57 protein-coding genes (1 of these 57 running past the window's edge) are annotated in these 55094 nt (G+C 63.9%); 16 read left to right on the top strand and 41 right to left on the bottom strand.

The genetic code is table 11. From position 1 onward, the window contains the following. Positions 1 to 35, top strand: the end of a protein-coding gene (locus SOX55_RS04340; RefSeq protein ID WP_442873607.1) for an NAD(P)H-dependent oxidoreductase. 1024 nt of this gene lie to the left of the window's left edge; the window shows 35 of its 1059 coding nt (coding positions 1025-1059); the start codon falls outside the window, past its left edge; its stop codon occupies positions 33 to 35. A gap of 62 nt (positions 36 to 97) precedes the next feature. Here SOX55_RS04340 and SOX55_RS04335 read toward each other — a convergent pair whose 3' ends face one another. The 6 genes from SOX55_RS04335 to SOX55_RS04310 form a co-directional block, all read right to left on the bottom strand. Next, entirely contained in the window at positions 98 to 1276 is a 1179-nt protein-coding gene (locus SOX55_RS04335; protein WP_325286210.1) for a Gfo/Idh/MocA family protein, read from the bottom strand. A 147-nt stretch (positions 1277 to 1423) separates the two neighbouring features. Next, positions 1424 to 2515, bottom strand: a complete 1092-nt coding sequence (locus tag SOX55_RS04330) for a Gfo/Idh/MocA family protein (protein WP_325286209.1) — start codon at positions 2513 to 2515, stop codon at positions 1424 to 1426. Positions 2516 to 2549: 34 nt separating this feature from the next. Then, positions 2550 to 3443, bottom strand: a complete 894-nt coding sequence (locus SOX55_RS04325) for a hypothetical protein (RefSeq protein WP_325286208.1) — start codon at positions 3441 to 3443, stop codon at positions 2550 to 2552. An 89-nt stretch (positions 3444 to 3532) separates the two neighbouring features. After that, positions 3533 to 5452, bottom strand: a complete 1920-nt coding sequence (locus SOX55_RS04320; RefSeq protein WP_325286207.1) for an NAD(P)/FAD-dependent oxidoreductase — start codon at positions 5450 to 5452, stop codon at positions 3533 to 3535. Between the two features lie 18 nt (positions 5453 to 5470). Beyond that, on the bottom strand, positions 5471 to 5773 hold the full coding sequence (locus SOX55_RS04315) for a hypothetical protein (RefSeq protein ID WP_325286206.1): 303 nt from the start codon (positions 5771 to 5773) through the stop codon (positions 5471 to 5473). Positions 5774 to 5955: 182 nt separating this feature from the next. Beyond that, positions 5956 to 7299 (bottom strand): GntP family permease, encoded by a 1344-nt coding sequence (locus tag SOX55_RS04310; RefSeq protein ID WP_325286205.1) that lies wholly within the window; start codon positions 7297 to 7299, stop codon positions 5956 to 5958. Between the two features lie 490 nt (positions 7300 to 7789). Between SOX55_RS04310 and SOX55_RS04305 the strand changes: the two genes are divergently transcribed. After that, positions 7790 to 8542 carry a FadR/GntR family transcriptional regulator gene (locus SOX55_RS04305; RefSeq protein ID WP_325286204.1) on the top strand — a complete coding sequence of 251 codons (753 nt, stop codon included), beginning with the start codon at positions 7790 to 7792 and terminating at the stop codon, positions 8540 to 8542. Between the two features lie 116 nt (positions 8543 to 8658). On the opposite strand, the gene SOX55_RS04300 is transcribed toward SOX55_RS04305, so the two are convergent. Next, positions 8659 to 9816 carry a DUF2974 domain-containing protein gene (locus tag SOX55_RS04300; RefSeq protein WP_325286203.1) on the bottom strand — a complete coding sequence of 386 codons (1158 nt, stop codon included), beginning with the start codon at positions 9814 to 9816 and terminating at the stop codon, positions 8659 to 8661. Positions 9817 to 9965: 149 nt separating this feature from the next. On the opposite strand from SOX55_RS04300, the gene SOX55_RS04295 reads away from it, so the two are divergent. After that, positions 9966 to 10571, top strand: a complete 606-nt coding sequence (locus SOX55_RS04295; protein ID WP_325286202.1) for a single-stranded DNA-binding protein — start codon at positions 9966 to 9968, stop codon at positions 10569 to 10571. A 311-nt stretch (positions 10572 to 10882) separates the two neighbouring features. Here the strand turns inward: SOX55_RS04295 and obgE are convergent, their stop codons facing one another. The 7 genes from obgE to SOX55_RS04260 form a co-directional block, all read right to left on the bottom strand. After that, a complete protein-coding gene (obgE, locus tag SOX55_RS04290) occupies positions 10883 to 12169 on the bottom strand; it encodes a GTPase ObgE (protein WP_325286201.1) in 1287 nt (428 codons plus the stop codon). 141 nt (positions 12170 to 12310) lie between these two features. After that, entirely contained in the window at positions 12311 to 12589 is a 279-nt protein-coding gene (gene rpmA / locus SOX55_RS04285) for a 50S ribosomal protein L27 (protein ID WP_325286200.1), read from the bottom strand. Positions 12590 to 12628: 39 nt separating this feature from the next. Then, complete coding sequence (locus SOX55_RS04280) at positions 12629 to 12961, bottom strand: ribosomal-processing cysteine protease Prp (RefSeq protein ID WP_325286199.1); 333 nt, start codon at positions 12959 to 12961, stop codon at positions 12629 to 12631. Position 12962: 1 nt separating this feature from the next. Continuing rightward, positions 12963 to 13274: a 50S ribosomal protein L21 gene (gene rplU / locus SOX55_RS04275; RefSeq protein WP_325286198.1), complete on the bottom strand. Its 312-nt coding sequence runs from the start codon at positions 13272 to 13274 to the stop codon at positions 12963 to 12965. Positions 13275 to 13474: 200 nt separating this feature from the next. Then, entirely contained in the window at positions 13475 to 13693 is a 219-nt protein-coding gene (locus SOX55_RS04270; RefSeq protein ID WP_325286197.1) for a hypothetical protein, read from the bottom strand. A 10-nt stretch (positions 13694 to 13703) separates the two neighbouring features. Next, complete coding sequence (locus SOX55_RS04265; protein WP_325286196.1) at positions 13704 to 14075, bottom strand: YegP family protein; 372 nt, start codon at positions 14073 to 14075, stop codon at positions 13704 to 13706. A gap of 64 nt (positions 14076 to 14139) precedes the next feature. Further along, positions 14140 to 15087, bottom strand: a complete 948-nt coding sequence (locus SOX55_RS04260; RefSeq protein WP_325286195.1) for a LysR family transcriptional regulator — start codon at positions 15085 to 15087, stop codon at positions 14140 to 14142. 113 nt (positions 15088 to 15200) lie between these two features. Here SOX55_RS04260 and SOX55_RS04255 point away from each other — a divergent pair, with 113 nt between their 5' ends. Then, positions 15201 to 15923, top strand: a complete 723-nt coding sequence (locus SOX55_RS04255; RefSeq protein WP_325286194.1) for an AzlC family ABC transporter permease — start codon at positions 15201 to 15203, stop codon at positions 15921 to 15923. After that, positions 15913 to 16221 carry an AzlD domain-containing protein gene (locus tag SOX55_RS04250; protein WP_325286193.1) on the top strand — a complete coding sequence of 103 codons (309 nt, stop codon included), beginning with the start codon at positions 15913 to 15915 and terminating at the stop codon, positions 16219 to 16221. Before SOX55_RS04255 ends, SOX55_RS04250 begins: the two co-directional genes overlap by 11 nt. 146 nt (positions 16222 to 16367) lie before the next feature. Here the strand turns inward: SOX55_RS04250 and SOX55_RS04245 are convergent, their stop codons facing one another. The 3 genes from SOX55_RS04245 to SOX55_RS04235 all read right to left on the bottom strand — a co-directional run bounded on the left by SOX55_RS04245 (position 16368) and on the right by SOX55_RS04235 (position 18840). Further along, positions 16368 to 16841: an S-ribosylhomocysteine lyase gene (locus tag SOX55_RS04245; protein ID WP_325286192.1), complete on the bottom strand. Its 474-nt coding sequence runs from the start codon at positions 16839 to 16841 to the stop codon at positions 16368 to 16370. Beyond that, positions 16838 to 17524 carry a 5'-methylthioadenosine/S-adenosylhomocysteine nucleosidase gene (locus SOX55_RS04240; protein WP_325286191.1) on the bottom strand — a complete coding sequence of 229 codons (687 nt, stop codon included), beginning with the start codon at positions 17522 to 17524 and terminating at the stop codon, positions 16838 to 16840. The genes SOX55_RS04245 and SOX55_RS04240 overlap by 4 nt, the downstream gene beginning before the upstream one ends. A gap of 116 nt (positions 17525 to 17640) precedes the next feature. Then, positions 17641 to 18840 (bottom strand): acetate/propionate family kinase, encoded by a 1200-nt coding sequence (locus tag SOX55_RS04235; protein WP_325286190.1) that lies wholly within the window; start codon positions 18838 to 18840, stop codon positions 17641 to 17643. A gap of 200 nt (positions 18841 to 19040) precedes the next feature. On the opposite strand from SOX55_RS04235, the gene SOX55_RS04230 reads away from it, so the two are divergent. The 4 genes from SOX55_RS04230 to SOX55_RS04215 all read left to right on the top strand — a co-directional run bounded on the left by SOX55_RS04230 (position 19041) and on the right by SOX55_RS04215 (position 23997). Further along, positions 19041 to 20249, top strand: a complete 1209-nt coding sequence (locus tag SOX55_RS04230; protein ID WP_325286189.1) for a tRNA(Met) cytidine acetate ligase — start codon at positions 19041 to 19043, stop codon at positions 20247 to 20249. 30 nt (positions 20250 to 20279) lie between these two features. Next, positions 20280 to 21170 (top strand): DUF3298 and DUF4163 domain-containing protein, encoded by an 891-nt coding sequence (locus SOX55_RS04225; protein ID WP_325286188.1) that lies wholly within the window; start codon positions 20280 to 20282, stop codon positions 21168 to 21170. Positions 21171 to 21304: 134 nt separating this feature from the next. Beyond that, positions 21305 to 23356 (top strand): YgiQ family radical SAM protein, encoded by a 2052-nt coding sequence (locus SOX55_RS04220; RefSeq protein ID WP_325286187.1) that lies wholly within the window; start codon positions 21305 to 21307, stop codon positions 23354 to 23356. Between the two features lie 11 nt (positions 23357 to 23367). Next, positions 23368 to 23997: a class I SAM-dependent methyltransferase gene (locus tag SOX55_RS04215; protein WP_325286186.1), complete on the top strand. Its 630-nt coding sequence runs from the start codon at positions 23368 to 23370 to the stop codon at positions 23995 to 23997. Between the two features lie 277 nt (positions 23998 to 24274). On the opposite strand, the gene SOX55_RS04210 is transcribed toward SOX55_RS04215, so the two are convergent. Next, positions 24275 to 24757, bottom strand: coding sequence for a DUF4330 domain-containing protein (locus SOX55_RS04210; RefSeq protein WP_325286185.1), 483 nt, complete (start codon positions 24755 to 24757; stop codon positions 24275 to 24277). A gap of 118 nt (positions 24758 to 24875) precedes the next feature. Between SOX55_RS04210 and csaB the strand changes: the two genes are divergently transcribed. Continuing rightward, on the top strand, positions 24876 to 27107 hold the full coding sequence (gene csaB / locus SOX55_RS04205) for a polysaccharide pyruvyl transferase CsaB (RefSeq protein ID WP_325286184.1): 2232 nt from the start codon (positions 24876 to 24878) through the stop codon (positions 27105 to 27107). Positions 27108 to 27139: 32 nt separating this feature from the next. On the opposite strand, the gene SOX55_RS04200 is transcribed toward csaB, so the two are convergent. From SOX55_RS04200 to SOX55_RS04190, 3 genes are all read right to left on the bottom strand, one after another. Then, positions 27140 to 27328, bottom strand: a complete 189-nt coding sequence (locus SOX55_RS04200; protein ID WP_325286183.1) for a DUF6774 domain-containing protein — start codon at positions 27326 to 27328, stop codon at positions 27140 to 27142. A gap of 20 nt (positions 27329 to 27348) precedes the next feature. Further along, a complete protein-coding gene (locus SOX55_RS04195; protein ID WP_325286182.1) occupies positions 27349 to 28071 on the bottom strand; it encodes a DUF421 domain-containing protein in 723 nt (240 codons plus the stop codon). 61 nt (positions 28072 to 28132) lie between these two features. Then, the gene (locus SOX55_RS04190) at positions 28133 to 29449 is read right to left on the bottom strand and encodes a chloride channel protein (protein ID WP_325286181.1); all 1317 of its coding nucleotides are present in this window, start codon (positions 29447 to 29449) and stop codon (positions 28133 to 28135) included. Positions 29450 to 29714: 265 nt separating this feature from the next. Between SOX55_RS04190 and serC the strand changes: the two genes are divergently transcribed. After that, complete coding sequence (gene serC, locus SOX55_RS04185) at positions 29715 to 30803, top strand: 3-phosphoserine/phosphohydroxythreonine transaminase (RefSeq protein ID WP_325286180.1); 1089 nt, start codon at positions 29715 to 29717, stop codon at positions 30801 to 30803. Between the two features lie 44 nt (positions 30804 to 30847). On the opposite strand, the gene SOX55_RS04180 is transcribed toward serC, so the two are convergent. Genes SOX55_RS04180 through SOX55_RS04165 form a run of 4 tightly spaced genes read right to left on the bottom strand, consistent with a single transcriptional unit; the run spans position 30848 to position 34717 of the window. Continuing rightward, positions 30848 to 31966 carry a DUF2812 domain-containing protein gene (locus SOX55_RS04180; protein ID WP_325286179.1) on the bottom strand — a complete coding sequence of 373 codons (1119 nt, stop codon included), beginning with the start codon at positions 31964 to 31966 and terminating at the stop codon, positions 30848 to 30850. Positions 31967 to 31979: 13 nt separating this feature from the next. Next, the gene (locus SOX55_RS04175; protein WP_325286178.1) at positions 31980 to 33116 is read right to left on the bottom strand and encodes a DUF2812 domain-containing protein; all 1137 of its coding nucleotides are present in this window, start codon (positions 33114 to 33116) and stop codon (positions 31980 to 31982) included. Between the two features lie 13 nt (positions 33117 to 33129). Next, positions 33130 to 34350 (bottom strand): DUF2812 domain-containing protein, encoded by a 1221-nt coding sequence (locus SOX55_RS04170; RefSeq protein WP_325286177.1) that lies wholly within the window; start codon positions 34348 to 34350, stop codon positions 33130 to 33132. After that, positions 34343 to 34717, bottom strand: a complete 375-nt coding sequence (locus tag SOX55_RS04165; protein WP_325286176.1) for a PadR family transcriptional regulator — start codon at positions 34715 to 34717, stop codon at positions 34343 to 34345. The genes SOX55_RS04170 and SOX55_RS04165 overlap by 8 nt, the downstream gene beginning before the upstream one ends. Positions 34718 to 34993: 276 nt before the next feature. Here SOX55_RS04165 and SOX55_RS04160 point away from each other — a divergent pair, with 276 nt between their 5' ends. Next, positions 34994 to 35806 carry a cell wall hydrolase gene (locus tag SOX55_RS04160; protein WP_325286175.1) on the top strand — a complete coding sequence of 271 codons (813 nt, stop codon included), beginning with the start codon at positions 34994 to 34996 and terminating at the stop codon, positions 35804 to 35806. A 67-nt stretch (positions 35807 to 35873) separates the two neighbouring features. Then, positions 35874 to 36662, top strand: a complete 789-nt coding sequence (locus SOX55_RS04155) for a TIGR04255 family protein (RefSeq protein WP_325286174.1) — start codon at positions 35874 to 35876, stop codon at positions 36660 to 36662. Between the two features lie 48 nt (positions 36663 to 36710). Here the strand turns inward: SOX55_RS04155 and SOX55_RS04150 are convergent, their stop codons facing one another. The 11 genes from SOX55_RS04150 to SOX55_RS04100 all read right to left on the bottom strand — a co-directional run bounded on the left by SOX55_RS04150 (position 36711) and on the right by SOX55_RS04100 (position 48454). Beyond that, complete coding sequence (locus SOX55_RS04150; protein WP_325286173.1) at positions 36711 to 37541, bottom strand: DUF3298 and DUF4163 domain-containing protein; 831 nt, start codon at positions 37539 to 37541, stop codon at positions 36711 to 36713. Further along, positions 37538 to 38011 carry an RNA polymerase sigma factor gene (locus SOX55_RS04145; RefSeq protein WP_325286212.1) on the bottom strand — a complete coding sequence of 158 codons (474 nt, stop codon included), beginning with the start codon at positions 38009 to 38011 and terminating at the stop codon, positions 37538 to 37540. The genes SOX55_RS04150 and SOX55_RS04145 overlap by 4 nt, the downstream gene beginning before the upstream one ends. A 114-nt stretch (positions 38012 to 38125) precedes the next feature. After that, positions 38126 to 39367 carry an ABC transporter permease gene (locus SOX55_RS04140; protein ID WP_325286172.1) on the bottom strand — a complete coding sequence of 414 codons (1242 nt, stop codon included), beginning with the start codon at positions 39365 to 39367 and terminating at the stop codon, positions 38126 to 38128. Then, on the bottom strand, positions 39364 to 40092 hold the full coding sequence (locus SOX55_RS04135; protein ID WP_325286171.1) for an ABC transporter ATP-binding protein: 729 nt from the start codon (positions 40090 to 40092) through the stop codon (positions 39364 to 39366). The genes SOX55_RS04140 and SOX55_RS04135 overlap by 4 nt, the downstream gene beginning before the upstream one ends. Next, positions 40076 to 41707 carry an efflux RND transporter periplasmic adaptor subunit gene (locus tag SOX55_RS04130; RefSeq protein ID WP_325286170.1) on the bottom strand — a complete coding sequence of 544 codons (1632 nt, stop codon included), beginning with the start codon at positions 41705 to 41707 and terminating at the stop codon, positions 40076 to 40078. Before SOX55_RS04130 ends, SOX55_RS04135 begins: the two co-directional genes overlap by 17 nt. A 180-nt stretch (positions 41708 to 41887) precedes the next feature. After that, complete coding sequence (locus SOX55_RS04125; RefSeq protein WP_325286169.1) at positions 41888 to 43084, bottom strand: ABC transporter permease; 1197 nt, start codon at positions 43082 to 43084, stop codon at positions 41888 to 41890. After that, the gene (locus SOX55_RS04120) at positions 43081 to 43818 is read right to left on the bottom strand and encodes an ABC transporter ATP-binding protein (RefSeq protein WP_325286168.1); all 738 of its coding nucleotides are present in this window, start codon (positions 43816 to 43818) and stop codon (positions 43081 to 43083) included. The genes SOX55_RS04125 and SOX55_RS04120 overlap by 4 nt, the downstream gene beginning before the upstream one ends. Then, the gene (locus tag SOX55_RS04115; protein ID WP_325286167.1) at positions 43815 to 45515 is read right to left on the bottom strand and encodes an HlyD family efflux transporter periplasmic adaptor subunit; all 1701 of its coding nucleotides are present in this window, start codon (positions 45513 to 45515) and stop codon (positions 43815 to 43817) included. The genes SOX55_RS04120 and SOX55_RS04115 overlap by 4 nt, the downstream gene beginning before the upstream one ends. A gap of 80 nt (positions 45516 to 45595) precedes the next feature. Beyond that, on the bottom strand, positions 45596 to 46450 hold the full coding sequence (locus SOX55_RS04110) for a DUF6179 domain-containing protein (RefSeq protein WP_325286166.1): 855 nt from the start codon (positions 46448 to 46450) through the stop codon (positions 45596 to 45598). Then, a complete protein-coding gene (locus tag SOX55_RS04105) occupies positions 46441 to 46830 on the bottom strand; it encodes a DUF6323 family protein (RefSeq protein WP_325286165.1) in 390 nt (129 codons plus the stop codon). The genes SOX55_RS04110 and SOX55_RS04105 overlap by 10 nt, the downstream gene beginning before the upstream one ends. Positions 46831 to 47005: 175 nt before the next feature. Further along, a complete protein-coding gene (locus SOX55_RS04100) occupies positions 47006 to 48454 on the bottom strand; it encodes a nicotinate phosphoribosyltransferase (RefSeq protein WP_325286164.1) in 1449 nt (482 codons plus the stop codon). A 193-nt stretch (positions 48455 to 48647) separates the two neighbouring features. Here SOX55_RS04100 and SOX55_RS04095 point away from each other — a divergent pair, with 193 nt between their 5' ends. Both SOX55_RS04095 and SOX55_RS04090 read left to right on the top strand, forming a co-directional pair. Continuing rightward, entirely contained in the window at positions 48648 to 49487 is an 840-nt protein-coding gene (locus SOX55_RS04095; protein WP_325286163.1) for a pantothenate kinase, read from the top strand. Between the two features lie 3 nt (positions 49488 to 49490). Further along, complete coding sequence (locus SOX55_RS04090) at positions 49491 to 50273, top strand: hypothetical protein (protein ID WP_325286162.1); 783 nt, start codon at positions 49491 to 49493, stop codon at positions 50271 to 50273. Positions 50274 to 50612: 339 nt separating this feature from the next. Here the strand turns inward: SOX55_RS04090 and SOX55_RS04085 are convergent, their stop codons facing one another. The 3 genes from SOX55_RS04085 to SOX55_RS04075 form a co-directional block, all read right to left on the bottom strand. Beyond that, the gene (locus SOX55_RS04085) at positions 50613 to 51032 is read right to left on the bottom strand and encodes a CD1247 N-terminal domain-containing protein (RefSeq protein ID WP_325286161.1); all 420 of its coding nucleotides are present in this window, start codon (positions 51030 to 51032) and stop codon (positions 50613 to 50615) included. 172 nt (positions 51033 to 51204) lie between these two features. Beyond that, complete coding sequence (gene efp / locus SOX55_RS04080; protein ID WP_325286160.1) at positions 51205 to 51771, bottom strand: elongation factor P; 567 nt, start codon at positions 51769 to 51771, stop codon at positions 51205 to 51207. Positions 51772 to 51919: 148 nt separating this feature from the next. Then, positions 51920 to 52432, bottom strand: coding sequence for a YqeG family HAD IIIA-type phosphatase (locus SOX55_RS04075; RefSeq protein WP_325286159.1), 513 nt, complete (start codon positions 52430 to 52432; stop codon positions 51920 to 51922). A 76-nt stretch (positions 52433 to 52508) separates the two neighbouring features. On the opposite strand from SOX55_RS04075, the gene SOX55_RS04070 reads away from it, so the two are divergent. After that, on the top strand, positions 52509 to 53273 hold the full coding sequence (locus tag SOX55_RS04070) for a hypothetical protein (RefSeq protein ID WP_325286158.1): 765 nt from the start codon (positions 52509 to 52511) through the stop codon (positions 53271 to 53273). A 100-nt stretch (positions 53274 to 53373) separates the two neighbouring features. On the opposite strand, the gene rpsU is transcribed toward SOX55_RS04070, so the two are convergent. After that, positions 53374 to 53559, bottom strand: a complete 186-nt coding sequence (rpsU, locus tag SOX55_RS04065) for a 30S ribosomal protein S21 (RefSeq protein WP_325286157.1) — start codon at positions 53557 to 53559, stop codon at positions 53374 to 53376. 181 nt (positions 53560 to 53740) lie between these two features. Beyond that, a partial coding sequence (locus SOX55_RS04060) for a class I tRNA ligase family protein (RefSeq protein ID WP_325286156.1) occupies positions 53741 to 55094 on the bottom strand: 1354 nt, incomplete at its 5' end.

The following is a 55094-nucleotide window of genomic DNA, read 5'->3' as shown; positions in this document are numbered from 1 at the left end:
GCCTGCGGATCCGCCGTCAGCTCTGCGAGGAATAAAAAACACCGCCCGTGCACTCCATGCACGGGCGGTGTTTTAATGGTTTTTCCAGTTTTTCCGGTTACTCAAACACGAATCTGCTGTTGGTTTCGGCGGCCACATACGCGCCGTAAACAACCTTCATAATCAGATACGCAAAGTCGAAGTCCAGGTCCGCCTTCCGGTCCTCGGAAATGGCCGTCAGGAACTCCCGCAGTTCGCCGACATAGCCACGGGAAATGGCGTCTGTGGTAAAGGCGTTGTACCAGCCGATTTTGTCCTTGTTCAGCTCGGAAATCAGCACGTCCTCAATGCCCTTGTCATCCATGAAGCAGGTGCGCAGCTCATCGGAAATCAGCAGCTTGCACTCCATCGCCCCATCGTTTGTGAAAATATCGATGGTATTCTGGGAGCCGCCCACCACGGTGTCGGACATGATAATCGTGGCCTTGGTGCCGTCGGAGAAGGTGATGGTCACCGTGCTGTTGTCCTCCACGTCAAAGGGATGGGCATTGATATGCACATGCTCCTCCTCCGTAAGGATGCCGGAGACCCGCCCCATATCGGCCGTTACGCTGACAGGATAAATCTCCTCGCCCCGGGCCTTGCCCTCCTGCTGCTTGAGATAGAGAATCGCGCCCAGGGGGTGAACGCCGTTGCGGTACCAGCAGCCGCCGCCGAATTTCTCCCAGTCGCCTGCCAGCGGTGAGCTGGAACCCTTCATGCCGAAGAAGGCCTTCATCATCAGAATCTTGCTCTTCTTGCGGCAGATGAGGTTGGCGCTTCTCTGCACGGAGGGGGCGTAAACGAAGTTCTCCGCGTAATAGAAGTGCTTTCCGCTCTTCTCCACCACGGAGCGCAGCTCGTCCATCTCTTCCAGAACGGAGCGGTACATGGTCAGTTTGGAGACCTTCTCCCCAACCGGCCGGGGATCGCTTTCCCTGGCAATATAGCCGGTCAGGGGCTTTTCACAGATCACATCCTTGCCTGCCTCCACGGCCTCCCGGATCATCTGCGTGTGGGTCAGGGGGGTTCCCACAATATCCACCACATTGATGTCGGGGTCCGCCAGCATCGTGCGGTAATCGTCCGTGATCGACGCGAAGCCGTACTCTCTGCGCTTTTCCTCTGCCCGCTCCCGGTTTCTGTTGTAGCAGAGGGTTTTCAGCTCCACAGGGATGCCGCCGATATATTTCAGGGCATCCAGATGCAAAAATGCGCCGGTTGCCGCGCCGATCATTCCGATCTGAATTCTTTTCACAGGCGCTCCTCCTTTTTTCAGAATTGATATTGTCTGTCCGCGGCAGGGAATCCATCCCGCAGATGGATTCCCTGCCGCACGCCGGATTGTCTCAAATGCCGCAGATGTCCGACCGGAAGCCGGACATCTGCAGGATGTATGAAGGGATCAATGGATTTCGTCGATTCTGACCGCCCGCTTTTCCTCAACGCTCTTTTCAATGGCCATGGCGATCTTCAGGGCCATCATGCCATCGTGGAAGCCCACAGGAGGCTCCTCGCCCTTGAGGATGGCATCCACAAACGCGCGAATGCACTGGAAGTTGCCGTTGATGAAGTAGGTGCTCTCCGTCAGCTTGCCCGGGTTGCTGTAATTGGGGCGCAGGATTTCCACAGGAACCGCCTGCTCCGCCACCGCCTGGGTGTTCTGGTTGGACGCGCCGTCGGCATAGGAGTTGAGAATCTTCGAGGGCTTCTGCCACATGAAATCACGGCCGTTGTCCGCGCAGACCATATTGCGGTCGCCCCGGACGTCAACAGCCTCCATGCCATAGCCGCAGGCCCAGGAGCCTACAGAGCCCAGGGTGTAAGAACCGACGCAGCCGTTGTCAAACATGGCGGAGACGGCAAACACGTGCTGGCCGGGCGCCTGCTCATACTTGTAGGCAAAGACCTCCTCGATTTCACCGATCATGTAGCGGCCCAGGTCAAAGAAGTGGCAGGAGCCTGTGCGCAGCAGGTCGGTGGGAGAGGAACGATAGCCGCCGATGAAGCGGACATTGAACACCGCCGGGTGGCCGAAGCCCTCCGAGTCGATTGCCCGCTTCATGTCGCTGTAGGCAAGTCCGAAGCGCTTGTTGAAGGAGACACCCAGCTTGCGGCCGGTCTTTTTCAGCGCGGCTTCCAGCTCATAGAGGTCCTGAATGTCCGTTCCGAGGGGCTTCTCGGTATAGACATCCAGCCCCGCTTCCACGCACTTCTTTGCCAGCTTGGGCGCCAGACGGGGAACCATGATGACAAAGGCCACATCAGCCTTCACCGAGGAGAGCATCTCATCCAGATCCTGGTAAGAACGGGAGAGGCCGAAGCGCCTGGCGGCAAAATCCGCCCGCTCCTTGTTCAGGTCGCAGACTCCCACCACGTCCAGCGCGGCGACGTAGGTAATGGCGTCGTGCATCAGACAGGTGGCCTGTTCACCGCAGCCCACCAATACTGCCCGGAGCTTCTTCTCAGGGATTTCGAGTTCAGGGAAAAGATACATTCTTTTATCCTCCGCTTCAAAAACTCTGTCCGATTTACTTCTTCTTTTCCAGCGTCTTGCAGAACGCGCAGACCTGCTGGAGCTCATCGTCCGTCAGGGTGTAGAAATCACCGGCCTGCAGCACATTGTTGTAGTTTTCGGAGCTGAACAGATCGAAGCCGGGCAGATCATAGATCCAGCCCTCCTGGGCGCGGCAGATCACAACATTGGGGTTATACAGCCACGCAATGTCGAACACCTCTTCCGGATTGCCCAGCACGAACACCAGCTTGCCTCTGTACTCGCCGTGGACATCATACACGCAGGGAACGATACGCTCAACAGTCCAGCCCATCTTGGCCAGGGCCTCACGGGCGTAGATCTCCAGGACCTTGGGATCGAAGCTGATCTCCACGTTCATATGGACATGGGGATAAACGGCGCTCTGCTCGTGGACATAGCTGCGCATTTCCTTCCACTGCTTGCCCAGGAAGAACTCCTTGATCTCCGCCTCTTCCCGGGGACCCACCGTCAGGAACTGATAGCCCTTCTGGCCCAGGTACCAGTCCTGATACTTCTTGCCCCAGCTCAGGGCGTTGTGGCCGTGCTCAGCCTCCGGAGCGTCCAGGGGCATCGGCTCAAGCACTGCGTCCGGATTGAAGCGGTTGAACATGTCGAAGTGGGCATAGCCCCGGGGATAGATGGTGTGCAGGCCAACCTGACCGGGATGGGGAGAGACCGGGTCAATGCGGCGGGACAGCGGATGGCCGATGCCCTCAAAATAGGCGAACATCACCTTCTTGAGGGATTCCGGATGGATGCAGGTATCGCCGTAAATATGGGCATGATAGACTTCCTCATCGGGATGCTGGAGATGATTCTCAATAAAATCGTTCCAGAAGTCGCTCTGCAGGAATTTGATAATGCCATCAACATGTTTCTGTGCCATTTGAAAATCCTCCAAATCTTCTAAAATTTATTTAAATGGGTATGGCTGACAAGTTTGACTGCGCGTCCGGCGCCGGCCGGAACACGCCCTTATAGATGAACGGTGGCCTCCACCGCGGAGGTCAGCGCCTCGTGAATCCGGTCCGCGCGGAAGGCGTTTCCGATGACAATCGGCTCAATGCCGACTGCCCGCAGCTGCTCTTCCAGCGTATGGTCCGCCTTCATGCCGGCGGAGAACACAATGGAATCGAAGGGGCCGGCAATCTTTTCCTCATTGTCCTGCAGGTACCTGACGCAGCCGTTTTCAAAAGCGGCCACCCGGCAGCCCGTCATGACACGGACCTTGCTCTGCTCCAGGGAGTGGAGCATTTTTTCCCGCATGGCGGGATACATATCGGAGCCGATTCCGTCCAGCATCTCAAATATCGTGATGTCGCGGTGGTATTTGGCAAGGAATTCCGCCGTCTCGCAGCCGATCCAGCCGCCGCCGATCATCGCAACCTTCTGCCCCACCCAGTTCTCACCGGAGAGGACGGACACCGCGGTAAACGGCGCCAGGCTGCCGTCATTGGGAATCGGCGGAATCACCGGCTTGGCGCCGGTGGCCACAATCACATGGTCAAAGTTCTGCTCCCGCAGCCACTCCGGCGTCGCAGTGGTGTTGTAAAGGAATTCTGCGCCGTATTTTTCAGCGTCATAGGCGATGGCGCTGACAACGTTCAGGATCTCCCACTTCAGCGGAGGAACGCCGGCCTGGGACACCATGCCGCCGGGCATTGCCTCCTTTTCCACAACCGTCACGTGATGCCCGCGCTGGGCGGCCACGGAGGCGGCCTGCAGTCCGGCCACGCCGGCGCCCACCACGCAGATCCGCCTGGGGGAATCCGTGGGATGAATGGCAAGTTCTTCCTCCCGGCGCTCAAAGGGGTTGACGTTGCAGATCAGCCCGCCGTGTTCCCGGTCATTGATGCAGCGTGTGCAGGCAATGCAGCGGCGGATACTCTGCGTTTCTCCCTGCTCCGTCTTTTTCAGCCAGAAGGGGTCCGCAAGCATCGCCCGGGTCACCGAGATGATATCGCACCGGCCGTCTTCCAGGGCCTGTGCCGCCATCAGCGGCTCCGTAATCCGTCCGCCGCTGATAATCGGAATATGAACCGATCTGCGGATCTTCTCCGCGTCCTCCAGCAGGAAGCCCTCCTGCTGGAAATAGGAGGGGAACTCCCAGTCATATTCGCTCCAGGAGCCGGAATTGAGGTCAATGGCGTCGATGCCCGCGTCCTGAAGGGCACGCGCGATGATGCGGGTCTCCTCCAGACTGCGGCCTCCGTTCACCTCCCGGGTGGCCAGACGGGCCATCAGCGGATAGTCCGGGCCGACAGCCTCCCGCACCGCGGCAACCACCTCCAGCGGGAAGCGCATCCGATTTTCCAGATTGCCGCCATAGCGGTCAGTGCGCTTGTTCGTTCTGCCGGAGAGCCACGACGCCAGGAAGTAGCCGTTTGTCATGTGGAACATCACGGTGTCAAAGCCCGCCTCCACTGCCAGCAGAACCGACTTCACGTAGTCGCGCTTGAACTGTTCCATCTCCTCCAGCGTCATCGGCCGGGTCTTTTCCTGAATCTTGTAGCAGCGGATATGGGAGGCTGCCACACACTCGCCGCCCAGAATCCTGCTGTAATCCGTGCAGGAACCCTGGTGGCCCAGCTGAATGCCCGCCCTGGCCCCGTTTTCGTGGATGGCGTCAACCACCCGCTTCCATGCGGGCAGGCCCGCCGGGTCCCACATGCCTGTGGCCGTCGCGCTGCGGACGCCCGTCAGCTGAACGCCGGTGTGCTCCACCATCACCATGGCAACGCCGCCTTTGGCTCGCTCGGCATAGTACCGGGCCTGCACCGGCGTGGGGAAATGGTTCTCATCCGCCATGGCCGAGCCCAGCGGTCCCATGATCACCCGGTTTTTCAACTGCATTTTCCCAATGGAAATGGGTTCAAACAGTTTTGAATAGTCCATACAAATAACCTCTTTTAATTATGTTTCCTCTGTGCGCTCCCGGTTCTTCTCATCCGCTTTCGGGAAGGTCCAGCGGACGAAAGCCGAGGGAAGCGCCACACCCATCAATACCATGCCGGCAATTCCGCCGAGGGCAATGTTCTGCGCGGAAGCGGCCCCCAGTTCCGTCACCGCATATTCCGCATACAGGTACACAAACGCAGAGCCGAACATCAGGAAGATTTTCCTCTTGGGGACAAGCATCCGGAGCAGCACGCCAACGCCCACCGCGGCCAGGCTGAGTACCGCAATCATCAGGGTGTTCTGGCCCGCAAACCACATTCGCACAACCGCCACTGTCAAGTCCCCTTTCCCGGCAGAATTGCCGTATATCTCAAAAACGCCGCGGGCTTTGCCCGGCGTTCAGAATCGTCTGTTTCAATGCTGTGCAGCCGCTCGTCAGGCGGCCCCCCCTTTATGGGGCAGCCAACGCTGCCCCATAAAGGTCTGCCGCGCGGGGGCAATCAGAAAATAAAGGAACCGACCACTGCAAGGGTAAACAAAAGGATGGACATGATGCAAAGTGCCGTGGAATACGTTTTGAGACCGCCCTGGGGAGTAAAGCCGGACATGTTGGTCACAACCCAGAAGCCGGAATCGTTGAAGTGATGCAGGGACATGGTACCGGCAATGCAGGCCAGCACAACGCAATAGGGGTTGATGGTGGCGGAGGTCGCTTCCAGAACGCCGGACATAATCGTCATGGACGTAATGGAGGCAGTCGTGCCGGATCCCAGGGAGACGATGAAGACGAAGCTGATGGCATAGGCGACAGCGAGGATGGCCAGGTTGGAAACGGCGCCGGAAGTGGCCATAGCCTCAGCCAGCATGCCGGACAGGCCGGTGGCGCTGATCACAGCGGCGAAGGAGCCGCCGGCACCGGTCACCAGCAGAACGACGCCGGCATCCGCCATCGCCTTGTTGGCGGCGGCTTCCATCTGGGCGCCGGTCATGTTCTTACGGGCAACCAGATAAGCAGCCAGAGCGCCCAGCATCATGGCAACGTTCTTGTTGGAGAGGAAGCCGATGACTTCGTTATTGACACCCATGGCGGAGGAGACGGTGCTCATCACCAGCAGGACCACCGGCAGCAGGATGGGGAACAGGGAGGCGGCAAAGGAGGGCGCGTTGGCAGGCATTTCGGACTCTTCCGTGCTGACCTTCTCCTCACGGACGCAGGCCGCGGTCCACCAGCCATGCTGAATCAGCAGGTCATAGATCTTCATGACGGCGGCGACAACGGGAACGCCGATCACAATGCCCAGGAGAATGACCTTGCCCATGCTAATGCTGGGGAAGTAGTCAGGGATCAGCAGAGGCACCGGAGTGGGAGGAACCAGGAAATGGGCGGCCATGGTACCGGCCACCGTGGGAACAACCGTGGTGGGCAGCGGCTTCTTCAGCTCCCGGCTGAACTCAATGCACAGCGGGACCAGGATGATGAACGCCACATCAAAGAAAACAGGAACAGAGAGAATGAAGCCGGTCAGCGCCATGGCATAGGGAACAGCCTTGGGGCCCGCGTGACGGATAATCGTGGAGGCAATTACACGGCAGGCGCCGGACTGGCTGAGCAATTCGCCCAGAATGACACCGAAACCAACCGGAAGGCCAAGACTGGTCATCAAATTGCCGAAACCGGTGCCAATCGTGCTTGCAGTTGTTACCAGGCCGAGTCTGCAGGCAACACCAACAACAATCGCACCGATCGCCAGGGCAATGGTCGGGTTGATCTTCAGCTTAACAATCAAGAGAAGAATTATTACAGTCGCAACTGCAATCCAAAGAATAATTGAGCCGATCGTCATAATTGAATTACCTTCCTCCTAATTTTTTTGTGAAGATTTTGCTGTGTACTGCACGCTTGTGATGCTATGTAGTTTTCCCTCGCATCACTTGCTCTCTTTTCCGCGGGTCTGCTAGGCAAATGTTTCTATCGCGCTCCCTCCGTTCATCGTAATATCCTAACATCCTATGTTAGGTTAATTAAACTATACTGCCATTATACACAAAAGTCAACAGCACTTTCCTGTCAAAAATCAGTTTTGGTGAAATTGTACATGATCCCGGTTGACACGATGGTAAAAAGAGCAAATCGGGGCGCCGGTCTGGCCTTGCCTTTCATCGGACTGCCGTCCCCGCTGTCCGGTCCTGTCCGGGAATCCCCCCCTGCTTCCTGCCGCAAAACCGCGATTCCGTTTCAATTTCATATTGCAATCAGCACTTGCCAGTTTTTGTATTCTGCGTTATACTCAAGGGCAGGATATCTTATTTTCAAGTACCACTGTGGAGGCTTTCATGGCTGAGCTTCAGAAGATCGCGGTCAGTTCGACCGTGGACGAAATCGTCAATCAAATCATTCAGTTAATCATAGACGGCACATTTCTTCCCGGGCAGCGCATTCCTACGGAGAGCGAGCTTGCCCGTTCCCTGGGCGTGGGACGCAACTCCGTCCGGGAGGCGGTGAAGGTGCTCTGCGCATACGGAATTCTGGAAATCCGGCGCGCCGACGGCACGTATGTATGCTCCAGCTTTTCTCCCAAGCTGATCAATCCCTTCATCTACGGAATCATTCTGGAGAAGGACCCCTGCTACCTGATCGAGCTGCGGGATGCCATCGAAAACTATGTCTACTACCTGGCGGCAAAAAATGTGACCGACGAGGACCTGATCTCCCTGAAAGCGGTTCTGGACCGGCTGACCGTCGCCCTGGACGTTCCATCCCCCGATGTTGACACCGTTGCGTCCCTGGACAGCGAGTTTCACTCGGAGCTGGCCAAATGCGGTCACAATCCGATTCTGACCCAGATCAACCAGATTGTCTGCCTGCTGCTTCACAAGTCCCGCAGGCAGACCATTGAGAACATGATCAAAAACGGGCAGAAGGACTTCCTGATCAGCATTCACCAGAAGAGCTACCAGGCGATTCTGAACCGCGATCTGGACAACATCGCCGATATTTCCCACGAGAGCATTTTCAACTGGAGCGAGTTTGTCCGCAGCCACTCCGGGTCCGCCGTTCCTGCCGACAGCACCGCCCAACAGGAGTAACCGCCGCTCCCCCGCTGCGGATTCAGCGGAACGCGGCCCCCGCAGATAAAACGCACCCCGCACGTCAGACGGATCTCTGTCCGGCATGCGGGGCGCGTTATATTCGGGCAGGCGGTTTACGGCTTCTCCCGCTTCCGGCTCCACGCCCGGGACTTTTTCTCCCCCTCGGTCTGCAGTTCCTCCAGCAGAACCTCCGCGCCGCTGCGGAACAGCAGCGTCACCAGGTCAAACAGGCCCTCCCGGGTTTCCCTGTCCAGGTCCGCCATGGCCTTCACCATGGCCCCCACCGCCTTCAGCTTATCCTCCTTCAGATCGTTGAGGGTCTCCGCCCCGGAGGCGGTGATGACATCGAACAGGGCGTCCACCAGCCTGCCCCGCTGCTCCACCGGCAGCGCCTGCAGCCAGCGGCGCAGCGCCGCGTCCCCCAGCTGGCTCTGGCGGGTCACCTGACGCAGGTGGACGAACCGGTCCCCCAGCACCTGCCAGGAGAAGCCGTCATGCTGCAAAAGGCCCTTCTGGTCGCTGTCCACCACGTCATAGTCCTCTTCATGCTCCAGCAGCATCCCCACCACGGAGGACTTGGGCACGATGGAGGTAATCCGGTCCGCCACCCGGCGGTGGCCCTCCAGCGTCAGCAGCTCCTCCCGGAAGCCGGGGCCGTCATTGGACCAGATGCGGCTGATGCGCCGCTGCACCGGGGCGGGACAGTGGACCCCGGCGTACACCGCCAGGTTGCCGCCCTTGGAATGGCCTCCCAGCATCAGCTTTTTCCGGGGATACTGCCGGGCCGCCGCCCGGGCGTATTCCAGCGCCCGCTTCTGGGCGGGGATCACCGGCTGACAGGCCAGCAGGAAGTCCTCCTTCCAGCCCGCGATGGTGTCATCGGTGCCCCGGAAGGACAGGTACACCGTCCCCTCCCCCAGCTCCACCGACAGCGCCGCGAACTGCTCCGCCTGCTCTGTGTCCAGATGCTCGGCATAGCAGCCCAGCCGCATCCCACCGAAGCGGCGGGATGCGGCCATTTTCTCCAGCAGCTCCGGAATCCGGTCCGGCACCAGCGCCCCCATCTCCACCCGCTCCGGCTCCTGCCGGGCCCGGCGGAAAAAGTCCTCTGCCGCGTCCTCCAGCGGAATGCTGCCGCCGCTGCCGGGCACCACGTCCCGGAAATCCACAAAGGACAGCTCCGCCAGAATCAGATTGTCCACCTCGTTGAAGGGTGCCTGGGCCAGCGTCAGGTCTCCCCGCCAGTCCAGATAGTCCAGAATATTCGCCATGGGCGTTCCTCCTTTCGGGGCCATCGGTCCCCGTCTCCGCTGTTCAGAATCATTATACTGTACTTTTCTCCCGTTGGGAAGTGGTCTATTCCCAGCGGCAGGTTCATAGGCTGTACCACTCTCAATTTTACTGACCGAGGTGCTGCGTCATGGACAACATCCACTGCAATGAAGCGGAGCTGGAGGGTCTGGTACTGACCGCTCCGGCGTTTTCCCACGAAAATCACGGCACGGTATTTTACCGGTTTGTGCTGGAGGTCCCACGGCTTTCCGGACAAGCGGACCGGCTTCCCGTTCTGGTCACCGCCGCCCAGCTGCCCATGGTGACCGCGGGGCAGCGCCTGCGCATCGCCGGACAGCTGCGCTCCTTCAACAACCGCAGCGGCCAGGGCAGCCGCCTGGTGCTCAGCGTTTACGCCCGGACCGTCCAGCCCCCCGCAGGGGAGGCGGTAAACCGCATCCGGCTGTCCGGCGCGCTGTGCAAGCCCCCCATTCTGCGGCGGACGCCCCTGGGCCGCAGCATCTGCGACCTGATGCTGGCGGTGCCCCGGCGGTACGGCCGGGCGGACTACCTGCCGGTGATCGCCTGGGGACAGCTGGCGGGGGACCTGAGCCGCCGGGCCGTGGGGGAGACGGTGGCGCTGGAGGGCCGCATCCAGAGCCGCCAGTACACCAAGGTCACCGACGGCGGGCCGGAGGAGCGCACCGCCTACGAGGTGTCCATCATGCATCTGGAGGAGCCGGAGAAAGGCTGATTCAGCGGGGTTTTCCGCCAGAAACACAAACCGGGCGGGAGCACATGCTCCCGCCCGGCCGCTTGTCAAAAAGCTACTCTTGGTGAAAAAGGGTTTCATTTCGCAGGGGGAGTATGAGGGGGCGGGAGCCCCCTCGTGTGGAATCGAATGCCTGCAAAGAGCTTGCGCAGCAAGCGTTTGCGCCGCGCAGCGGCAGCTTTTTGGACTGCGCAGCAGGCAAAAAAGCGAGGCATTGTGAAGGCTGTCGAAAAAGCCCAAAGGACTTTTTCGACAGCCTTCCGGGCGGGAGCGTGTGCTCCCGCCCGGCCGCTTTACCGCTGATACTCGAACTCGAAGTCATTGACGCAGACGATGTCGCCGTCCTCCACGCCCATCTCCTCCAGCTTCTGGAACACGCCGGCGTCCCGCAGCGTCTTGTCGAAATACATCCGGCTCTCGTAGTCGCTGAAGTTGGTGTTGGACATGATCCGGTCCAGCCACGCTCCGTCCACCAGCCAGGTATGGCCGTCCTCCACCCGGCGGTAGGACAGGTCCTCCGCGGTGACCTCCCGGCGGGCCTGGGGCACGTACTCCGGCTCATACACCCGCACCGGCGGCAGCACCGACAGCAGCTCGGCGATTTTCTTCACCAGCTCCCGGGTGCCCTGGTGGGCGGCGGCGGACAGGGCAAACAGGGGACAGCCCAGCTCCTCCGCCCGGCGGCGCAGCCGCTCCAGGTTTTCCCCGTCGGTCATGATGTCCGTCTTGTTGGCCACCACAATCTGGGGCCGCTTCGCCAGCTCCCCGCTGTACTGCTCCAGCTCGGCGTTGATGGTGTCCAGATCCGCCACCGGGTCCCGGCCCTCGCTGCCGGACACATCCACCACGTGGACCAGCAGGCGGCAGCGGTCAATGTGCCGCAGGAAGTCATGGCCCAGGCCGGCGCCCTCGCTGGCGCCCTCGATGATGCCGGGGATGTCCGCCATGACAAAGCTGACGCCCTCATCCACATACACCACGCCCAGGTTGGGGAACAGGGTGGTGAAATGATAGTTGGCGATTTTGGGCTGGGCCTTGGAAACCACACTCAGCAGCGTGGACTTGCCCACGTTGGGGAAGCCGATGAGGCCCACGTCCGCCAGCAGCTTCAGCTCCAGCACCACGTCGTGCTCCTCGCCGGGCAGGCCGCCCTTGGCGAAGCGGGGCACCTGGCGGGTGGGGGTGGCGAAGTGCATATTGCCCCAGCCGCCCCGGCCGCCCCGGCACAGGACATAGGGCTCGTGGTCGGACATGTCCTTGATGATCTCGCCGGTCTCCGCGTCCCGCACCACGGTGCCCAGAGGCACCTTGATCACCAGGTCCTGTCCGTCCTTGCCGGACTTGCGGGCGCCCTGGCCGTCGGCGCCGTTGGGCGCCACGTACTTGCGCTTATAGCGGAAGTCCATCAGCGTAGACATGTGATCGTCCACCACCAGCACCACGGAGCCGCCCCGGCCGCCGTCGCCGCCGTCAGGGCCGCCGGCCGCCACATATTTTTCCCGGTGGAAGGCCACCACACCGTTGCCGCCGTTGCCGGCGCGGACGGTGATGCGGGCCTTGTCGATAAAAGAAGTCGCCATGAAAGAACACCTCCGAATTGTAGTGTGTCTGTTTGCGGCGGATACATACCAGCCCGCCGGCGCAGGTGGGTTCGGATCTGTCCGCCGCGGAAAAAAAGAGGCCCGAACGGCGTGGTTCGGGCCTCTTTTGTGCCAAATCGTTTACTGAGCCTCGACAGAGACCTGCTTGCGATCCTTGCCCAGGTGGCCGAAACGGACAACGCCGTCCACCTTGGCAAACAGAGTGTTGTCAGTACCCATGCCGACATTCACACCCGGATGGATGTGGGTGCCGCGCTGGCGGACCAGAATGTTGCCGGCCTTGACGAACTGACCGTCGGCACGCTTGGGACCCAGGCGCTTGGCCTCGGAGTCACGGCCGTTCTTGGTGGAGCCGCCGCCCTTCTTGTGGGCGAAAAACTGCAGACCAATACGAATCATGATACAGGACCATCCTTTCTTCAGAATGATGGAGAGGAATTACTCTTCCTCCAGGACTTCGATGTTTTCGGGATACTCGTCATGGAGTTCCGCAAGGTACACCATCAGCCCCGTCAGCAGAGACTGACAGGCGTATTCCGCCTCCGGCGACAATCCGCCGGGCAGCCGGAACTCGATGCGGGCATCCTCCTCACGGACCTTCACGGACGCGGACAGGCCCAGCACGTCGTTGACGGTGGCATCCACCAGGCGGATGGCGCTGGTGATAGCCGCGCAGACAATGTCCTCGCCCGCCTCGGCGTAGCCGCTGTGGCCCTCGGAGTCAAAACCGGTGATCCGGTCCTCCTCCATGCGGAAGGTGACGGTAGTCATCTCAGACAGAGATCTTGCCGATGGTCACCTTGGTATAGGGCTGACGATGGCCCTGACGCTTCCGGTAACCCTTCTTGGGGTTGTACTTGAAGATGCGGATCTTCTTGCCCTTGCCGTTCTTCTCGACGGTAGCCTCCACGCAGGCGCCCTCCACCACGGGGGTGCCGAAGGTGGCCTTGTCGCCGTCCAGAATGGCCAGCACCTGGTCAAACTTCACGGTCTCGCCGGCTTCCACGTCCAGCTTCTCGATGAACAGGACGTCGCCCTCCGCGACCTTGTACTGCTTACCGCCAGTCACGATGATTGCGTTCATTTACTCTTTTCACTCCTTCACTACGGGCTCGCTGTCGGGGGCGGCGGGCAGATGCGCGCACTTATGCCCATTCAAAGCGGCTTAATGATTATATCAGCACATGGCCGGGCTGTCAACAGTTTTTCGGGGGAAAATCCGGAAAATCCGTGCTTTTTCCCGCAAAAACAGGGCGGGGGAAGCCCGCCCTGTCCGGCCGAAGTTCAAAATAGTTTTTTCAGCTTGCTGACGGCGTCCATCACATTGTCGCCGGCCAGCTTGCCCTTGACGCCCTCCACGATCTTTTCCATCACATCGTCGGGAAGGTCCACGCCCAGCAGCTTCTCCACGGTTTTCACCGGGTCTTTCCGGAAGCCGTTTTTCAGCTCGTCGCTGTCTTTCAGGGCGTCGATGACTTTGTTGACCTGTTCCAGAATCTCCATGGTCTGCCCCTTACTCGGCTTCCACTACCGGCGCGCCGTGGGCATTCTTCTTGACGGACTCCACGCCGTTCATGCACCCGGCCTTGGCCTTGTAGCCCTCGCTGACGGCGATGATCTGGCCGTTGGTGGCCTTCAGGCGGAAGCGGAACTCGCCGGCCTTGTCGGTGTAGACCTCGAACTTGGGGTGCTTTTCAGCGGCAAATCCCTCCGCGGTCTGATCCTCCACCGCGGCCACCGGCGCGTTTCTCTGCACGCTGGCAACGCCCTTGCGGCAGGCGTCCTCTGTGGTATAGACTTCAGATGTGGCGATGACTTCGCCGTTGCCGGCCTTCAGATCGAACTTAAAGCCGGTATTGGTTTTCCGGATCACAAACTTTCCCATGAGAAGCCTCCTTGTCTTTCTGCGCGCCGGAAATGGTCCCGGCGCGATCACTGGTAAACATATTTTAATTTACTACATTGCTAAAATCAAGGGGAGACGGTAAAAAAGTGACGCCCGCTTCCGGATTTCCGTCATTTTTTCCCGATTTTTCCCGGTGGGCAAAGGTCCGGAGCAGGAATTCCAGAAAGTTCCGGCTGGCCGCCGGCAGGGTCCGCCGGTTCCGGCAGACCACCGCCACCGTCCGCTCCACCGCCGGAGACAGCGGCCGGATGACGCAGCGGCCCTGGCCCTCCACCACCGCCCGGTACAGCATGGCCACTCCCAGCCCCTGCTCCACCATGGTCATGACGGAGTAGTCATCGTAGACCCGGTAGTGGACATCGGGCCGCACCCCCGCCTCCTCGTAGGCCTTCAGGGGGATGCTCAGCTCCCCCTCGTCCAGCAGGATGTTGGGGCAGGACGCCAGCTCCCGCAGGGTCACCGTCTCCCGGGCCGCCAGGGGATGGCCCTCCGGCAGCACCGCCACCATCTCGTCCTTGTAAAGCGGCGTGGACTCCAGGCCGCTGACCGCCTCCGGGCAGATGAAGCCGAAGTCCGCCTTCCCCTCCCGGACCCACTGGCCGATGCTGTTGTAATCCCCCTGAAACAGCTCGAACTGCACCGCCGGATACCGCTGGCGGAACCGGTTCATCAGCCCCGGCAGCCAGTTCCGGCTGACGCTGGTGATGCTGCCGATGCGGACCTTGCCGCCGGTGAGGCCCTGCATGGCCCGGTGCTTTTCCTCCAGCGCCCGGTGGGCGTTGCTGATGGCGCAGATGAATGGGTAATAGGCCTCCCCGTCCGCCGTCAGCCGGACGCCGCCCTTGGACCGCAGCACCAGCGCCGCCGACAGCTCCTCCTCCAGGGTGTGGACCATCTGGCTGACGGCGGACTGGGTGTAATTCAGCTCCCGGGCCGCCCGGGTGAAGCTGCCGCACTCCACCACCCTGACAAACACCTCGTACCGGTTCATATCGCCCCTCCATCCATCAGGTTTCCTAATGATTTAATTATAAACATTCGTTTGACTGATTGCAAGAGCCGCCGTAAAATAGCACCACTATTGTACGCAGGAGGCGGACAGTCATGAAAACCGGACGACGGAGTCTGTGGTTCAAACGGGGGCTGCGGGACGGCATTCCCATCTTCCTCGGGTATCTGGCGGTGGCCTTCACCATGGGCATCGCGGCGAAAAACGCCGGGCTGACAGCCCTCCAGGCCGCCCTCACCAGCATCACCAACAACGCCTCCGCCGGGCAGTTCGCCGGCTTCAGCCTGATGGCCGCCGGCGCCGGCTATGTGGAGATGGCGGCCATGATGGCGGTGACCAACGCCCGGTACCTGCTGATGTCCTGCTCCCTGAGCCAGAAGCTGCCTCCCGACACCCCCCTGGGCCAGCGGCTCATTATGGGCTGGGACGTGACAGACGAGATTTTCGGCGCCTCCATGGCCATTCCCGGCCAGGTGCAGCCCTGGTATTTCTTCGGCCTCATGGCCGCTGCCATGCCCGGCTGGGCCGGCGGCACCTATCTGGGGGTGCTGGTGGGCAACCTGATGCCCGCCAACGTGGTCCGGGCTCTCAGCGTGGGGCTGTACGGCATGTTTTTGTCCTTCCTGGTGCCCGCCGCCCGGAAAAGCCGGGTGATTCTGGGGGTGGTGGTGTGCTCCATGGGCGCAAGCCTGCTGTGCTCGGTGCTGCCGCTGGTGTCCTCCCTGTCCGCCGGCACCCGCACCATTCTGCTGACCGTGGTGATCTCCGGAGCCGCCGCCGTGCTGTTCCCCGTGGAGGAGGAAACTGATGAAGCATAACGTTTACTGCTACATTTTCGTCATGTGGGCCGTCACCTACCTGATCCGGGTGCTGCCCCTGACGCTGATCCGCAAGGAGATCAAAAACCGGACCGTCCGGTCCTTCCTCCACTACGTACCCTACGTGACATTGTCCGTCATGACCTTCCCCGCCATTCTGTCGGAGACCGGCACCGTCTGGTCCGCCTGGGGGGCGCTGCTGGTGGCCTCGGCGCTGGCCTGGACCGGCCGCAGCCTGTTTCAGGTGGCGGTGGCCGCCTGCGCGTCCGTGTTCCTGCTGGAGATGTTTCTATTGTAAGGAAAGCCGGGGCTTTCCTTACAATTGCCTGATTTCACACGAGGGGACACAGCCCCCTCGTACTCCCCCGCAGCGGCCAAGAATTCCCTTCCGAATAAAAGCTGCCCGCCTGTGTGCTTCACAGGCGGGCGGTTCTTTTAAAGTGGTTACGCCTCGTAGGACAGCTTCTCCACCGTCCAGTCCCGGATGAGGTCGGCGTAGAACCGACACGCGGCGCGGCCGGTTTCCACGTCCAGGTTGGCGTAGTTGCCACACTCGGCGGCGCTTTTCCCGGGCATCTCCCCGGTGAACTCCGCCGCCTGGGCAAAGACCTCCTGCACCAGCCGGATGGCCCCCTCGCAGGACAGCAGCCGGTTGTCGAACAGGAAATAAAAGCCGGTCTGGCAGCCCATGGGGCCGAAGTAGATCACGGCCTCCCGGTCCTCCGAATTCCGCAGCAGCGTGGCAATCAGGTGCTCCACGGAATGCATCTCGCTGTTGCTCAGCAGGTCGCCGGTGTTGGGCTTTTTGAACCGCAGATCAAAGGTCACCACGTCGCCGTCCCGGCGGGAATAGTACAGGCCGGGGACCAGCCGGTTGTGGTCCACGGTAAAGCTGGCAATGCGTTCCAGATTGCTCATTCTTCTACCTCCTGCAGCTGTCTGGCCAGGGGCAGCACCACCGCCCCCAGGCTCTCCAGAGCCTGGCCGAAATCAAAATACTCCTCCGCCTGCTTCTCCGAAAACAGGTGGTCGGACACGGATTTCACCGCCGCGAAGCGCACGTTGTTCCGCAGGCACACCTGGGCGATGGCGCCGCCCTCCATCTCCACCAGCGTGGGACGGAAGGTGTCGGCGATCCAGCGGGAGCGGTCTCCCCGGACGGCGAACCAGTCACCGGTGGCCACCCGGCCGGTGACGGCGGAGACCCCCTGGCGGCGCAGCAGCTCCACGCACCGTTCCGGCTCCCAGGTGGGGAACTCCACCCGGTTCACCGTGGATACCAGGCCGATGGGGTCCCCCACGGCGGTGGTGTCCACATCGTGCTGGACGAATTCGCTGGCCACCACGATCTGGCCGATGGGCAGGTCCGTGGCGCAGCCCGCCACGCCGGCGTTGAGGATGCACTCCACGCCGAAGCGCAGGCACAGGATCTCCGCGGCCATGGCGGCGTTGACCTTGCTGACGCCGCCGCAGCAGGCCAGCAGGCCCGGGGCTACCTCGTAAAAGGGCACGCCGGACACGGTGTCAATGGGGGCCAGGTCTCTGGCGCCCGGCAGGGCGTGGAGCTCCGCGGGCATGGCAAATTGTAAGGCGAGTTTCATATGGTTCCTCCCTGTTGGGGTGTTTGTCCCCGTCAGTATAGCACGGACCCGGAGAAAAAGCAAACAGCGGGAAGGGCGTTTGCCCTTCCCGCTGCGAAAAATGAGGTTTGCCGGAATCAGCCCACGATGGCGGCGGTATCCTTGGCGATCATCAGTTCCTCGTTGGTAGGGATCAGCAGCACCTTCACGGCGGAGTCGGCGGCAGACAGCACCAGCTCCTTGCCCCGCTGCTTGTTGGCCTCGGCATCCAGCTTCACGCCCATATACTCCAGGCCCTCGCAGACCATGGCACGGACACCGGCGTCGTTCTCGCCCACGCCGGCGGTGAAGATGATGGCGTCCACGCCGCCCATGGCCGCCGCGTAGGCGCCCACGTACTTCTTCACCTCATAGGCGAACTTCTGCTCCGCCAGAGCGGCCTTCTCGTTGCCCTCGGCAGCGGCGGTCTCCAGGTCACGGAAGTCGGAGGACACGCAGGACAGGCCCTCCACGCCGGACTTCTTGTTCAGCACGTTCAGCATCTCGTCGATGTTCATGCCGTACTTGTTCATCAGGTACTGCAGGATGCCGGCGTCCAGGTCACCGGCGCGGGTGCCCATGGGCAGGCCGGCCAGGGGGGTGAAGCCCATGGAGGTGTCCACGCTCTTGCCGCAGTCCACGGCGGCGATGGAGGAGCCGTTGCCCAGGTGGCAGGAGATCAGCTTCAGTTCCTCGGGAGCCTTGCCCAGCATGGCGGCGGCGCGGCCGGCCACATACTTGTGGGAGGTGCCGTGGAAGCCGTAGCGGCGGACCTTGTCGTTCTCATAGTAGGCGTAGGGCAGGGCGTACATATAGGCCTTGGGAGGCATGGTCTGATGGAAGGCGGTGTCGAACACGGCCACCATGGGCACGCCGGGCATCACCTTCTGGCAGGCGCGGATGCCGGTGAGGTTGGCGGGGTTGTGGAGGGGGGCCAGGGGGATGCAGTCCTCGATGGCCTTCAGCACCTCGTCGGTGATCAGGACGGACTTGTTGAAGGCCTCACCGCCGTGCACCACGCGGTGGCCCACAGCGTCGATCTCCTTCATGGAGCCGATGACGCCGTTCTTCTCATCCACCAGAGCGTCCAGCACCGCCTGGATGGCCTCGGAGTGGGTGGGCATGGCCACGTCCACGGCGTTCAGGGTCTCCTTGCCCTCCAGCTGGGGCTTGTAGGTGAACTTGCCGTCGATGCCGATGCGCTCGCACAGGCCCTTGGCCAGCAGGTCGCCGGTGTCGGGATTCAGCAGCTGATACTTCAGGGAAGAACTGCCAGCGTTGATAACCAGAATGTTCATGTCTTTTAACTCCTCTTTCTTTCGGCCCACCGCTTGCGGCAGGCCCTTGATTGATGATAGAATAAAAACACGGGGTTCGTTTTCCGGATTTTTTCCGGAGAAAACGCAACGTTACTTACATTATAACAAATCCTCCGCAGGTTACAACCGCCATTTTTACCGAAATGTCACTTTTTTGTCATAGAATCGGGGTGAAAATCGTGCAAATTGCAGGTATCATAACAGAGTACAATCCCCTCCATGCCGGCCATCTGTACCAGATCGCCCGGACCCGGCAGCTGCTGGGGGAGGACGCCGCCGTCATCTGCGTCATGAGTGGCAGCTTCGTCCAGCGGGGGGACTTCGCCCTGGTGCGCAAGCACGCCCGGGCAGAGGCCGCCGTCCGCAGCGGCGCGGACCTGGTGCTGGAGCTGCCCCTGCCCTGGGCCGTCTCCTCGGCGGAGGGCTTCGCCCACGGCGGTGTCCGGACGCTGCTGGCCACGGGGCTGGTGACCCACCTGTCCTTCGGCAGCGAGTGCGGCGACGCGTCTGTGCTGCGGGAAACGGCGGCGGCGCTGCTGTCTCCGGAGTATCAGGCGGGGCTGCAGCGCCTTCTGGGAGAGGGGAAGTCCTACGCCGCCTGCCGCCAAGCGGTGACGGAAGCGCTCATCGGCCCGGAGAAGGCCGCCTGTCTGGCCCGGCCCAATGACAACCTGGGGGTGGAGTACTGCAAGGCCCTGCTGCGCTGCGATTCCCCTGTGCAGCCCATCGCCGTCCGCCGGGAGGGCGCCGGCCACGACAGCCAGGACCTCACCGGCACCACAGCCTCCGCCGGCGCCATCCGGCGGCTGCTGCGGGAGGGGCGGCGGGAGGAGGCCCTGGCCTGCATGGCCCCCGCCATGCGCCAGGCCTACTGGACGGAGGAGGCCGCCGGCCGTGCTCCGGTGCGGTCCGAAGCCTGTGAGCGGGCCATTCTGGCCCGGCTGCGGTCCATGACCCGGGCGGAATTTCAGGCCCTGGACACCGGAAAAGAGGGGCTGGGCAACCGGCTCTTCGACGCGGCCCGTCAGGCCGCCTCGCTGGAGGACCTGCTGGCCGCCGCCAAGACGAAGCGCTACGCCCACGCCAGGCTGCGGCGGATGGTGCTGTGGGCCTTTCTGGGGCTGACGCCGGCGGACGTGCCGGACACGCCCCCCTATGTGCGGGTGCTGGCCGCCAACGATACGGGCCGGGAGCTGCTGGCCCGTATGCGCAGGTGCGCGGCTGTGCCGGTGCTGACCAGACCCGCCGACGCGCGGACACTGTCCCCGGAGGCCCGGCGGCTGTTTGACCTGGAGGTCCGGGCCACGGACCTTTACACCCTGGCATATCCGGACCTGTCCGCCGCCCTGCCGGGGGCGGAGTGGCGGGAGGGGCCGGTAATCCTCTGAATCCCACTGAAGAAACAAGGAGGAAGCAACATGAGAACCTGCCGATCCGCTGTGGGTGTTTTTGTGCTGTGCGCCCTGCTGCTCACCGGCTGCGGCGCCGCGTCCTTCTCCCCGCCCCAGACGGAGCCCACGCCCGCAAGCGCCGCCCCTGCGGTCTCCGCCGCGCCGGTGTCCTTTGCCCTGGAGACGGAGACGGTGGAGTGGGAATACCAGTCCCCTGACGGCGTAAAGCTGGCGGAGAGCAGCGTCTCCCTGCCGGTGCTGCAGGCGGTGACCGGCGACGGAGAGGCCCTGGCGGAAGCGGTGACCCCCGCCCATGAGCAGGCGCTGGCCATCACGCAGACCTTCAACGACAGCTTCGACGGCTGGCGGGAGGAAAACGCCGACATCAAGGAGATGGCACTGGAGCACTACCGCCAGTCCCCCGAGATGTTCGCCCGCTACGGCATGTGCTATGAGGATGACCTGACCTACACCGCCTACACCACCCACCGGCTGGTGAGCGTTCTGTTCCTCGGCTACAGCTACTACGGCGGCGCCCACCCCAACACCGGCATCGTGGCCTACAACTTTGATCTGGAGCACGGCAGCTTTCTCACCCCCGCCTCCATCGCCGAAAACGCGGCGGAGTTTGAAGCCGCCGTGGCGGAGGAACTGGTGCACCAGGCCCGGGCCGCGGCGGAGGAAAAAGAGCAGCCGCTGGAGGGGCTGTACTGGGAGGACTACCCCGACATTCTGGCGGACTGGACCAGCTACACCGTCAGCTTTGACAAGGCGGGCATGACCGTCACCTTCGCCCCCTACGAGCTGGGCTGCTACGCCGCCGGCACCCACGCCTTCACCGTCAGCTACGCCTTCCTGCAGCCCTATCTCAGCGAGTACGGCTGCCGCCTGCTGGAGCTGGACGTCCCCGCCCAATAAGCGCCCTCCGCCCCGTCTCCCCGGAGACGGGGCTTTTTCTTCCCCATTTTTCCCGTTTTTCCGGAACTCTCCGTTGTGGGCGCCCGGTTCTGTATGGTATACTGGAGCTATTCAAGATAAACGAGGTACACGCCATGAGCTTTGACCGCGATCTGTTTCTGCCGGTCTCCAAAGAGGACATGCTCCGCCGGGACTGGCACTATTACGATTTTCTTCTCATCACCGGCGACGCCTATGTGGACCACCCCTCCTTCGGCCCCGCCATCATCGGCCGGATTCTGGAGGCCGCCGGCTACCGGGTGGCCATTCTGGCCCAGCCGGACTGGCGGGACCCGGAAGCCTTCCGGGCCCTGGGCCGCCCCCGCTACGGCGTGCTGGTGTCAGCCGGCAACCTGGACTCCATGGTGGCCCACTACACCGCCGCGAAGCGCCGCCGCCACGATGACGCCTACTCCCCCGGCCGGAAGGCCGGGCTGCGGCCGGACCACGCGGTGGTGGTATATTCCAACCGGGTGCGGGAGGTATTCGGTGACATTCCGCTGATCATCGGCGGTCTGGAGGCCAGCCTCCGCCGCTTCGCCCACTATGACTACTGGGAGGACAAGGTCCGCCGCTCCGTGCTGTTTGACGCCCAGGCGGACATCCTCACCTACGGCATGGGCGAGACCGCCACCCTGGACATTGCCGCCCGGCTGGCCGCCGGGACCCCGGTGTCGGAGATCACCGACGTGCGGGGCACCTGCGTGGCGGCGGCGGACCCCGGCGTCTGCGCCTACCCCATGGTGGAGGTGCCCTCCTTTGAGGAGGTCCGGGACAGCAGGGAGGCCTACGCCCGGGCCAACATGGTGGAGTATCAGGAGCATGACGCGGCTGTGGGAAAGGCCATCCTGCAGCGCCACGGCAAGCAGCTCCTGCTGGTGAATCCCCCGGCCTATCCCCTGCCCACGGCGGAGCTGGACCGGGTGGCGGAGCTGCCCTATGTCCGGGAGCCTCACCCCATGTACGACGAGATGGGCGGCGTCCCCGCCATTGAGGAGGTCCGCTTCTCCGTCACCCACAACCGGGGCTGCTTCGGCGCCTGCAGCTTCTGCTCCCTGGCCTTCCACCAGGGCCGCACCGTCACCTCCCGCAGCCACGAGTCCGTCATCCGGGAGGTGGAGCTGCTGACGAAGCATCCCGGCTTCAAGGGCTACATCCACGACGTGGGCGGCCCCGCCGCCACCTTCCGCCGCCCCTCCTGCCAGAAGCAGCTGAAGTACGGCATGTGCAAAAACCGGGCGTGCCTTGCTCCCGACGCCTGCCCCAACCTGGACGCCGACCACACGGACTACATGTTGCTGCTGCGGAAGCTGCGGGCGCTGCCCGGGGTGAAGAAGGTGTTCATCCGCTCCGGCATCCGCTTTGACGTCCTCATGAAGGACCCCAGCGGCGAGTTCTTCGCCGACCTGGTGCAGCACCACATCTCCGGCCAGCTGAAGGTGGCGCCGGAGCACTGCGTCAACCACACCCTGTACTACATGGGCAAGCCCCACATTGAGGTTTACGAGAAGTTCCGGGACAAGTATCAGCGGCTGAACAGGCGCTACGGCAAGGAGCAGTATCTGGTGCCCTACCTGATCTCCTCCCACCCCGGCTGCACCCTGGAGGACGCGGTGCAGCTGGCGGAGTGGCTGAACAAGGAGGGCCACATGCCCGAGCAGGTGCAGGATTTCTATCCTACCCCCGGCACCCTGTCCACCTGCATGTGGTACACCGGTCTGGACCCCCGGACCATGGAGCCGGTGTTCGTGCCCAAAACGCCCCATGACAAGGCGCTGCAGCGGGCGCTGATGCAGTGGCGCAAGCCCCAGAACCGCTCCCTGGTGCTGGAGGCCCTTCACAAAACCGGCCGGGAGGACCTGATCGGCTACGGGAAGGAATGTCTCATCCGCCCCGGCAAGGCCCCGGAGGGGCTCCGGAGCGGAAAGCCCGCCGGAAAGGCGCCCCAGTCCGGCGGGAAAGGACAGCCGCCCCGGGGAAAGGCGCCCCGGGAGGGCGGCAAGGCCCCGGCCCGGCCGGGAAAGGCCGCCCCGTCCGCCGGCCGCGGCAGGGCCGCTGCCCCCGGAAAGCCCGCAAAGCCGGTGCGGAAAGCCGGCTGGGCCAAGCCCAAGGCCAAAAAGCAGGGGAAAAATCATAAAGCAAAGTAAGGTGTCATCCCATGACCCGTCCCGAAGCCTTCTGGAACAAGCGCGCCAAAAACTATGACGCTCAGGTGGGTCCTCATTACGAGGAGGCCTACCGGAAAACCCTGGAAAACACCGTGAAGTACCTCCACCCGGACTCCCGGGTGCTGGACTTCGCCTGCGGCACCGGCATCGTCACGCTGCCCATGGCCGCCGGCGCCGGAGAGGTGCTGGCCATTGACATCGCCCCGGAGATGGTGGAACGCATCCGGGAAAAGGCCGCGGAGCAGCAGGTGAAGAACCTGACGGTGAAGAATCTGGACCTGTTCGACCCGTCCCTTCTTCCCGGCTCCTTCGACGCCGTCACCGCCTTCAATGTGCTCTGCTACATCAAAGACCTGCCGGCGGCCCTGGCGCGCATCCGGCAGCTGCTGCGGCCCGGCGGCATGTTTCTGTCCGCCACTGACTGTCTGGGCCAGGGGATTACCCGGGAGGGGGTGCGGAAGTGGTTCAGAATCCGCACCGGGGCCATGCCCTTTGAGGCCTATCTCACCATGGACGCTCTGGAGCGGGAGGTCACCGCCGCGGGCTTCGCCGTGCTGGAGCGGGAGAACCTGTTCCCCGCCCCGCCCAACCTGTTTCTGGCCGCCCGGCGGACATCATGACAAAAAAAACCGGCCGGGACCACGGTCCCGGCCGGTTTTGAGACTGTCGAAAAAGTGGCTTGCCACTTTTTCGAGAAGACAGCAGCCCGCTGCGCGCACTCGCTGTCCGCTTTCAGCGGACAACTCGCACACGTGCAGGCTGAGAAGTGTTTTTCCCGACTTACACGCCGCCGGGAAAAACGGATTTCATTTTTTCGCACCTGCAGGTGCGAACTCTGCGAGGCTTTTTTGACAAGGTGAAAACCAGCCGGGACCAAGGTCCCGGCCGGTTTTCGACTCAGTTTTCAATCCACTCCACGTCCAGAATGGTGGTGTCGGAGAACTCGATGTACTCGCTCTTGAGGCGGTAGTCGGACTTTCCCACCCGGACCTCCTGCTTGGCGATCTCCGTGGTGATCACCGCCGTCTTGGGAATCACCGCCTCCACGGTGAACAGCAGGTTCACGTGGTCGGGGTCCTTCACCCATTCGCCGCCGGCGGAGAGCACGTAGTAGTCCTCCTGTTCCACGGAGGTGATCTGGCCGTTGTACAGCTCGCCGGAGGCCATCAGCTGGGAGGGCAGGTGCTTTTTGCAGCTCTCGTACAGTTCCTTGTCCACCCCTTCGCAGCGGACAGTGTAATGGACGCTGAGGGTGGGGCTGGGGCCCGCTTCCCCGCTGCCCCGGTTGGCCAGCTTATAGCCCACGAAGCCCACCATGGCCAGGATCACAATCACCGCCACAACGTCCACAATATTGAATTTCAGCTTCTTTTGTTCCATGTCGGTATGTCTCCTTCGCAAAAGGCGTGTTGACCTGTTTTCCTTTGCATTGTATAATATTTTATCCGATTGCACAAGAGGGAATTCCGGATTCCCACACAGAAGAAAGGGCAATTCCATGAAAGTCATCCATCTCATCAGCGGCGGCGACTCCGGCGGGGCCAAGACCCACGTGCTGAGCCTGCTGCAGCATCTCAACCGGCAGATCACCGCCCAGCTGGTCTGCTTCCGGGACGGTCCCTTCGCCCAGGAGGCCCGGTCCCTGGGCATCCCCACGGAGATTCTGGAGGGCAACGACATCTTCCGCATCCGCCGCCTGCTCACATCCCGCATCCGGGAGGGCGGCTACCAGGTCATCCACTGCCACGGCGCCCGGGCCAACATGATCGGCGCCCTGCTGCGCCGCACCACGGGACTGCCGGTGGTCACCACGGTCCACAGCGACTACAAACTGGACTACATGGGCCGCCCCCTGAGCCGCCTCACCTTCGGCAATATCAACGCCATGGCCCTGCGGCGGCTGGACTACCGCATCGGCGTGTCCGACGCCATGGTGGACCTGCTGATCTCCCGGGGCTTTCCCCCCGACCGGTTCTTCGCCATCTACAACGGCATCGACTTCACGCCGCCTCCCCCCCAGCCGGACCGGCTGCCCTGGCTCCGCTCCCTGGGGATGGACGCCCGGGAGGACAGCGTGGTGGTGGGCATCGCCGCCCGGCTGAACCCGGTGAAGGACATGTCCACCCTGGTGCGGGGCTTCGCCGCCGCATACGCCAAATGCCCCCGGCTGCGGCTGCTGATCGCCGGCGACGGCGAGGAGCGGCAGAAGCTGGAGGACCTGGCAAAGGAGCTGGGGGTGGCGGACAAGGTGTGCTTCGCCGGCTGGATCTCCGGCGGCATGGACCGGTTCTACTCCGCCCTGGACGTCAACGCCCTCACCAGCCTGTCCGAGACCTTCCCCTACGCCCTGACGGAGGGCGCCCGGTTCCACCTGGCCACCGTGGCCACCGCCGTGGGCGGCATCCCCTACCTCATCGACGAGGATGTGAACGGGTATCTCTTCACCCCCGGCGACTGGAAGACCCTGGGAGAGCGCCTGGCGGCCCTGGGCAATGACGACGCCCTGCGGCACCGGCTGGGAGAGAAGCTGTATCAGAAGGCCTCCACCCAGTTCTCCATCCAGAAGACGGTGGACACCCAGCTCCACATCTACGGGGAGATCATCCGCCGCCACGCCCGGCCCAGAAAGGCCCGGGACGGTGTGGTAATCTGCGGCGCCTACGGCCGTGGCAACGCCGGCGATGACGCCATTCTGGAGGCCATTCTGCAGGAGATGCGCTCTCTGGACCCGGACATGCCGGTGACGGTGCTGAGCAAGGACCCCAAATCCACCCGGCTGGCCTACCGGGTGCCGGCAGTCCACCGCTCCAACCTGCCGGCGTGGATCTCCGCCATGCGCCATGCAAAGCTCTATATCAACGGCGGCGGCAGCCTCATTCAGGACGTCACCTCCCGCCGGTCATTGTGGTACTACCTCTATAACATTCAGGCCGCCAAGCGCTCCGGCTGCGCCGTGCAGATGTACGGCTGCGGCATCGGGCCCGTCATCCGGGACTCCCACCGGAAGATGGCCGCCCGCATCCTCAACGCCAGCGTGGACGTCATCACTCTGCGGGAGCCGGACTCCCTGGCGGAGCTGAAGGCCATGGGGGTCACCCGCCCCCGCATCCTCCTCACCGCCGACCCGGCCCTGACGCTGCAGGCAGCGGGGGATGACGAGGTGGACAGCTGCATGCTCCGGGCGGGGGTGCCGCCCCGGGGCCGGTATATCTGCTTCGCCCTGCGGCGCTGGAAGGGCTTTGAGGAGAAGGCCCCCATCTTCGCCGCGGCGGCGGACTACGCCTACGAGACCTGCGGCCTGACGCCCCTGTTTGTGGCGGTGGACCGCCATCAGGATCCCACCGCCGCCCGGATGGCGGCCCAGCACATGACCGCCCCCCACTACTTCCTGGATGACGCCGGCACCGCCGGCACCATCATCGGTGTGCTGGCCCGGACGGAGGCGGCGGTGTCCATGCGCCTCCACGCCCTGATCTTCGCCGCCGGGCAGGGGATTCCCCTGGTGGGCGCGGTATATGACCCCAAGGTGTCCGCCTTCCTGCGGTACATCGGGCAGGAGTCCTTCTGCGACCTGGCGGAGCTGACCCGGGAGGGCCTCACCGCCATGATTGACCACTGCGTGGAGCTGTCGGCCCACCCGGAAGCCCAGGAGGCTGCCGTGCGGAAGCTGCGGCAGATTGAGCAGCGGAACGTGGACGTGGCAAAAGAGCTATTGGAACTCGAATGCTGATGAAAAACCGGACGCCCGCAGGCGTCCGGTTTTCAGATCTCCGCATCCTTTTTCTCACACCGCTCCCGCTGGACGGCGATGGTGGCCAGGGTGTCCCCCAGCTGGGTCAGAACAGCCGCCGCCAGGGCCAGGTCCCCGTCATCCAGCCGGGCGGCAATGGAGACGGCCAGGGTGTTCACCGCGGTGGTGAGTGCCAGCGGGTCGCAGTCGCAGTGGTGCATGGCGTCACCCCCCTGCCAGCTTATGCCCCGGGAGAGCGGCCGGTGTCCCGCCGGGCGGGGTCCATGGGGAACACCGTCAGCTTCTCCCCGCCGTCCCACAGCGCCAGCAGCACCTGGGACTCCTGGCGGTAGCCCTGGCGCAGCAGCGCCCGGTGGACCCAGGATTCCTCCTTCCCCGCTTTCCGGATGTTCTCCCGCAGCAGCCGCCCGTCCATGACAAAGGGGGTCTGCACGTTGGCCTGTTTGGGGTGGCTGCCCAGGTCCTCCGGGGTGGCGGGCCGGTCCTGCTCCCGGGGCAGGAAGCTGACATTGCCGTTGTGCTCCAGAATGGCGGTGTGAATCTGGTTCAGGTCAAAATAGCCGTTGATGCGGCAGTAGGTGAGAAACTCGTTCAGGTCCAGCCGGGCCTTTTTCAGGTTCTCCCGGCGGATGACCCCGTTCTCCAGCAGCACCAGAGGCTTTCCGGTGATCAGTCCCCGGGCCTTCAGGGACTTGTTGGTCAGCACCGAGATGAGATACGCCGCCGCGCCGTAGGCCACCAGCGCCGTCAGCGGCAGCGCCGGCTGCTCCAGCTCCGTGGCCAGCTCCGCCGCGATAGACCCGATGGTGATGCCCACCACGTAGTCGAACATGGTCATCTGAGACACCTGTTTGGCCCCCATCAGCTTCGTCAGCAGAAACAGCACCGCGATGCTCACCAGCGTGGTGCCCAGCGCCTGCAGCGCCCCCAGAACTTGCTCCAAAATCATCGACCTCCCGTGAAATCCGCTTTTTGGCAGGATTCCCCGGGAGGCCGTGTTTTATTCAGTCCTTCAGGCTGCCCTGCACCTCCGGCAGGTGCTCGATGGAGGAGTCGATCTCGTGGTGGGCGTTGGTGTGGACGTTGATGTACCGGGCCTTCAGCTTGGAGTACAGGATGGTCTGGCTGGAGTACAGGCCGTTGTAGCCGGAGAGCATATAGATGACGCCGCAGGCCAGGGCGAAAAACAGCAGCCCGTCGCCGCCGAACAGCTCCAGGGCCAGGAAGGTGGAGGCCACGGGGCAGTTGGTGGCGCCGCAGAACACGCTGACCAGGCCCACCGCCGCGCCGAAGCCGGCGGGCAGGCCCACCAGCGGCCCGGCCACGCAGCCGAAGGTGGCGCCGATGAAGAAGGAGGGCACCACCTCGCCGCCCTTGAAGCCGGCGGCCAGGGTGACGGCGGTAAACAGGATTTTCAGCAAAAACGCCTCGGGCCGGGCTGTCCCCTCCTCCACGGCGGCGGTGATGACGGCCATGCCGGCGCCGTTGTAGTCCGTGGTGCCGCACAGCAGCGTCAGGGCGACGACGGCGAAGCCGCCGATGACCACCCGCAGCCAGGGATTGGGCAGGCGCTTTGCCATCTGGTGCTCCACCAGATGGAGCACGTTGCAGAAGATGGCGGACACCCAGGCGCACAGCGCCGCCAGCACCGCCACCCGCAGCAGATCGTCCGGCTCCACCCCGGGGATGGCCACGGTGAAGCGGGTGGGCTCCACCCCCAGCCACAGCGAGATGCCGTAAGCCGTCAGGGCGGCGGTGAAGCAGGGGATGAAGGCGGAGTGGTAGAAGGTGCCCACGCTGATGACCATGATGGCGAACACCGTGGCGGCCATGGGGGTGCCAAACAGGGCGGAGAAGAAGGCCGCCATGCCGCACAGCACCGCCGTCCGCTTGTCCCGGTCATCCATGTGGAACAGACGGCTCACCTGAAAGCCGATGGTGCCGCCCATCTGCAGCGCCGCACCCTCCCGGCCGGCGGAGCCGCCGCACAGGTGGGTCAGCACCGTACCCAGGAAGATGGCGGGCAGCAGGAAAAAGGACAGGGGCTTTCCGATGTGCACCGCGTCAATGATGTCGTTGGTGCCCTGGCCCGTGACGCCGGTGTACTTGTAAAAGGCCACGATCACCAGGCCCGCCAGGGGCAAACACCACAGCAGCCAGGGGTGGGTCCCCCGCAGCTCCGTAGCCCAGCCCACGCCGATGTGGAAGGCGGAGCCGATGTAGCCGCACACAATTCCGGTGACCGCCGCCAGCAGTAGCCATTTGCCCAGGGCCGCGCCGTACAGCCACACGGCCCGGGCCAGCCGTTTCACATGATCCATAGCATTCTCCCTCAACACGCCCCGGGGGACGGGGCAGACGTTCCGCCTTGATTATACGCATCTTTTCTCCGGATTGCAACGCCCTTCCGCGCCGCCGCGCAGGCAATCGTTTTTTTGCCGTTCCGCACAAAACCCTCCGGAAAAATCCTGCCGGGTTCTCCCAAAAAACCGTTTTTTTACCGTTTCTCCGGTTGATTCCGGGAAAACGGAGGGGTATACTGTGTAAGTACGTCCGAAAACTTTGTCTTATGGGAGGTATATCCATATGAAATACGGTCGCTGCTACAACTTTTCCGCCGGCCCGGCCATGATGCCCGAGGAGGTTCTGGAGGAGATCGCCGCCGAGATGCTGAACTATCAGGGCAGCGGTATGTGCGTGATGGAGATGAGCCACCGTTCCAAGGTGTTTGAGACCATCCGGAACGAGGCGGAGGCCGACCTGCGCCGGCTGATGAACATCCCCGACAACTACAAGGTGCTGTTTGTCCAGGGCGGCGGCACGGTGCAGTTTGCCATGGTGCCCATGAACCTGATGAAAAACGGCGTGGCCTGCTATCTGGAGACCGGCGCCTGGTCCAAGAAGGCCATCAAGGAGGCCCAAAAGTACGGCGAGGTGCGGATTGTGGCCTCCTCCGCCGACAAAAACTTCTCCTACATCCCCGACTGCTCGGACCTGGACATCCCCGACAACGCCGACTACGTCTACATCTGCGAAAACGAGACCATCCACGGCACCACCTACTTCAGCCTGCCGGACACCAAGGGGAAGATTCTGGTGTCGGACCAGTCCTCCATGTTCCTGTCCCGGCCCTGCGACGTCAGCAGATACGGCCTCATCTGGGCCGGCGTCCAGAAGAACGTGGGCCCCGCCGGCATGGCCATCGTCATCATCCGGGAGGACCTGCTGCGGGACGATCTGCCCCAGTTCGTGCCCACCTACATGAACTACAAGACCCACGCCGACTCCGACTCCATGTACAACACCCCCAACTGCTGGGACATCTACTGCTGCGGCAAGGTGTTCAAGTACCTGCTGAAAAACGGCGGACTGGAGGCCATGGACGCCCGGAACCGGGAGAAGGCCGCCATTCTGTATGACTTCCTGGACCGCAGCAGGCTGTTCAGCGGCACTGTGGAGGCAAAGGACCGCTCCCTGATGAACGTGCCCTTCGTCACCCCCTCCAAGGAGCAGGACGCCGCCGTGGTGGCCGCCTGCAAGGCCGCCGGGTTTGACAACCTGAAGGGCCACCGCAGCGTGGGCGGTCTCCGGGCCTCCATCTACAACGCCATGCCCAAAGAGGGCGTGGAGGCGCTGGTGCGGTTCCTGACGGACTACGAGAAGGAAAACGGATAACCATTTCGTCAAAAGAGGGCGTTCCCACCGGGAACGCCCTCTTTTTATTGCACGATCACCGACGCGAAGTCATCGATATGGGCCGTCAGGTCTGTCTCCTCATCCGTATACTGGAAGAGCACCCGGTTCCCACACCGGCCCACAAAGGCCGTCAGGCAGCCGCTGACGGTGATGATCTCCGCCTCGTCAAAGCGGCTGTCTGCGATGGTACGCCGGTCCGTGACCTGGCAGCCGTCGGTGAACTCCGCGATCCGCTCCCGGTACAGCAGGCGGGCCAGCGGCGCAAAGCGCAGCTCATCATAGACCGCCTCCGACACAAACTGCCTGCCCTGATACAGCCGCAGGGTGGTGTTCTCATACCGGGGCGCCAGAAAGCTGCCGCCGGGGATGAAGCTCCGCAGGGCGTCCTCCGCCTCGCCGCCGGTGAGGGTCTCGTAGGATACGCAGTGGGGCTCCGACGGCGTGTCCGTTTTCCCCTGCACGTCGAAAAACAGCACGCCCACCATCACCGCCGCCAGGGCGCAGTAGGCCGCCGCCCAGGCAAGGGCCTTCCGCCGCAGATGACGCCAGGGACCGGTGTGGTCCAGGGGCACCCCCACCGCCAGGGTTTCCTCCATCCGCCGCAGGGCACGGCGGCTGCGGAGGGTGGTGACGATGGACACCAGGTACACCGCCACGATGAAAAAATCGCTGACGCTGCCCCGGCGCACCAGATACTCCACGGGGCGATCCTTCAAAGCCAGCGACACCGCGAAAAGCAGGATGACCCCCACCATCAGCACAATATTGCCCCAGTCGGACAGCTTCGTCTGCCGTCTCCGCCGCTCGTAGGCGAAGCTGTGAGACGCCGGGTCCGTCTCCGGCTCCGGGGCGGTGGGATCGTCGCACCGCCACACCCAGTACCAGGTGCCGTACCGGCCCAGATAGTACCAGCCCCGCCGGGCGTACAGCTCCGCCGTCTCCGGGTCCGGGTCATCCCCCTCCCCCTTCAGCTGGCAGCGGACGCGGCACCGGGCCGGCTGCTCCTTCCGGAAGGTGCCCAGCCTGGCCCCGGCCTTCCGGAACACCCGGCCCTGCCGGGCCTCCTCTTCCAGCCACTGCTCCACCGCCCCCACTTCCCAGGGGTCAGCCGGCAGCAGCTGCCATGTGGTTTTTTCCGCCATAACGGTCCTCCTCTCAGCCCTGCAGCACTGCCGCGAAGTCCTGCAGATGGTCCCGCAGGTCCTCCGCTTCCCCGCTGACCCGCATGTACAGCACTGCGCCGCCGTCTTGCAGCAGGATGGACTGGCCGTCATCCGTCCGGGCGTACCACGATTCGTCCAGCCCCGTGTCCGTCAGCTGCACCCCGTCAGCCATGGCGTCCGCGTTCTGCCGCAGCTCCGTCAGCAGCGGCGAGGCCATGGCAGAAAAGCGCAGGCGGTACAGCCGGGTGAAGACGGGCCAGCGGGTGGTGTAGCCGTACTCCGTGTCCTCCCGGACAGGCTCCCCCTCCCGGACGTTCCAGATCTCCCCCAGAACGCTCCGCTGGTAATGGCCCTCCGGACCATAGCCCCCATTGTCCATGCCCAGCGTCTCCATGGTCACATACTTCCCGGCGCAGTCCCCTGCGGACAGCGCCGCATACTCATATTGCCTGAGGGTGCAGAGGCCCGCGCCCAGGTACACCGCCACCACCGCCAGAAATGCCCACCGCCAGTACCGGCGGTGACAGCGGCGGCGGACGGTGTGCTCCATGGGGATGCCCGCCTTCAGCGACCGCACCAGCCGCCCCAGGGGCAGCAGGTCCGCCACCGCGATTCCCCCGAAGAACAGGACATAAACCAGCCAGTAGGCCGTGTTCAGCAGCGGATAGGGCCGCTCCACCAGCTCCGCCAGGCCGGCGGTCTGCCGCCCCCAGAGCCAGACGTTCAGCGCCCCCAGCACCGCCAGCAGAAGGACGTAAGGAACGGTCCGCCGCACCAGCCGCTTCTGCAGCTGCCGGCAGGCGATGGCCTGGGTTTCCGGGTCCGTGTGGATGGGGACGGGGTCCGGGCGGCAGGCCCGGAACACCCAGAGATCATCGTGGAAGCTGGCGGCGCGGTACTCCCACCCCGCCGCCCGGAACAGCTCCTCCTGCTCCGGGTCCGGGCGGCGATTGCCGTCGGAAGGCTCCAGGCGGTACACCTCGTTCCGGGGCTCCCCGTCCTCAAATTTCGCGTCCTGGGCACCGGAAAAGCCGACGAACCGCTTTCCCTTCCTCTCCTGCTCCGCCAGCCACGTCTCCACAGCGGGAAGATCGTACAGGCTGCAGGGCAGATTTGTAAATCCGAACATGGTTTTCCCCCCTTTACCGCAGCAGCGACGCCAGATAGTCCGCCTCCTGCCGCAGGTCCGCCGGGCCGTGATAGTCCACCCACAGCACCGCGTTCCCCAGCCGGGCGATGGCGTACTGCCGGTCCGTTTCCTCGCCGTAGCCGTACCGGCGCCAGCGGAAGCTGTCCAGGTCCGGGGCAGGGACGGTCTCCAGCTCCGTCCCGGACCAGCGGCTCTCATACTGCGATGCCAGCTCCCGCTCCAGCTCCGCCGCCATGCCTGCCGTCCACAGCCGGTAGTACCCGGTTTCGGCGGTGTCCGCGCTGACGGCGGTGGGGAACAAATCGCCGGGTTCCAGTTCCATCTGGCTGTGATACGGCTCCCAGGCTACCTGCCATGTCTCATAAAACCGGGGCACCAGCTCCGTCACCTTGGTGCGGGCCTCCCGAAGCTCCACATCGTCGGAAGTGCCGGGATTCAGCTCCGTCACATCCACGTACCGGGCCTTTGCCAGCGTGTCGGCGTTGTTCCGGATGCTCCAGCCGTCATCCAGAAGGTCATCGCCAATCAGGGTCCAGAAATACAGGGGGATGCCCACAAACAGCGCCAGCCGCTGGATCAGCCGCTCCCGCTTCCAGGGGACGGGCCGGTCCAGGGGGATGCCGGTCCGCAGCTGGTGGAGCTGGCGGCGCAGACGCCGCCACTGGCGGACCACCAGCCAAGCGCCGCCGCCGAAGTACAGCACCATGGACACCAGCCACCCCGGCGCCATCCGCGTCATGGCCAGCAGAGGCGCTTTCCACGAAAAGGCCACCATCAGCGACGGCAGCAGCAGAAACACCGCCGCCAGGATGATCAGGTCCCGGGTGGTGCGGCGGGCCAGGTAGCGGTAGCCCTCCGCCTGGGCCACCGGGTCGTTCTCCATCTCCGGCGCATTGGGATCGTCGCACCGCCACAGGTGGAAGGCGCTGTGGACGGTGGCCACATACTCCCACCCGGCGGCGGCCGCCATGTCCAGAAAGTCCGGCTCCGGCTGCTTCTCCTTCCGGGGCAGGGGCGTCAGGCGGTAGCGGGTGGGCTTCGGCTCCGCCTTCACAAATTCCGTCAGCCGGGGGCCTACCTCATTCACCTGCCAGCCCTCCTTCGCCCGGTCCTCCAGCCACGTCTCAAAGGCCGCCATACAGAAGGGGTCCAGGGTCAGATTGTCCATGGCGTCAAACCGCTCCGGGTGCAGGATGGTATCATAGTCAGCCATTCCCGGAATCCTCCTCTCTGCCCGGCAGGGCGTCCCGGGTGGTGCCGTACAGGGCCAGCTGCCCCTCCCGCTCCCCGTCGGCCACGCACAGCCGCAGCCGGTCCAGCTCCGCCCGGTACAGCGCCCGGCCCCGCTCCGTGATGCGGTAGGTCCGGCGGCGGCCCTCCACCGCCGTCTCCTCAATAAGGCGCTCCTCCTGGAACTTGGCCAGAATGGTATACAGCGTGCCGGGACCAAGAATCACCCGGCCCGCGGTGGTATCGTCGGTGAACTGCATGATCTCCGTGCCGCACCGCTCCCGGCGCAGCAGGCTCAGCAGCACGTAAAACATAGGCTCCGTCAGCACCCGCAGCGGCTCCTTCGCCATGTCCGTCCCTCCTTCGCGGCAATATCGTCTCTCAATATCGATAAACGATATTCTCTGAGGCCAGCATAATATCGACAAACGATATTGTCAATCCCGGCTCCGCAGATTCGGCATTCCCGCCAAATCCGCCCCGGATTTTGCCGCACATTGCCAGTGCCGGCAGGGATTTCCGGCACTGCCAGACTTTGAGGGTTGTTACTTTTTGTAACTTTTTGTATGCTGTTGCCAAAGGCCCCCAGACCTGGGGTCAATAACGTCAGAAAGGACAACGTTTCCATGCGCCGAAAACTACTGAGCGCGGCTGCCGCCGCCCTGCTGACCCTCTCCGCCCTGACGCCCTCCGCCGCCGCGGCCGGCCGCACCGTTCCAGTGACGGTGGACGGCGCGCTGCTGCCGGGGGTGTCCTACCTGGAAAACGGCATCACCGCCGTGCCGCTGCGGACGCTGCTGGAGACCGCCGGCGGCTGGACCGTGGCCTGGGACGGGGCCAACGGACTGGCGGTGGCGTACCAGCCGGGCCGCACCGTGTCCATGCGGCCGGGGGAAAGCGTGCTGTGGGTCAACGACCGCCGCCACGCCGTGCCGTCGGCGGTCTACGTGGAAAACGGCCGGACCTACGTGCCGGTGCGGGCGCTGTGCGACGCCCTGGGCTGGCAGGTGCGGTGGGACAGCGCCCTGGGAGGCGCCGCCGTGGCCACGGGACGGCAGGCGGAGAGCTGGTCGGAAGAGGATCTGTACTGGCTCAGCCGGGTCATCAGCGCCGAGAGTCGGGGGGAGTCCCTCACCGGACAGCTGGCCGTGGGCCACGTGGTAATGAACCGGGTGGCCTCCCCGGAGTTCCCCAATACCATCCGGGAGGTGGTGTTTGACCGGAAGAACGGTGTGCAGTTCGAGCCGGTGAGCAACGGCACCATCTACGATCCCCCCACGGCCCAATCGGTGGCGGCGGCGAAGGCGGTGCTCAGCGGCAGCGAAAGCCCGGTGGGAGCGTGCCTCTACTTCTTTGCCCCGGCCCTGTCCCAGGGCACGTGGATCCGGCAGAACCGTACATACTACACCACCATCGGCTGCCACCGCTTCTATCTGTGATGCGTTGACTTTTCCGCGGAAGGGGGATAGAATAAAGCCAACAAAAAACGCAAAGGAGCCGAATACCATGCTGCTTTCCAGGCATCCCAGGACCGTGTACGGCAAAGCCCCCCTCCGGGAGGTCATCTGCCAGCTCCGATTCCCCACCATCCTCTCCATCAACACCAAGGAGCCTGCCGATTTTCAGGAGGCCATCCGGGACATCTTCCCCCGCTACGCCCGCCGGGAGGACCGGGTGCCGCCCCAGATCGTGGGGCTGGGCAGCCCCAACCCCCAGATCAAACAGCAGCCCCCCGTGCCCAACTACAACTTCCTGTCCGCTGACGGGCTGTGGAAGCTGAACCTGTCTCAGGGCTTCATCGCCCTGTCCACCCTGCACTACACCGGCTGGGAGGAGTTCGCCCGCCAGCTGGACAAGCCCCTGGCGGAGTTCATCGCCCTGTACAAGCCCGCCTACTTTGAGCGGGTGGGGCTGCGGTACCGCAACATCATCTCCCGGGAAAAGCTGGGCCTGACGGGCTGTCCCTGGACGGAGCTGCTGTCCCCCGCCTACACCGGGCCCATGGCGGACAGCGGACTGCCGGAAGAGAATTTCCTGGGCTGCACCACGGACTTCCAGGTGAAGCTGGACTCCAGCTGCACCGCCAAGATCCACGCCGGTCCCGCCCGGCTGAAGCAGCCCAACGGCCAGCCGGAGCCGGAGATGAAGTTCCTGCTGGACATGGATCTGTCCATGGGCGGCCAGCTGCCCTGCACCCTCTCCGCCGGCGCGCTGGAGACCCTCCACGCCCACGGCGAGGCGCTGTTTGAGGGCGCCGTCACCGACGTGCTCCGCTCCGCCATGGAGCCGAAATAAGCGCAAAATGTCCCCTGACCTTGCGGTCAGGGGACATTTTTGATTCCGTTATCCGATGATGAACTCCACGTCGCCCATGAAGCCGGGGGCCACCGTGTAGGCCGGGAACACCACCACCGGCCGGCCGGCGCCGTTGATGTAGAAGGCCGTGGTGTCATCCACCGTGGTGAAGCCGCCCATGTCCCCGGCAAAGTAGTTTTCCGGGGCCTTGGCAATCTCCGTGCGGATGGCGTCGTTGCACACGTTCACCCAGTCCTCCCCCAGCACGTCCGCCAGGGTCAGCTCCGCGTCACGGTTCATGTCCAGGTTGTAGTACACCGTCTCCCGGTAGGCGGCGGCGAAGGACACGTCGCTGGTGACGGAGAAGGACAGCACGCCGCCCTGTTGGGACTTCACGTCGTAGGTGACGGTAACCTTGTTGTCGTGCTGTGCCCACTGCTCCTGGGTGCCGCCGGTGGCCAGGAAGGCCTCCCGGTAGTCGGCAATGGCCTGCTCGCCCTCGGCGGTCTTGGCCGCCACCCGCTCCGCGATCTCCGCGTTGATGCGGTCCACCAGGGCGCTCTCGCCGTCCACCACCGGCTGCTCCACCGCCAGCGTCCGGTCCTCGTTGGTCTCCTGATAGTTCCGCACCGTCAGCACCCGGAACACACCGCCCACCACCGGCACCTCCGCCGCGGCGGAGGCAAAGGCGGGGCTGACGTTCAGGGCGCCCACCATCACCACCATGCAGGCCGCCGCGCCTGCCAGGGAGCGGAAGCGGCGGCGGGCGGCGGCCCGCCGCCGGCCCTGGGCGATGCCTGCCCGGACACGCTCATCCAGCTCCTCCGGAATGGGGGTGGCATCGTAGTTCCGCTTCTCCTGCTCAAAGGGATTGCTCATAGTATGACTCCTTCCATGGATACCCGCAGCCGCTTCAGCGCAGCATACAGTCTTGTTTTCACCGTACTCAGGGGGCAGCCTGTGACCTCCGCAATCTCCTGCAGCGTCAGCTCCTGATAGAACCGCAGGCGGATCACCGTCCGCTGCTCCGGCGGCAGCGCCTCCACCTGCCGCCCCAGGGAATCATCCTCCGGCGGCGGGTCCTCGCAGCCGGTGGTCTCCACAGTCTCCAGAGGCACCGTCCGCTGCCGCTGGCGCAGCAGGTCCGTGCAGCAGTTCCACAGGATCCTTGTGGTCCAGGCCCGGACGGCGGAGGCGTCCCGCAGGGATGTCCGCTTCTCCAGCGCCTTGCAGACGGCGGACTGCACCGCGTCCAGCGCGTCCTCCCGGCTGCGCAGGCAGCTGTAGGCCAGGCGGTACAGGGAGGTCTGCTGGTCAATGAGATACTCCTCCAGCTCCCGCTGGGTCATTCCGCTCACCGGATCACTCCTTTCTGTCTGTTTTCTGACTGATAGACGGAGCATACCAGAAAAAAGTTTGCGCCGGAAGAAATTTTTCGAAAAAATTTCTTCCGGCGCATGATTTCACTCGCTTCTCAGGGCGTCGATGGGGTTCAGGCCCGCGGCCTTGTTGGCCGGGAGATAGCCGAACAGCATGCCGATACCCACGGACACGCCGAAGCTGATGACCACGGAGGACAACGTGGGAACGGCGTCAAAGGTAACGCCGGTAACCCCCAGACCGGAAATCAGCATTCCGCCCACCACGGAGCCGATGGCCATGGACACCAGACACCCGAACAGGATGCCAACCAGGCCGCCGATGGCGGAGGTGGTGCCGGCCTCAATGAGAAACTGGCGGCGGATGTCCCGGCGCCTGGCCCCCAGGGACTTCCGGATGCCGATCTCCCTGGTCCGCTCCGTGACGGACACCAGCATGATGTTCATGATGCCGATGCCGCCCACCAGCAGGGAGATGGCGGCGATGGCCACCAGCACCGCCATGGCCACGCCCATCATGGTGTTGATCATCACCACCTGCTCCTGCATGGTCTCGATATAGAAGGCTTCGGAATCCTGGTAGCGATCCATCAGCATCTCCGTCAGCAGCCGCTTGCCCTCCGCCGCCTGGTCCCGGCTGACGGCGGTGAGCTGGTACAGTGTCACGGTGCGGCTGCCTGCCAGCTGCAGGGCGTTTTCATAGGGGATATACACCCGGTCGTCGCTCCGCCCCTCCTCCATGATCTCGCTGCTCCGCTCCAGCACCCCCACCACCGTGTAGGGCACACCGCGGATGGAGAGGGTCCGGCCCAGGGCGTCTCCCTGAAAGGCCTCCTGCTCCAGATACGCGCCGATGACGCACACGTTCTGCCTCTGGGCCACGTCCACGTACTGGAGGTAGCGGCCGGAGGCCAGGGTGTCGCCGTCCAGGGTGGTGCGGGTCTCCGGGCGGTACATGGCCTCGCTGACGCCGTAGATGCCGGTCTTTTCAAACTCCCGGCTGCCCAGCCGGACGCCCTGCCCGGCCCCCACCCAGGGGGTGACGCCGGTGAACACGTCGGGATGGGATTCCACGAAACCGTACATCTCCTCCGGGTCCATCTGCATGGTGGAGCCGTCGCCCCGGCCCCACACGTAGGCCATGATCTGGTCCACGCCGAATTTGGCCACCTGCTGCTCCACCATGCCCGTCAGGCCGTTGCCCAGGGAGATAATGATGATGACGGAGCCCACGCCGATGATGATGCCCAGCATGGTGAGGAAGGACCGCATTTTGCTGGTGCGCAGGGACTTCAGCGCCAGCTTGAAGGCCTGGGTCACGTTCATCCCGCCGCCTCCTCTCCGGACCGGACCACCGCGTCGGGGTCCGAGGCGTCGCCGTCATAGATCACCCGGCCGTCCTGCAGGCGGATGATCCGCCGGGCCTGGAGGGCGATGGAGTTGTCATGGGTGATGAGGACCACCGTGTCGCCTTCCGCGTTCAGCTTCTTCAGAAATGACAGCACCTCCCGGCCCGTCCGGGAGTCCAGGGCGCCGGTGGGTTCGTCCGCCAGAATGACGGAGGGCTTCCCCGCCAGCGCCCGGGCGATGGACACCCGCTGCTGCTGGCCGCCGGAGAGCTGGTTTGGCAGGTGGCGGCTCTTGTCCGCCAGCCCCACCCGCTCCAGCGCCTCCATGGCCCGGCAGCGGCGCTCCCGGGGGTCCGCCCCGGCGTACACCAGCGGCAGCTCCACGTTTTCCAGCACCGTCAGCTTGGGGATCAGGTTGTACTGCTGGAACACAAAGCCCAGCATCCGGTTGCGGATTTCCGCCTGATGGTCATCGTCCATGGTGGACACATCCACGCCCCCCAGCCGGTAGGTGCCGGAGGTGGGCTCGTCCAGGCAGCCGATGATATTCATGCAGGTGGACTTGCCGGAGCCGGACTGGCCCACAATGGCCACAAACTCCCCTGCGTCCACCGTCAGGCTGACGCCGTCCAGAGCCCGGACCGTCTCCTCCCCCATGGGGTAGATTTTACGGATGTCCCGCAGTTCAATCAGATGCGCCACTGTCCGTCCCTCCTGTCTGCTCCGTCTCCGGGGACACCGGCAGCAGCACCGTGTCCCCCTCCCCAAGGCCGTCGAGAATCTGGACATACGCCGCGTCGGCGGCGCCGATGGTCACCACCCGCTCCTCCAGGGCAGAGGCGGGGGCGGTCACCAGGCCGTTCTCCCCGGCGGCGGGGGTATCCGGTCCCGGAAGGAGCACCGTGTCCCCCCGGCGGACGGCGCCGCTGGGGACGCACAGGGCGTCCCGCACCCCGTCGCCGATGATTCTGGCGGAGACGTTCATGCCGGGGCGCATGTCGCCGTAGTCCTCCACCCGGATGGTGACGGGATAGGTGGTGAAGCCGTTGGTGGTGGACCCGGCGATGCTGACCTTCTCCACCACGCCGGTGAAGGTCTGCCCCGGCAGGGCGTCGGCGGTGATCTCCACCTCCTGGCCCACCCGGACCTTGCCGATGTCCAGCTCGTTGACGGCCATGTCCGCCTTCAGGCAGCTGAGGTCATACACCACCGCCAGGGTACCGGAGGAGACGCCGTCCACCTTGTCCCCGGCCTTGAAGTTCTTCTGAATCACCGTGCCGGAGATGGGGGCGATGATGCGGTAGCCGTCGGCGCTGTCCTCCGCCGTGCTCTGGGTCAGCTTCGCCCGCTGCAGGGAGAGCTGGGCCGTGCGGATGGCGTCATCAATGTCACCGGACACCAGGGTGCACAGGGCCTCCCCGGCGGTGACGGTGCTGCCGGCGGGCTTGCGGAAGCCGGACACCGTGCCGGAGGCAGCGGCGGTGACGGCGGCGCTGCCGGTCATGGCCAGCCGTGTCTGGCCGTAGCTGGTATAGCTGCCGATGACCGCCTGGGCCGTGTAGCTGCCGGAATCCGTCAGGGAGCCGGGGTTGGCGATCTTTACCCGCACGGTGCAGGCCTGCCGCCCCGTGGAGGTGACGGTGGAATCGTCGGACACGGCGGCCACCGTGCCCTGCACCGATCCGGCCAGCCCGTCGATGAACACGGTGGCGCTCTGGCCCACGAAAAACGCGTCGGGGGACACGTAGGTAAAGAGGAAATCCGCCGTCACATCGGTGCTGGCCATGATTCTGGCAATCATCTGCCCGGCGGTGACGGTCTGGCCGTCCTTCACGCAGGTCTCGGCGATGACGCCGGAGATGGGGGCTTTGGGGGTTCTGGCCTCCGTGGCCTGGCGATAGCTCAGCTCCGCCTGGGCCACGCCGATGGCGGCGCCGCTGACAGAGTCCCGGACGGCGCTGTCGTCAATGGCGTACAGCAGCTCCCCCTTTTCCACGCGGCTGAACTCCTCAAAGGGGGCCTCCAGAATCTCCCCGGACACCAGGGCCGTCACGTCGTAGGCGTCCGCCGGCTCCAGCGTGGCGGTACCGGTGACGGACACCGCCATGTCCCGGCGGATCACCTGCACCGGCCGGTAGCTCTCCCCCGCCGGGGCGGTCTGGCCGCCGCCCAGCAGCTTCACCGCCGCCAGCGCCGCCCCGGCCAGCACCGCCGCTGCCGCCAGCCACTTCCAGCCCCGGCGTTTTTTCCTTCTTCCGCCTGCCGGCAGGGTACCCGTCCCGGCGGCCGCCGTTTCCACAGTCCGCAATTCTTCCATAAAAGCACCTGCTCTCCAAATTTGTACTGTTGTATTACGTACACAATACAATAACACAATAATACAGTTTGTCAAGCACTTTTTTCCGGCGGCAAAAAAAGTACCCTCCGGACTTCCGGAGGGTACCTGCATCTCCCGGCCGGACGAGAGGGGCATCCGGGCCGGGAAGGAGGGGAACCGTTATTCGCTTCTCAGGGCGTCGATGGGGTTCAGGGCGGCAGCCTTTCTGGCGGGAAGGTAGCCGAACAGCACGCCGATGCCCACGGACACGCCGAAGGCCACGGCCACCGCTCCCACGGAGGGCCGCACCGTCAGGCTGGCCTCCATGAGGCTGGTGATGATAGTGGTGGCCACGGCGGAGAGGCCGAAGCCCAGCACAATGCCCAGAACGCCGCCCAGGGCGGAGGTGGTGGCCGCCTCCATGACAAACTGGCGGAGGATGACGCTCTCCCGGGCCCCCAGGGCCTTGCGGACGCCGATCTCCCTGGTCCGCTCCGTGACGGACACCAGCATGATGTTCATGATGCCGATGCCGCCTACCACCAGGGAGATGGCGGCAATGGCCGCCAGCACGCAGATGATCATGTTCACCATGGAGTTCATGGTGTCCAGCATCTCCGACATGCTGATGACCTTGTAGGCGTCCTCATCCTCGAAGATTTTGTACAGCTCTCCCTCCACCAGGGTCTTGGCCTGGGCGATCTCGTCCTTGTCCTGGACGGTGAGGACGTAGCTGCCGATGGTGCCGGAATAGCTCATGCGGGCAGCGGTGGAATAGGGCAGGAAGAGGCAGTCATCGGTGCCGCCCTCCTCCGGATCGTCGGTCTCCGCCGCCATGACACCCACAATGGTCAGGGTGTTGTTTCCCAGCTTCACCGTCTGGCCCACGGCGCTGCCGCCGAAGTAGGCTGTGTTCAGGTACTGGCCCACCACGCACACCTTTTTCCGGCTGGCGATGTCCATGTACTGGATGCCCCGTCCCTGGGCCACCTCGTAACCCTTCATGGAGAAGTAGTCCTCGCTGACGCCGCTGACGGAGGTGGTGCTGACGGTGTCGGACCCGATTTTCACCGGGAAGGACACGCTGACCGTGGGGGAGAGCATTTTCAGCATATCGCTGTTCTCCTCCACCATCTCATACATCTGCTCCTCCGACACGGAGCGGGAGGAGCCCCGGCCCATCACCATCACCGTCAGGGAGTCGGTGCCCAGGTCGGCGAAGCTGTCCTCAATGTAGTGCTGCATGCCGTTGCCCAGGCCCACAATGACAATCACCGCCATGACGCCGATGATGATGCCCAGCATGGTGAGGAAGGTCCGCATCTTGCTGGCCCAGATGTTCTTCAGGGACAGCTGAAAGGTCTCCAGAATGCTCATGGCCGCGCCTCCTCTTCCGCCGCGTGGGGCTGCACCACCGCCTCCGGTGCGTGGGCGTCGCCGTCATACACCACCCGGCCGTCCTCCAGGCGGATGATCCGCTGGGCCTGGACGGCGATGGAGTTGTCATGGGTGATGAGCACCACGGTGTTGCCCTGGCGGTGGAGGTCCTTCAGCATCCCCAGCACCTCCCGGCTGGTGTGGGAGTCCAGGGCGCCGGTGGGTTCGTCCGCCAGGATCACCGCCGGCCGCCCCACCAGCGCCCGGGCGATGGACACCCGCTGCTGCTGGCCGCCGGAGAGCTGGTTGGGCTTGTGGCGGCTCTTGTCCCCCAGGCCCACCTGTTCCAGGGCCGCCTGGGCCCGCTGCCGCCGCTCTCCCCGGGGCACCCCGGCGTACATCAGCGGCAGCTCCACGTTTTCCAGCAGGTTCTGCTTGGGCAGCAGGTTGTACTGCTGGAAAATGAAGCCCAGCATTTTGTTGCGGATGGCCGCCAGCTGGTTTTTGTTCATGGCTCCCACGTCCCGGCCGTCCAGCAGATAGGTGCCGGATGTGGGGACGTCCAGACAGCCGATGATGTTCATGCAGGTGGACTTGCCGAAGCCGGACTGGCCCACAATGGCCACGAACTCCCCCTTCTGAATGGACATGGAGATGTGGTCCGCCGCCCGGACCACGGAGTCACCCATGACGTAGGTTTTGCACACCTCCAGGAATTCGATCAGCGCGCTCATCCTCTGGGTCCTCCTCCGCCGCCGCTGGGCCGGCCCTGTCCGCCGCCCGGCGCTCCGCCGGCGGGCATGCCTCCGGCGGGCATACCGCCCATCATCATGCCGCCCATCATCATGCTGTTCTGGCTGCTGCCGGACGCGGCCACGTAGGCCACGGTATCCCCCTCCCGCAGTCCGGAGGTGATCTCCACGGTGCTGTCATCGTCAATGCCGGTGGTGATTTCCACATAGACGTAGCCCTCCGGCGCTTCCCGGTCCGCGGCGTTGGCGGCGCTGGGAGAGTCGGCTGTGATGAGCACCACATAGCCCCGGCTCACCGCGCTGCTGGGAATGGTCAGCACGTCGTCCGCCTGAGCGATGACAATGGCGGCGTCCACGTTCATGCCGGGCAGCAGGCCCTCCGTCTCGTCGATGCGGACGGTGACGGGATAGGTGGTGATGCCGCCGGAGGTGGAGCCTGCCACGGAGACCTTGGTGACGGTGCCGGTATAGGTTCTGCCCGCCGCCGCGTCGGCGGTGATGCTCACCGTCTGGCCCACCGCCACGTCGCTGATGTCCAGCTCGTCGATGCTCATGGTCATCTCCAGATAGCTCAGGTCATAGATGGTGCAGAGGGTGCCGCTGGAGCCGCCGCCCTCGATCTTGTCGCCGGCCTTGGCGGTCTTGGTGACCACCGTACCGGAGATGGGAGCGGTCACCTGGTAGTCCTCCAGCTTATCCTGGGCGTTTTCCAGGCTGGTCTGGGCGTTCACCAGGCTGATGCGGGCATTTTCAATCTGATTGTCCACACTGTCGCCGGTGATGGTGCAGATCCGGTCGCCGATCTGGATGGCGTCGCCGGCCAGCCAGTTCAGGTCCGCCACCTTGCCGGAGGCGGAGGCGGTGATGACGGTGGCGTCGGATACGTGGATGCCGGACTCCCCGTAGCTGGTATAGCTGCCGATGACGGCGCTGGCGGTATAGCTGGAGCTCACCAGCCCCGGATTCCGGGCCGTCACCCGGACGGTGGTGTTCACCCGGCCGGTGCCGTCGGCGTTGCCGCCGGAGGAGACGCCCTCCACCGTGCCCTGAATGGAGCCCTCCAGGCCGGTGATGAAAATATCGGCGGTCTGGCCGATATAAAACTGGCTGCTGTCCACATAGCTGAACAGGAAATCCATGGTGATGCGGTCATCCCCCACGATTTTCAGCAGCTGCGTGCCGCTGTTGACGGTGTCGCCGTTGCGGACGTAGACCTCCTTGACGGTGCCGGTCATGTCCGCGGTGGGATATTTGCCGTCCACCGCCTGCCGGTAGTTCCGCTGGGCCTGGGAATAGCTGTTGCTGGCCTGGGTCTGGGAGGCGGAGGCGTCGGAGGAGTCCATGGTGTAGAGAAGCTGGTCCTTTTCCACCAGGTCCCCCTCCTCAAAGGTGTCGCTGAGGATCTCGCCGGACACCAGGGTGTTGACGGTGTAGGAATCCGCCGGCTCCAGAGTGCCGCTGCTGGTGAGAGTCCGGGTGACAGACTGACGGGTCACCTCCGCCGTGGTATAGGTTGTACCGGCGGACTGGGCCTTCTGGGCCTGCTGCCGGCGGAGCAGCGTCACGGCAGCCACCACCGCCGCCGCCAGGATCAGCAGCACCAGCCACTTCTTTCCGAACCGTTTCTTCTGTTTGGCCGCCGGGACGGCAGCCTGGGTTTCCGAGGTGTTCTGCGTCATGATTCCCCGTCCTTTCCGTGGATGATGGAGGAAGAATACCAGAAAAAGCTAAAACCAAGCTTAAAGAACCGGATATTTTTTCAGCTTTCCCCGGGAAACACCCCCGTCAGATCCCCGGTAGGCAGCGCCGCCTCCAGCCGCGGCGCGATGTCCGCTGTCAGGCATCGGATCAGTGCCCGCTCCGGCGGCAGCGTCAGGTCCAACGCGCGGCACAGCGCCTCCCCCGCCAGCTCCAGCCGCTGCCGCCGCTCCGATCGGGACAGCGACGCCAGACGCTCCGCCAGGGGGGCGCCGTCCCCCGGCTCCGCCAGCAGCTCTCCGATGGCCGCCGACGCCGGCGGGGCGAACAGGTTCATGGGCACCCACCGATATTCCGGCCCCGCCGCGGCCCGCAGCGCCCGGCGGCACCGGGACGGCCCCAGCCGGTTCAGGAACCGCTGCTCCAGCAGCAGCTGCTCCAGCCACCGCTCCGCGTACACCGGCCCCATCCGGTCCTCCGGAACGGGGACGAACAGGGGGTAGTCCATGTCCTCCGGAACGCGGTGGGCGAAGTACCGCAGGTCATAGCGCTGCCAGTACCGCCCCATGGCCCGCAGGGTGTCCGTCAGGGCCACGCTGTCCTCCGCGAAGGACTGCACGCAGGCGCTCTCCCACAGCCGCTTTCCACGGGCCAGGCAGTCCCAAAGCGCCGCCCGGCCCCGTTTCAGCTCCGCATTCCAGTCCAGCGCCAGCAGCTGCCTGGCCCGCTCCGGCTCCGCCGGGGACAATCCAAGGGTCAGACACAGGGAGGACAGCAGCTCCTCCGCCAGCTCCACCGGCACCGACGTGCTCTCCCCCAGGGTGTATTTCCGGGCCTGCTCCGTCAGAAGGCCGTACAGCCGCGCCCGCGCCTCCGTCTGCTCCGCCTCCGTCAGGGGAAGCTGCATCAGTTCCATTCCGTTCCCTCCTCCAGCAGTGCCTCCACCCGCTCCACGCTGCCGTGGGCGGGGCCGTCAAACAGCCGCCGCAAGGCCCTCAGCAGTTCCTCGTCCGGCAGGCCCGTGCGGTTTTTGGTGTGGTAAAACAGCTCCTGCAGCTCCGCCAGCGTCTCCGCCCAGGTCTCCGGCTCCGCCCAGGGGGAGTCGCAGAAGGCCAGCGCCAGCCGGGGCAGCAGCGGCTCCCCCAGCTCCAGCCGTCCCGTGTCCCGCAGCACCCGGAGCCGGTCCTCCCACAGCTGCCGCCGCTCCTCCGCCGTCAGGACAAGCCCGCACCGGGCCATGGCGTCCTCGCACAGCGCCAGATCCCCCGCCGCCGGCTGCAGTCCGAAAAGATCCATCTCATCGCCTCCTTCCCATGTTTCTTACACCCGGGGGACGGGAAGGACAAGACTTGAAATTTCCCCCGTTTTGTGGTAATATAACGGTGGAAGCTGGGGAAAATCTTTCGATTTTCCCCGGCTTCCCGGCGATTTGCCAAAGGCCCTCCCGCCGGCGGCGGGAGGGCCTTTCATGTCACTTCTTTTTCCGCAGCAGCTCCTGCTTGATGTCCCACAGCTTCTGGGACAGGTCCACGTAGTAGTTGTGGGGGTTGTCAAACCGCTTGACCTCGTCCCACAGGGTGTCCACCTCCCGGGCGCAGTAGGCCTGAATTTCCTGCAGGGTGGGCCGCTGGTACACCAGCTCACCGTTCCGGAAAATGGGCACCTGCAGCGGCCGGGCGGTGAAATTGGTGAGAGTCTTGCGCTTCCAGGTGGCCCGGGGATCGAACAGCTCCAGGGGCTTGGTGTCGTCCACAACCTCGTCATACACGGCGATGTAGTCCGCCTCCGCCTTGCCGGTCTCCCGGTCATACAGGCGGTAGGTCTTTTTGAAGTGGGGATTGGTGATCTTGTCCACGTTCTCGCTGATCTTGATCTTGGGGATGATGGTGCCGTTCTCGTCCTCCACGGCGGCCAGCTTGTACACGCCGCCAAACACCGGCTCGCTGCGGGCGGTGATCAGCCGCTCGCCCACGCCGAACATGTCGATGCAGGCCCCCTGGCGCAGCAGGTCCTGGATGATATGCTCATCCAGGGAGTTGGAGGCGGAGATCTGGCACTCGGTCCAGCCGGCGTCATCCAGCATCTTCCGGGCCTTGCGGGTCAGGTAGGCCATGTCGCCGGAGTCCAGCCGGATGCCGCACTTGGTGATGCCCATGGGCCTGAGCACCTCGTTGAAGGCCCGGATGGCATTGGGCACGCCGGACTGCAGGGTGTTGTAGGTGTCCACCAGCAGCGTGGCGTTGTGGGGATAGATTCTGCAGTAGGTCTTGAAGGCCTCCAGCTCGTCATCGAACATCTGGACCCAGGCGTGGGCCATGGTGCCGCCGGCGGGAACGCCGTACAGCTCGTCGGAAATGGTGCAGGCAGTGCCCTTGCAGCCGCCGATGTACGCCGCCCGGGCGCCCACAATGGCGCCGTCGACGCCCTGGGCCCGGCGGGAGCCGAACTCCAGCACCGTCCGCCTGTCCGCCGCCCGGACAATCCGGTTGGACTTGGTGGCGATGAGGCTCTGGTGGTTGATGGCCAGCAGCAGGAACGTCTCCATCAGCTGGGCCTCAATGGCGGGGGCCCGGACCGTCAGCACCGGCTCCCGGGGGAAGATGGGGGTGCCCTCCGGAATGGCGTAAATATCGCCGGTGAACCGGAAATTCCGCAGGTACTCCAGGAAATCCTCGCTGAACAGCTTTTTCGACCGCAGGAACGCAATGTCCTCCTCGTCAAAATGCATGTCCTGAATATAGTCGATGATCTGATCCAGGCCGGCGCAGATGGCAAAGCCGCCCTTGTCCGGCACATCCCGGAAAAACACATCAAAATAGGTGATTCTGTCCTTGTAGGCGGAATTCCAGTAGCCATACCCCATGGTCAGCTCATAGAAGTCGCAAAGCATGGTCATATTCAGCTTTTCTTCCGTTTTCATCGCACTCTCCAAAAAACCGGCGCCGCAGCGCTTTGTGATGTCTTGACACCCATTATAATGCCCTTCGCTGTCAAAAGCAATCGCTTTCCTGATTTTTGTCAATCTTCTGTCAGGACAATTGACTTTTGCGGGCCGCTCCCCTATGATGGAACCATCTTCCCTTTGAAACGAGGGGGAACGGGGGATTTTGATTATGAAAGTCATTCTGGGCATTGACATTGGCGGTTCCGCCACGAAAATCGTGGGTCTGGGGGCCGACGGGCGGCCCATTTCCATGCTGCGCATCAACGCCGAGGACCCGGTGACGGCGCTGTTCGGCAGTCTGGGCAACTTCCTGGTCAGCAACCATCTGGAGCTGACGGACGTGGCCCGGGTGGTGCTCACCGGCGTGGGCGCCACCTTTGTGGAGGGGGATATTTTCGGCATCCCCACGGAGCAGGTGGACGAGTTCTCCGCCATCGGCACCGGCGGCCTGGCCCTGTCGGGGCAGGAGACCGGCGTGGTGGTGTCCATGGGCACCGGCACCGCCTTCCTCCACGTGACCCGGGAGGGGGAGGTCCGCCATCTCTGCGGCAGCGGCATCGGCGGCGGCACCCTTTCGGGGCTGTGCCGGAAGCTGGTGGGCATGGAGCGGTTCGGCCAGGTGAAAAAGCTGGCGCTGGAGGGGGATCTGGACCATGTGGACCTGACCATTCAGAGCATTTATCGCTCCATTCCCCCCACGCTGGACCCCCACATGACCGCCGCCAACTTCGGCGACCTGGCGGAGGACGCCACCCCCGCCGACCTGGCTGCCGGCGTCATCAACCTGGTGCTGCAGGCCATCGGCACCATGTCGGTGCTGGCCTGCCGGAGCTGCGGCGCCGACACGGTGATCCTCACCGGCTCCCTCACCACCCTGGACCAGGCCGGCCCCAACTTCCGCAGCTTTGGGCGGCTTTACGGCCTGCGGTACATCATTCCGGAGAACGCCACCTTCGCCACCGCCATCGGCGCGGCGCTGTGCTCCCTGCGCTCCAAAGGACTGGAGTGAGCCATGGGAGGAACGAGCGCAAGACCCGCCCGGCGGGCAGCCGCCCTGATTCTGGCGGCGCTGGTGTCCATGTTCGTGCTGTCCCGGTTCGCGGCGTCGCCGGAATTCCACCGCTCCACCACCGACGCCCTGGATGAAAAGCGGACCACGGTGATGGAGCTGGCAGCGGCGGCCACAGCGGCGTCGGCGGCCATCACCCTGCTGCCGGGAGACGCCGCCACCCCCATTGCCGACAAGCTGGCGGACCTGAGCGCCGGCTTTCTGCTGGTGCTGTGCGCCATCTACCTGGAAAAGTACCTGACCGTCCTCACCGGCTACGCCTCCTTTGCCTTTCTGATTCCCCTCGCCTGCGGATTGCTGGCCGTCAACGCCTTCCGGAAAAGCGGCACGCTCCGCTCTATCTCCCTCCGGCTGCTGGCCCTGGCCGCCGCCATCTTTCTGGTGGTGCCCGCCAGCGTCCAGGCCTCCAACCTCATCGAGTCGGTCTACGACGCCTCCATTCAGAGCACGCTGGACTCCGCCCGGGAGACCACCCAGGCCATTGAGGACCAGGCGGAGGGCACGGAGACGGACCAGGGGCTGCTGTCCGGGCTGCTGACCACGGTGAAAGAGGGAGTCTCCGGCGCGGTGGAGGCGGCGGAGAACGTGCTGAACCGGTTTATCGAGGCCCTGGCGGTGATGATCGTCACCGCCTGCGTCATCCCCGTGCTGGTGCTGCTGTTTTTCGTCTGGGTCATCAAGGTTCTGCTGGGAACGGCCTTTCCCCCGCCCCGCCGGGACCCGTGAGCATCAGACCGCTTCCCCTGCGCGATTTCGCAAAAAAGGTCCCGGACCACAAGGGTCCGGGACCTTTTCAGGCTGCCGAAAAAGTCCTCCGGACTTTTCGGCAGCCTGAATAATGCCTCGCTTTTTTGCCTGCTACGCAGTCCAAAAAGCTGCCGCTGCGCGGCGCAAACGCTTGCTGCGCAGGCTTTTTGCAGGCATTCGATTCCACATGAAGGGGCTCCCGCCCCCTCATACTCCCCCTGCGAAGCGAAACCCTTTCTCACACCAGAAGCCTTTCCTCAAACTGAAAGGTCCCGGACCCTGCGGTCCGGGACCTTTTTCAGACTTTTTGAAGGGAGATTACTCCTCGTCGCCGTCCTCCGGCTCCTCCTCCAGCTCAAACTCCAGCTTCTCGCCGCAGTTGGGGCAGATGACCTCGCCGTCGTCCAGAATGGACTCGTCGAAGTAGATGACCTCCTCGCAGTTGGGGCAGGTGGTGGCGTAGCAGTCCTCAGACTCCTCGTCCTCGTCCTCCTCTTCGTCCTCGTCGTAGTCATCCTCGCCGAAGACCACGTCCTCCACATCCTCCAGATCGTCGCTGACAGCGTCCAGGCCGTCCGCCAGCTCGTCCTGCGCGTCCTTCAGATCCTCGATCTCCAGCGCGATGTCGTCCAGCACGTCGATCATAGCCAGCAGGACCTTGCCCTCCTTGCTCTCGGCGTCCAGGCCCAGGCCATCGGCCAGGCCCTTCAGATAAGCGACCTTCTCAGTGATTTCCATCGTGACATGCTCCTTTCGTCAAATAAAAGCAGCGTTGCGCGCCGGCAGACGGCGCGGGTTTGCGGACCCCCGGAGCGCTGATCCCGCCGGGGCTCCATACCATATCCGACTGCCGGGAAGCCCCGGCCGTCTTGAGAAAAAGGGGGACTTGCGTCCCCCTGTTTTCACGGAATTACTCCTTGCAGCGGCCCAGATACTCACCGGTACGGGTGTCGATCTGGATCTTCTCGCCCTCGTTGATAAACAGAGGAACCTGAATGACGGCGCCGGTCTCCAGCGTGGCCTTCTTGGTGACGTTGGTAGCGGTATCGCCCTTCACGCCGGGCTCGGTCTCAGTGACCACCAGGTCCACGAAGTTGGGGACTTCCACGGTGAACACGTTGCCCTTGTAGCTCACCAGCTTGCACATGGTGTTCTCCTTCACGAAAGCGAAGGCGTCACCCAGCACGTCCTTGTTCAGCGGGGTCATATCGAAGGTCTCCGGGTCCATGAAGTAATACAGATCGCCGTCGTTGTAGCTGTACTCGGCGTCTCTGCGCTCCAGAGCGCCCTGCTCGAACTTGGCGGTGGGGTTGAAGGACTCCTCACGGATGGCGCCGGTGATGATGTTCTTGTACTTGGTGCGCACGAAGGCAGCGCCCTTGCCGGGCTTCACGTGCTGGAAGTCCACGACCACCATGGGCTTTCCTTCCATCTCAAAAATCATACCCTTCCGGAAATCGCCGGCAGTAATAGGCATCGTTTCTTCCTCCTTTAAATCTCTCTGAGAAAACGACCTTCAGGAGGACATTTTCTCTGTATTCTCATAAAATGCCGTAGATATTTTATCCTAAGTTTGCCCCGATTGCAAGGGGTTTTCTCCAGAATTCCGAAAAGCCGGAAAATTTTCAGTGTTTTTCCCGGCGGTCCTCCCGGCAGAGGGCCTTGAAGGGGGCCTGCAGGGCGTGGAGCACCTTCTGCCAGAGGGTCACGGCGCCCCCCGCCGGCTCCACCATCAACGACAGCACCTCCGCCCGGTGGGCCGCCAGCACGTCGGTGAGCAGCTTGTCCCCCAGCATGGCGGTGTGGGCCGCGTCGGCCCCCGCCCGGGCCATGGCGGCCCGCAGCCCCGCGGGGCTGGGCTTCCGGGCGTGGCCCTGATAGGGCACGCCCAGCTGGGAGCAGAAGTCCGTCACCCGCCGGCCGGAGCGGTTGTTGGAGACGATCATAAAGGTGATGCCCGCTTCCTGCAGGCTCTGAATCCAGGCCTTCACCGCCTCGTCGGGATGGCGGGCGGACATGGGGGCCAGGGTATAGTCCAGGTCGCTCAGCAGCAGCGTCACCCCCCGCTCCGCCAGAAATGCCGGGGTGATCTGCCGGCAGCAGTCGAAGATCACGTCCGGCACCAGGGAAAGGCTCATAATCCGCCTGCTCCTCTCATATCGTAATACCGCATAGTATAACAGGCTCCGCGGCCTTGCACAAGGGGGTCTTTTTTTGACGCTGTATCTTTCCGTCGCTCCGCCGGAGCGCAAAGCCGCCCTCCACTACACCCGGGAGCTGGCCAACGTGGCCTACCGCATCGGGCCGGAGTCCGCCCTGCTGCGCCGGGACCTGCCGCCGGAGGTCCGGGGCGGGCTGCTGTCCGTCAGCGACCGGGACGCTCCCCTCATTGCCGCGCCGGACCGGCTGTGCGCCGCCGTGCTGCGGGAGTGCGGGCGGAGGGGCTACCGGGGGGTGGTGCTGGACTTCGAGGAGCCGCCCACGCCGGACCGCCGGGGCTTCGTCCGGCTGCTGAGCCAGCAGCTCCGGTCCGTCCGCCGGCCCCTGTTTGTGCCGGAGAGCTGCGCCGTGCCCGGCGCCGTGGTTCTCATCAACACCGCCGTCTCCGGCGGCAGCTTCCAGCAGCGGCTGCAGGAGGCCAAGGCCAAATACGGCGCCATCGCCCTGGACGTGGAGCGGTTGGCCATGGACTTCCCCCTGCCCGCTGTCACCGGAGAGGGGACGGCCCTGTCCCGGGAGCAGCTGCGCAGGCTGATGGAGGAGGAAAAGCCGGCGGTGTTCTTCTCCCCGGAGCTGTGCGCCCGGTACTTCACCTGCCTGCGCAAGGGCCTGCCCCGCTTCATCCTGTTCGACGACGCCGACACCATCCGCCGCAAGCTGCGCACCGGCGCTTCCGTGGGGGCGGCGGCCGCCTTCGTCATGTATCCGGAGGTAGAGGATATTCTGCCCGGAATTTTCCGGGCAAACGGCTCCCTCTGAAGAGGAGTTTCCGTCCCCCCTTCCGATTCCCCCGTGTTCACGGGCCGCGCTTCATGGCGACAGAAAACCGCTGTGCCTTGCGGCACAGCGGTTCTGCACATCAATAATAACGCTTGTTTCTGTTCTTGCGAGCAGCCTCGGACTTCTTGCGGCGCTTGACGCTGGGGCTCTCATAGTGCTCTCTCTTACGAACCTCCGCGATCACGCCGGCCTTGGCGCAGCTGCGCTTGAAACGCTTCAGGGCGCTGTCGATGGACTCGCCGTCCTTCACATGAATTTCAGACATCTATATTTCCCTCCCTCCAGAATGCCGGGCAAACCACAGCACTTTAAGGGCCATAAAATATGGCTTCAACGGGACCATTATACTGACTTCCCACCGGCTTGTCAAGGACAATGTTGAAAAATCCGGATTTTCCCCGGGAAACTTTTCCACAGTCCCTGCCGGCGGCAGGCGGGGGACAGGCTCACTGGGGCTTTACAATCAGGTTCACCAGCCGGTTTTTCACGAAGATGGTCTTGACAGTCTTCATGCCCTCGGTGGCCTTCTTCACCTTCTCCACCTCCATGGCGGCAGCCACCACGGTCTGCTCATCGCTGTCGGCGGGCACGGTGACGGCGCCCTTCAGCTTGCCGTTGACCTGGACGGCCATCTCCACCGTGGCGGCCACGGTCTTGGCGGCATCGTACACGGGCCACTGGGCCTGGCAGCACATCTTGCCGGTGCGCTCCGCGAAGCCCAGCCGCTCCCACAGCTCCTCGGTGATGTGGGGAGCGAAGGGGTTCAGCAGCAGCAGGAGGGTTTCCATGTCGCCCCGGGTGACGCCGTTGGCGGACAGTTCGTTGACCATGGTCATCATGGCGGCGATGGCGGTGTTCATCTTCAGGGTGTCGATATCCTCCGTCACCTTCTTGATGGTCTTGTGGAGGATGGGCTCGTTGGCGGGAGTGACCTCATAGCTGTCAGCGGCGCTCTCCGCCAGGTTCCACACGCGGTCCAGGAACCGCTTGGAGCCCTTGACGGCCTCGGTGGACCAGGTGGCGGCCTGCTCGAAGTCGCCCACGAACATGATATACAGCCGCATGGTGTCGGCGCCGTACTGATCCACGATGTCGTTGGGGTTCACCACGTTGCCCCGGGACTTGGACATCTTCTCGCCGCCCTCGCCCAGGATCATGCCGTGGCTGGTGCGCTTGGCGTAGGGCTCCTTGGTGGGCACCACACCGATGTCATACAGGAACTTGTGCCAGAACCGGCTGTAGAGCAGGTGCAGGGTGGTGTGCTCCATGCCGCCGTTGTACCAGTCCACGGGAGACCAGTACTCCAGGGCCTCCTTGCTGGCCAGGGCCTTGTCATTGTGGGGGTCCATATACCGCAGGAAGTACCAGCAGGAGCCGGCCCACTGGGGCATGGTGTCGGTTTCCCGCTGGGCGGGGCCGCCGCACCTGGGACAGGTGGTGTTCACCCAGTCGGTCATCTTGGACAGGGGGGACTGGCCGTCATCGGTGGGCTCGTAGCTCTCCACCTCCGGCAGCAGCAGCGGCAGCTGCTCCTCCGGCAGGGGCACCCAGCCGCACTTCTCGCACTTCACCAGAGGGATGGGCTCGCCCCAGTACCGCTGGCGGCTGAACACCCAGTCACGGAGCTTGAAGTTGGTCTTGGGACGGCCGATGCCATGCTCCGTGACCCACTTCTTCATGGCGGGGATGGCCTCCTTGACGGTGAGGCCGTTGAGGAAGTCGGAGTTGACCATGATGCCGGTATCGTCCTTCAGGGCGAAGGCGCACTTGGTCACATCGCCGCCCTTGACCACCTCCACG

Origin of the sequence: Dysosmobacter sp. (assembly GCF_034093755.1) — a bacterium.
Classification (GTDB): domain Bacteria; phylum Bacillota; class Clostridia; order Oscillospirales; family Oscillospiraceae; genus Oscillibacter.
The sequence above is the reverse complement of the archived record's forward strand: the minus strand, read 5'-3'. Positions and strand labels throughout refer to the sequence as shown.

Excerpts from the sequence above, each read along its gene's own strand:
- SOX55_RS04330 (WP_325286209.1), bottom strand. The coding sequence starts at position 2,515 with ATGTATCTTTTCCCTGAACTCGAAATCCCTGAGAAGAAGCTCCGGGCA.
- SOX55_RS04325 (WP_325286208.1), bottom strand. The coding sequence starts at position 3,443 with ATGGCACAGAAACATGTTGATGGCATTATCAAATTCCTGCAGAGCGAC.
- SOX55_RS04320 (WP_325286207.1), bottom strand. The coding sequence starts at position 5,452 with ATGGACTATTCAAAACTGTTTGAACCCATTTCCATTGGGAAAATGCAG.
- SOX55_RS04315 (WP_325286206.1), bottom strand. The coding sequence starts at position 5,773 with ATGTGGTTTGCGGGCCAGAACACCCTGATGATTGCGGTACTCAGCCTG.
- SOX55_RS04310 (WP_325286205.1), bottom strand. The coding sequence starts at position 7,299 with ATGACGATCGGCTCAATTATTCTTTGGATTGCAGTTGCGACTGTAATA.
- SOX55_RS04305 (WP_325286204.1), top strand. The coding sequence starts at position 7,790 with ATGGCTGAGCTTCAGAAGATCGCGGTCAGTTCGACCGTGGACGAAATC.
- SOX55_RS04300 (WP_325286203.1), bottom strand. The coding sequence starts at position 9,816 with ATGGCGAATATTCTGGACTATCTGGACTGGCGGGGAGACCTGACGCTG.
- SOX55_RS04295 (WP_325286202.1), top strand. The coding sequence starts at position 9,966 with ATGGACAACATCCACTGCAATGAAGCGGAGCTGGAGGGTCTGGTACTG.
- obgE (WP_325286201.1), bottom strand. The coding sequence starts at position 12,169 with ATGGCGACTTCTTTTATCGACAAGGCCCGCATCACCGTCCGCGCCGGC.
- rpmA (WP_325286200.1), bottom strand. The coding sequence starts at position 12,589 with ATGATTCGTATTGGTCTGCAGTTTTTCGCCCACAAGAAGGGCGGCGGC.
- SOX55_RS04280 (WP_325286199.1), bottom strand. The coding sequence starts at position 12,961 with ATGACTACCGTCACCTTCCGCATGGAGGAGGACCGGATCACCGGTTTT.
- rplU (WP_325286198.1), bottom strand. The coding sequence starts at position 13,274 with ATGAACGCAATCATCGTGACTGGCGGTAAGCAGTACAAGGTCGCGGAG.
- SOX55_RS04270 (WP_325286197.1), bottom strand. The coding sequence starts at position 13,693 with ATGGAGATTCTGGAACAGGTCAACAAAGTCATCGACGCCCTGAAAGAC.
- SOX55_RS04265 (WP_325286196.1), bottom strand. The coding sequence starts at position 14,075 with ATGGGAAAGTTTGTGATCCGGAAAACCAATACCGGCTTTAAGTTCGAT.
- SOX55_RS04260 (WP_325286195.1), bottom strand. The coding sequence starts at position 15,087 with ATGAACCGGTACGAGGTGTTTGTCAGGGTGGTGGAGTGCGGCAGCTTC.
- SOX55_RS04255 (WP_325286194.1), top strand. The coding sequence starts at position 15,201 with ATGAAAACCGGACGACGGAGTCTGTGGTTCAAACGGGGGCTGCGGGAC.
- SOX55_RS04250 (WP_325286193.1), top strand. The coding sequence starts at position 15,913 with ATGAAGCATAACGTTTACTGCTACATTTTCGTCATGTGGGCCGTCACC.
- SOX55_RS04245 (WP_325286192.1), bottom strand. The coding sequence starts at position 16,841 with ATGAGCAATCTGGAACGCATTGCCAGCTTTACCGTGGACCACAACCGG.
- SOX55_RS04240 (WP_325286191.1), bottom strand. The coding sequence starts at position 17,524 with ATGAAACTCGCCTTACAATTTGCCATGCCCGCGGAGCTCCACGCCCTG.
- SOX55_RS04235 (WP_325286190.1), bottom strand. The coding sequence starts at position 18,840 with ATGAACATTCTGGTTATCAACGCTGGCAGTTCTTCCCTGAAGTATCAG.
- SOX55_RS04225 (WP_325286188.1), top strand. The coding sequence starts at position 20,280 with ATGAGAACCTGCCGATCCGCTGTGGGTGTTTTTGTGCTGTGCGCCCTG.
- SOX55_RS04220 (WP_325286187.1), top strand. The coding sequence starts at position 21,305 with ATGAGCTTTGACCGCGATCTGTTTCTGCCGGTCTCCAAAGAGGACATG.
- SOX55_RS04215 (WP_325286186.1), top strand. The coding sequence starts at position 23,368 with ATGACCCGTCCCGAAGCCTTCTGGAACAAGCGCGCCAAAAACTATGAC.
- SOX55_RS04210 (WP_325286185.1), bottom strand. The coding sequence starts at position 24,757 with ATGGAACAAAAGAAGCTGAAATTCAATATTGTGGACGTTGTGGCGGTG.
- csaB (WP_325286184.1), top strand. The coding sequence starts at position 24,876 with ATGAAAGTCATCCATCTCATCAGCGGCGGCGACTCCGGCGGGGCCAAG.
- SOX55_RS04200 (WP_325286183.1), bottom strand. The coding sequence starts at position 27,328 with ATGCACCACTGCGACTGCGACCCGCTGGCACTCACCACCGCGGTGAAC.
- SOX55_RS04190 (WP_325286181.1), bottom strand. The coding sequence starts at position 29,449 with ATGGATCATGTGAAACGGCTGGCCCGGGCCGTGTGGCTGTACGGCGCG.
- serC (WP_325286180.1), top strand. The coding sequence starts at position 29,715 with ATGAAATACGGTCGCTGCTACAACTTTTCCGCCGGCCCGGCCATGATG.
- SOX55_RS04180 (WP_325286179.1), bottom strand. The coding sequence starts at position 31,966 with ATGGCGGAAAAAACCACATGGCAGCTGCTGCCGGCTGACCCCTGGGAA.
- SOX55_RS04175 (WP_325286178.1), bottom strand. The coding sequence starts at position 33,116 with ATGTTCGGATTTACAAATCTGCCCTGCAGCCTGTACGATCTTCCCGCT.
- SOX55_RS04170 (WP_325286177.1), bottom strand. The coding sequence starts at position 34,350 with ATGGCTGACTATGATACCATCCTGCACCCGGAGCGGTTTGACGCCATG.
- SOX55_RS04165 (WP_325286176.1), bottom strand. The coding sequence starts at position 34,717 with ATGGCGAAGGAGCCGCTGCGGGTGCTGACGGAGCCTATGTTTTACGTG.
- SOX55_RS04160 (WP_325286175.1), top strand. The coding sequence starts at position 34,994 with ATGCGCCGAAAACTACTGAGCGCGGCTGCCGCCGCCCTGCTGACCCTC.
- SOX55_RS04155 (WP_325286174.1), top strand. The coding sequence starts at position 35,874 with ATGCTGCTTTCCAGGCATCCCAGGACCGTGTACGGCAAAGCCCCCCTC.
- SOX55_RS04150 (WP_325286173.1), bottom strand. The coding sequence starts at position 37,541 with ATGAGCAATCCCTTTGAGCAGGAGAAGCGGAACTACGATGCCACCCCC.
- SOX55_RS04145 (WP_325286212.1), bottom strand. The coding sequence starts at position 38,011 with ATGACCCAGCGGGAGCTGGAGGAGTATCTCATTGACCAGCAGACCTCC.
- SOX55_RS04140 (WP_325286172.1), bottom strand. The coding sequence starts at position 39,367 with ATGAACGTGACCCAGGCCTTCAAGCTGGCGCTGAAGTCCCTGCGCACC.
- SOX55_RS04130 (WP_325286170.1), bottom strand. The coding sequence starts at position 41,707 with ATGGAAGAATTGCGGACTGTGGAAACGGCGGCCGCCGGGACGGGTACC.
- SOX55_RS04125 (WP_325286169.1), bottom strand. The coding sequence starts at position 43,084 with ATGAGCATTCTGGAGACCTTTCAGCTGTCCCTGAAGAACATCTGGGCC.
- SOX55_RS04120 (WP_325286168.1), bottom strand. The coding sequence starts at position 43,818 with ATGAGCGCGCTGATCGAATTCCTGGAGGTGTGCAAAACCTACGTCATG.
- SOX55_RS04115 (WP_325286167.1), bottom strand. The coding sequence starts at position 45,515 with ATGACGCAGAACACCTCGGAAACCCAGGCTGCCGTCCCGGCGGCCAAA.
- SOX55_RS04110 (WP_325286166.1), bottom strand. The coding sequence starts at position 46,450 with ATGGAACTGATGCAGCTTCCCCTGACGGAGGCGGAGCAGACGGAGGCG.
- SOX55_RS04105 (WP_325286165.1), bottom strand. The coding sequence starts at position 46,830 with ATGGATCTTTTCGGACTGCAGCCGGCGGCGGGGGATCTGGCGCTGTGC.
- SOX55_RS04100 (WP_325286164.1), bottom strand. The coding sequence starts at position 48,454 with ATGAAAACGGAAGAAAAGCTGAATATGACCATGCTTTGCGACTTCTAT.
- SOX55_RS04095 (WP_325286163.1), top strand. The coding sequence starts at position 48,648 with ATGAAAGTCATTCTGGGCATTGACATTGGCGGTTCCGCCACGAAAATC.
- SOX55_RS04090 (WP_325286162.1), top strand. The coding sequence starts at position 49,491 with ATGGGAGGAACGAGCGCAAGACCCGCCCGGCGGGCAGCCGCCCTGATT.
- SOX55_RS04085 (WP_325286161.1), bottom strand. The coding sequence starts at position 51,032 with ATGGAAATCACTGAGAAGGTCGCTTATCTGAAGGGCCTGGCCGATGGC.
- efp (WP_325286160.1), bottom strand. The coding sequence starts at position 51,771 with ATGCCTATTACTGCCGGCGATTTCCGGAAGGGTATGATTTTTGAGATG.
- SOX55_RS04075 (WP_325286159.1), bottom strand. The coding sequence starts at position 52,432 with ATGAGCCTTTCCCTGGTGCCGGACGTGATCTTCGACTGCTGCCGGCAG.
- rpsU (WP_325286157.1), bottom strand. The coding sequence starts at position 53,559 with ATGTCTGAAATTCATGTGAAGGACGGCGAGTCCATCGACAGCGCCCTG.